At 64.1% G+C, this 55,575-nt stretch carries 56 protein-coding genes (2 of these 56 running past the window's edge); 27 read left to right on the forward strand and 29 right to left on the reverse strand.

From position 1 onward, the window contains the following. Both mctP and AC1L6K_RS00360 read right to left on the reverse strand, forming a co-directional pair. Positions 1–474: the 5' portion of a monocarboxylate uptake permease MctP gene (mctP, locus tag AC1L6K_RS00355; RefSeq protein ID WP_480950773.1), read on the reverse strand. Its footprint begins 1,239 nt before the window's first position; only the first 474 of its 1,713 coding nucleotides appear in the window; it begins with the start codon at positions 472–474; its stop codon lies off the left edge, out of view. After that, complete coding sequence (locus AC1L6K_RS00360; protein WP_480950774.1) at positions 471–785, reverse strand: DUF3311 domain-containing protein; 315 nt, start codon at positions 783–785, stop codon at positions 471–473. Before AC1L6K_RS00360 ends, mctP begins: the two co-directional genes overlap by 4 nt. 249 nt (positions 786–1,034) lie before the next feature. Here AC1L6K_RS00360 and tgt point away from each other — a divergent pair, with 249 nt between their 5' ends. Continuing rightward, positions 1,035–2,384 carry a tRNA guanosine(34) transglycosylase Tgt gene (gene tgt / locus AC1L6K_RS00365; protein ID WP_480950775.1) on the forward strand — a complete coding sequence of 450 codons (1,350 nt, stop codon included), beginning with the start codon at positions 1,035–1,037 and terminating at the stop codon, positions 2,382–2,384. 140 nt (positions 2,385–2,524) lie between these two features. On the opposite strand, the gene AC1L6K_RS00370 is transcribed toward tgt, so the two are convergent. Continuing rightward, entirely contained in the window at positions 2,525–3,241 is a 717-nt protein-coding gene (locus AC1L6K_RS00370; protein WP_480950776.1) for a queuosine precursor transporter, read from the reverse strand. 213 nt (positions 3,242–3,454) lie between these two features. Here AC1L6K_RS00370 and AC1L6K_RS00375 point away from each other — a divergent pair, with 213 nt between their 5' ends. Further along, a complete protein-coding gene (locus tag AC1L6K_RS00375) occupies positions 3,455–4,357 on the forward strand; it encodes a hypothetical protein (RefSeq protein WP_480950777.1) in 903 nt (300 codons plus the stop codon). A gap of 117 nt (positions 4,358–4,474) precedes the next feature. Here the strand turns inward: AC1L6K_RS00375 and AC1L6K_RS00380 are convergent, their stop codons facing one another. Together AC1L6K_RS00380 and AC1L6K_RS00385 are read right to left on the reverse strand one after the other, a co-directional pair. Continuing rightward, positions 4,475–5,296 carry a MerR family transcriptional regulator gene (locus AC1L6K_RS00380; protein WP_480950778.1) on the reverse strand — a complete coding sequence of 274 codons (822 nt, stop codon included), beginning with the start codon at positions 5,294–5,296 and terminating at the stop codon, positions 4,475–4,477. Between the two features lie 77 nt (positions 5,297–5,373). Then, on the reverse strand, positions 5,374–5,988 hold the full coding sequence (locus AC1L6K_RS00385; RefSeq protein WP_480950779.1) for a hypothetical protein: 615 nt from the start codon (positions 5,986–5,988) through the stop codon (positions 5,374–5,376). Positions 5,989–6,164: 176 nt separating this feature from the next. On the opposite strand from AC1L6K_RS00385, the gene AC1L6K_RS00390 reads away from it, so the two are divergent. The 3 genes from AC1L6K_RS00390 to AC1L6K_RS00400 all read left to right on the forward strand — a co-directional run bounded on the left by AC1L6K_RS00390 (position 6,165) and on the right by AC1L6K_RS00400 (position 9,830). Next, entirely contained in the window at positions 6,165–7,346 is a 1,182-nt protein-coding gene (locus tag AC1L6K_RS00390) for an alpha/beta hydrolase (protein WP_480950780.1), read from the forward strand. A gap of 159 nt (positions 7,347–7,505) precedes the next feature. Further along, positions 7,506–8,432: an NADP-dependent oxidoreductase gene (locus AC1L6K_RS00395; RefSeq protein WP_480952661.1), complete on the forward strand. Its 927-nt coding sequence runs from the start codon at positions 7,506–7,508 to the stop codon at positions 8,430–8,432. A gap of 201 nt (positions 8,433–8,633) precedes the next feature. Beyond that, positions 8,634–9,830: a hypothetical protein gene (locus AC1L6K_RS00400; protein WP_480950781.1), complete on the forward strand. Its 1,197-nt coding sequence runs from the start codon at positions 8,634–8,636 to the stop codon at positions 9,828–9,830. Between the two features lie 57 nt (positions 9,831–9,887). Here AC1L6K_RS00400 and AC1L6K_RS00405 read toward each other — a convergent pair whose 3' ends face one another. Both AC1L6K_RS00405 and AC1L6K_RS00410 read right to left on the reverse strand, forming a co-directional pair. Continuing rightward, on the reverse strand, positions 9,888–10,802 hold the full coding sequence (locus AC1L6K_RS00405; protein ID WP_480950782.1) for a ketopantoate reductase family protein: 915 nt from the start codon (positions 10,800–10,802) through the stop codon (positions 9,888–9,890). After that, entirely contained in the window at positions 10,799–11,290 is a 492-nt protein-coding gene (locus AC1L6K_RS00410; protein WP_480950783.1) for a DUF2127 domain-containing protein, read from the reverse strand. Before AC1L6K_RS00410 ends, AC1L6K_RS00405 begins: the two co-directional genes overlap by 4 nt. 219 nt (positions 11,291–11,509) lie before the next feature. Here AC1L6K_RS00410 and AC1L6K_RS00415 point away from each other — a divergent pair, with 219 nt between their 5' ends. The 9 genes from AC1L6K_RS00415 to AC1L6K_RS00455 all read left to right on the forward strand — a co-directional run bounded on the left by AC1L6K_RS00415 (position 11,510) and on the right by AC1L6K_RS00455 (position 19,337). Continuing rightward, on the forward strand, positions 11,510–13,024 hold the full coding sequence (locus AC1L6K_RS00415; protein ID WP_480950784.1) for a fumarylacetoacetate hydrolase family protein: 1,515 nt from the start codon (positions 11,510–11,512) through the stop codon (positions 13,022–13,024). Next, positions 13,021–14,595, forward strand: coding sequence for a 5-carboxymethyl-2-hydroxymuconate semialdehyde dehydrogenase (gene hpaE / locus AC1L6K_RS00420; protein ID WP_480950785.1), 1,575 nt, complete (start codon positions 13,021–13,023; stop codon positions 14,593–14,595). The genes AC1L6K_RS00415 and hpaE overlap by 4 nt, the downstream gene beginning before the upstream one ends. Then, positions 14,592–15,683, forward strand: coding sequence for a 3,4-dihydroxyphenylacetate 2,3-dioxygenase (gene hpaD / locus AC1L6K_RS00425; protein WP_480950786.1), 1,092 nt, complete (start codon positions 14,592–14,594; stop codon positions 15,681–15,683). The genes hpaE and hpaD overlap by 4 nt, the downstream gene beginning before the upstream one ends. A 12-nt stretch (positions 15,684–15,695) precedes the next feature. Next, a complete protein-coding gene (hpaH, locus tag AC1L6K_RS00430) occupies positions 15,696–16,481 on the forward strand; it encodes a 2-oxo-hept-4-ene-1,7-dioate hydratase (RefSeq protein WP_480950787.1) in 786 nt (261 codons plus the stop codon). Continuing rightward, complete coding sequence (locus AC1L6K_RS00435; RefSeq protein ID WP_480950788.1) at positions 16,466–17,248, forward strand: HpcH/HpaI aldolase family protein; 783 nt, start codon at positions 16,466–16,468, stop codon at positions 17,246–17,248. The genes hpaH and AC1L6K_RS00435 overlap by 16 nt, the downstream gene beginning before the upstream one ends. A 173-nt stretch (positions 17,249–17,421) precedes the next feature. After that, complete coding sequence (locus AC1L6K_RS00440) at positions 17,422–17,808, forward strand: hypothetical protein (RefSeq protein WP_480950789.1); 387 nt, start codon at positions 17,422–17,424, stop codon at positions 17,806–17,808. Continuing rightward, positions 17,805–18,143: a TfoX/Sxy family protein gene (locus AC1L6K_RS00445; RefSeq protein ID WP_480950790.1), complete on the forward strand. Its 339-nt coding sequence runs from the start codon at positions 17,805–17,807 to the stop codon at positions 18,141–18,143. The genes AC1L6K_RS00440 and AC1L6K_RS00445 overlap by 4 nt, the downstream gene beginning before the upstream one ends. A gap of 189 nt (positions 18,144–18,332) precedes the next feature. Continuing rightward, positions 18,333–18,722, forward strand: coding sequence for a VOC family protein (locus AC1L6K_RS00450; protein WP_480950791.1), 390 nt, complete (start codon positions 18,333–18,335; stop codon positions 18,720–18,722). Between the two features lie 309 nt (positions 18,723–19,031). Continuing rightward, positions 19,032–19,337 carry a hypothetical protein gene (locus AC1L6K_RS00455; protein ID WP_480950792.1) on the forward strand — a complete coding sequence of 102 codons (306 nt, stop codon included), beginning with the start codon at positions 19,032–19,034 and terminating at the stop codon, positions 19,335–19,337. Between the two features lie 58 nt (positions 19,338–19,395). Here the strand turns inward: AC1L6K_RS00455 and AC1L6K_RS00460 are convergent, their stop codons facing one another. The 3 genes from AC1L6K_RS00460 to AC1L6K_RS00470 form a co-directional block, all read right to left on the reverse strand. Further along, on the reverse strand, positions 19,396–19,761 hold the full coding sequence (locus AC1L6K_RS00460) for a YciI family protein (RefSeq protein ID WP_480950793.1): 366 nt from the start codon (positions 19,759–19,761) through the stop codon (positions 19,396–19,398). A gap of 161 nt (positions 19,762–19,922) precedes the next feature. Beyond that, positions 19,923–20,315: a nucleotidyltransferase family protein gene (locus tag AC1L6K_RS00465; RefSeq protein ID WP_480950794.1), complete on the reverse strand. Its 393-nt coding sequence runs from the start codon at positions 20,313–20,315 to the stop codon at positions 19,923–19,925. A 301-nt stretch (positions 20,316–20,616) separates the two neighbouring features. Further along, complete coding sequence (locus AC1L6K_RS00470; protein ID WP_480950795.1) at positions 20,617–21,552, reverse strand: NADP-dependent oxidoreductase; 936 nt, start codon at positions 21,550–21,552, stop codon at positions 20,617–20,619. A 147-nt stretch (positions 21,553–21,699) separates the two neighbouring features. On the opposite strand from AC1L6K_RS00470, the gene AC1L6K_RS00475 reads away from it, so the two are divergent. From AC1L6K_RS00475 to AC1L6K_RS00495, 5 genes are all read left to right on the forward strand, one after another. After that, positions 21,700–22,176, forward strand: coding sequence for a MarR family winged helix-turn-helix transcriptional regulator (locus AC1L6K_RS00475; RefSeq protein WP_480950796.1), 477 nt, complete (start codon positions 21,700–21,702; stop codon positions 22,174–22,176). A gap of 110 nt (positions 22,177–22,286) precedes the next feature. Further along, entirely contained in the window at positions 22,287–23,123 is an 837-nt protein-coding gene (locus AC1L6K_RS00480) for an MBL fold metallo-hydrolase (protein ID WP_480950797.1), read from the forward strand. A gap of 131 nt (positions 23,124–23,254) precedes the next feature. Next, entirely contained in the window at positions 23,255–23,422 is a 168-nt protein-coding gene (locus AC1L6K_RS00485) for a hypothetical protein (RefSeq protein ID WP_480950798.1), read from the forward strand. Positions 23,423–23,433: 11 nt separating this feature from the next. Further along, a complete protein-coding gene (locus AC1L6K_RS00490) occupies positions 23,434–24,108 on the forward strand; it encodes a hypothetical protein (RefSeq protein ID WP_480950799.1) in 675 nt (224 codons plus the stop codon). 73 nt (positions 24,109–24,181) lie between these two features. Continuing rightward, positions 24,182–24,904: a TRM11 family SAM-dependent methyltransferase gene (locus AC1L6K_RS00495; RefSeq protein ID WP_480950800.1), complete on the forward strand. Its 723-nt coding sequence runs from the start codon at positions 24,182–24,184 to the stop codon at positions 24,902–24,904. Positions 24,905–25,261: 357 nt separating this feature from the next. Here AC1L6K_RS00495 and AC1L6K_RS00500 read toward each other — a convergent pair whose 3' ends face one another. The 8 genes from AC1L6K_RS00500 to AC1L6K_RS00535 all read right to left on the reverse strand — a co-directional run bounded on the left by AC1L6K_RS00500 (position 25,262) and on the right by AC1L6K_RS00535 (position 34,776). Beyond that, on the reverse strand, positions 25,262–25,918 hold the full coding sequence (locus AC1L6K_RS00500; RefSeq protein ID WP_480950801.1) for an HAD family hydrolase: 657 nt from the start codon (positions 25,916–25,918) through the stop codon (positions 25,262–25,264). Positions 25,919–26,086: 168 nt separating this feature from the next. Then, positions 26,087–28,009, reverse strand: coding sequence for an FAD-binding monooxygenase (locus AC1L6K_RS00505; protein WP_480952662.1), 1,923 nt, complete (start codon positions 28,007–28,009; stop codon positions 26,087–26,089). Positions 28,010–28,216: 207 nt separating this feature from the next. Then, on the reverse strand, positions 28,217–29,314 hold the full coding sequence (locus AC1L6K_RS00510) for a phosphotransferase family protein (protein WP_480950802.1): 1,098 nt from the start codon (positions 29,312–29,314) through the stop codon (positions 28,217–28,219). After that, the gene (locus tag AC1L6K_RS00515) at positions 29,314–30,546 is read right to left on the reverse strand and encodes an acyl-CoA dehydrogenase family protein (protein ID WP_480950803.1); all 1,233 of its coding nucleotides are present in this window, start codon (positions 30,544–30,546) and stop codon (positions 29,314–29,316) included. Before AC1L6K_RS00515 ends, AC1L6K_RS00510 begins: the two co-directional genes overlap by 1 nt. A gap of 82 nt (positions 30,547–30,628) precedes the next feature. Continuing rightward, positions 30,629–31,426, reverse strand: a complete 798-nt coding sequence (locus AC1L6K_RS00520; RefSeq protein WP_480950804.1) for an SDR family oxidoreductase — start codon at positions 31,424–31,426, stop codon at positions 30,629–30,631. Between the two features lie 189 nt (positions 31,427–31,615). Further along, a complete protein-coding gene (locus AC1L6K_RS00525; protein WP_480950805.1) occupies positions 31,616–32,134 on the reverse strand; it encodes a GIY-YIG nuclease family protein in 519 nt (172 codons plus the stop codon). A 150-nt stretch (positions 32,135–32,284) separates the two neighbouring features. Further along, complete coding sequence (locus tag AC1L6K_RS00530; RefSeq protein ID WP_480950806.1) at positions 32,285–33,124, reverse strand: DMP19 family protein; 840 nt, start codon at positions 33,122–33,124, stop codon at positions 32,285–32,287. Positions 33,125–33,279: 155 nt separating this feature from the next. Beyond that, complete coding sequence (locus AC1L6K_RS00535; RefSeq protein WP_480950807.1) at positions 33,280–34,776, reverse strand: helix-turn-helix domain-containing protein; 1,497 nt, start codon at positions 34,774–34,776, stop codon at positions 33,280–33,282. 170 nt (positions 34,777–34,946) lie between these two features. Between AC1L6K_RS00535 and aceA the strand changes: the two genes are divergently transcribed. Together aceA and aceB are read left to right on the forward strand one after the other, a co-directional pair. Continuing rightward, complete coding sequence (gene aceA / locus AC1L6K_RS00540) at positions 34,947–36,269, forward strand: isocitrate lyase (RefSeq protein WP_480950808.1); 1,323 nt, start codon at positions 34,947–34,949, stop codon at positions 36,267–36,269. Positions 36,270–36,380: 111 nt separating this feature from the next. Beyond that, complete coding sequence (gene aceB, locus AC1L6K_RS00545) at positions 36,381–38,030, forward strand: malate synthase A (RefSeq protein WP_480950809.1); 1,650 nt, start codon at positions 36,381–36,383, stop codon at positions 38,028–38,030. A gap of 194 nt (positions 38,031–38,224) precedes the next feature. Here the strand turns inward: aceB and AC1L6K_RS00550 are convergent, their stop codons facing one another. Continuing rightward, the gene (locus AC1L6K_RS00550) at positions 38,225–38,467 is read right to left on the reverse strand and encodes a DUF2630 family protein (RefSeq protein WP_480950810.1); all 243 of its coding nucleotides are present in this window, start codon (positions 38,465–38,467) and stop codon (positions 38,225–38,227) included. Positions 38,468–38,665: 198 nt separating this feature from the next. On the opposite strand from AC1L6K_RS00550, the gene AC1L6K_RS00555 reads away from it, so the two are divergent. Further along, positions 38,666–39,370: a DsbA family oxidoreductase gene (locus AC1L6K_RS00555; protein ID WP_480950811.1), complete on the forward strand. Its 705-nt coding sequence runs from the start codon at positions 38,666–38,668 to the stop codon at positions 39,368–39,370. Positions 39,371–39,466: 96 nt separating this feature from the next. Here AC1L6K_RS00555 and AC1L6K_RS00560 read toward each other — a convergent pair whose 3' ends face one another. The 8 genes from AC1L6K_RS00560 to AC1L6K_RS00595 form a co-directional block, all read right to left on the reverse strand. Continuing rightward, a complete protein-coding gene (locus AC1L6K_RS00560) occupies positions 39,467–40,396 on the reverse strand; it encodes a TolB family protein (RefSeq protein ID WP_480950812.1) in 930 nt (309 codons plus the stop codon). 72 nt (positions 40,397–40,468) lie between these two features. Beyond that, positions 40,469–41,212, reverse strand: a complete 744-nt coding sequence (locus AC1L6K_RS00565; RefSeq protein WP_480950813.1) for a ThuA domain-containing protein — start codon at positions 41,210–41,212, stop codon at positions 40,469–40,471. Between the two features lies 1 nt (position 41,213). Then, positions 41,214–42,326, reverse strand: a complete 1,113-nt coding sequence (locus AC1L6K_RS00570) for a Gfo/Idh/MocA family protein (RefSeq protein ID WP_480950814.1) — start codon at positions 42,324–42,326, stop codon at positions 41,214–41,216. A gap of 309 nt (positions 42,327–42,635) precedes the next feature. Then, positions 42,636–43,475, reverse strand: a complete 840-nt coding sequence (locus tag AC1L6K_RS00575; protein WP_480950815.1) for a carbohydrate ABC transporter permease — start codon at positions 43,473–43,475, stop codon at positions 42,636–42,638. Then, positions 43,468–44,442 (reverse strand): carbohydrate ABC transporter permease, encoded by a 975-nt coding sequence (locus AC1L6K_RS00580; protein WP_480950816.1) that lies wholly within the window; start codon positions 44,440–44,442, stop codon positions 43,468–43,470. Before AC1L6K_RS00580 ends, AC1L6K_RS00575 begins: the two co-directional genes overlap by 8 nt. A 179-nt stretch (positions 44,443–44,621) precedes the next feature. Beyond that, positions 44,622–45,926 (reverse strand): ABC transporter substrate-binding protein, encoded by a 1,305-nt coding sequence (locus AC1L6K_RS00585; RefSeq protein WP_480950817.1) that lies wholly within the window; start codon positions 45,924–45,926, stop codon positions 44,622–44,624. Positions 45,927–46,300: 374 nt separating this feature from the next. Then, on the reverse strand, positions 46,301–47,386 hold the full coding sequence (locus AC1L6K_RS00590; RefSeq protein ID WP_480950818.1) for a LacI family DNA-binding transcriptional regulator: 1,086 nt from the start codon (positions 47,384–47,386) through the stop codon (positions 46,301–46,303). After that, positions 47,383–48,621, reverse strand: coding sequence for an ROK family transcriptional regulator (locus tag AC1L6K_RS00595; protein WP_480950819.1), 1,239 nt, complete (start codon positions 48,619–48,621; stop codon positions 47,383–47,385). The genes AC1L6K_RS00590 and AC1L6K_RS00595 overlap by 4 nt, the downstream gene beginning before the upstream one ends. Before the next feature lie 140 nt (positions 48,622–48,761). On the opposite strand from AC1L6K_RS00595, the gene AC1L6K_RS00600 reads away from it, so the two are divergent. From AC1L6K_RS00600 to AC1L6K_RS00620, 5 genes are all read left to right on the forward strand, one after another. Then, positions 48,762–49,496: a sugar phosphate isomerase/epimerase family protein gene (locus AC1L6K_RS00600; RefSeq protein WP_480950820.1), complete on the forward strand. Its 735-nt coding sequence runs from the start codon at positions 48,762–48,764 to the stop codon at positions 49,494–49,496. Next, positions 49,493–50,602 carry a Gfo/Idh/MocA family protein gene (locus AC1L6K_RS00605; RefSeq protein ID WP_480950821.1) on the forward strand — a complete coding sequence of 370 codons (1,110 nt, stop codon included), beginning with the start codon at positions 49,493–49,495 and terminating at the stop codon, positions 50,600–50,602. Before AC1L6K_RS00600 ends, AC1L6K_RS00605 begins: the two co-directional genes overlap by 4 nt. Before the next feature lie 35 nt (positions 50,603–50,637). Next, entirely contained in the window at positions 50,638–51,849 is a 1,212-nt protein-coding gene (locus tag AC1L6K_RS00610; protein ID WP_480950822.1) for a Gfo/Idh/MocA family protein, read from the forward strand. 3 nt (positions 51,850–51,852) lie between these two features. Continuing rightward, positions 51,853–52,854 (forward strand): sugar phosphate isomerase/epimerase family protein, encoded by a 1,002-nt coding sequence (locus tag AC1L6K_RS00615; protein WP_480950823.1) that lies wholly within the window; start codon positions 51,853–51,855, stop codon positions 52,852–52,854. Between the two features lie 335 nt (positions 52,855–53,189). After that, complete coding sequence (locus AC1L6K_RS00620; protein WP_480950824.1) at positions 53,190–54,023, forward strand: glycoside hydrolase family 25 domain-containing protein; 834 nt, start codon at positions 53,190–53,192, stop codon at positions 54,021–54,023. Between the two features lie 34 nt (positions 54,024–54,057). Here AC1L6K_RS00620 and AC1L6K_RS00625 read toward each other — a convergent pair whose 3' ends face one another. Next, complete coding sequence (locus AC1L6K_RS00625; RefSeq protein ID WP_480950825.1) at positions 54,058–54,816, reverse strand: SDR family oxidoreductase; 759 nt, start codon at positions 54,814–54,816, stop codon at positions 54,058–54,060. Positions 54,817–54,891: 75 nt separating this feature from the next. Then, on the reverse strand, positions 54,892–55,575 hold the 3' portion of the coding sequence (locus AC1L6K_RS00630; protein WP_480950826.1) for an MFS transporter. The gene runs 660 nt beyond the window's last position; 684 of the gene's 1,344 nt are visible here — the last part of the coding sequence; its start codon lies beyond the right edge, outside the window; its stop codon occupies positions 54,892–54,894.

Raw genomic sequence — 55,575 nt, forward strand, 5'->3', positions numbered from 1 at the left:
CACGATGCCGGTCAAGGCAATGGCGAGCGCAAGCGGTTTGCTGCCGTACCTCCCGCCCACAAAGTCAGCCGTCGTGACAAAGTTGTGCCGCTTGGACACCGACCACAGCCGGGCCATCAACAGGAACACGATGGGGTACAGGACAATCGTGTACGGCACGGCGAAGAAGCCGCTCACGGACCCCGCAGCCCACATGGCCGCCGGAACAGCCACAAAGGTGTAGGCCGTGTACAAGTCGCCACCGAGCAGGAACCACGTGATCCAGGTGCCGAAGTTCCTTCCGCCCAAGCCCCATTCGTCCAAGGAATGCAGGCCGTCGGGGCCCGCCTTGCGCCAGCGCGAGGCGTAAAATCCCAGCACACCCACCAGCACAAACAAAACAACGACGACGACGAGTGCCGTCACGTCAACGCCCCGGGCTGCCACCGGAGCCACGGCCACGGACCCGGCCACCGCAAAAGGTGCGGTGCTCACTTTGCCCCACCTCCGGCGTCGTGCCTGCCCTTGCGGCCGGCCTGGTCCTGTGCGACAGCCCGGCGGCGCCTGTCCTCGGCCGTCATCAGCTTGTAGCAGATGCCGATCAGGATGGCGCAGATCGGCACCCAGAGCATCTGGTACCAGAAGAAGAACGGGAACCCGAAAAGTGGCGGGTCGGCGTGCGCGTACATGGGCACGGCGAGCGGCAGGACGATGGCCGCCAGCAGCAGGATTCCGCTAATCACATAGGGCAACGGCCGGGCCGGACCCCGGGTGGGGGAATCGTGGGTAACATTCGTGGCGGACATGAGCGGCTCCTTTGGGCCCTGCAATCCTCGAAATTTCCTGATGTGATCATGGTAAGGACAACAGGGGATCGGCCGATAGGCATCTGGGAAAAAAGCTTTGGCCGTCCCCCGCTCGGCCGCCGTCGGGGTCACCCGCTGCCCTACGGCCGCCGCCCGGGTGCCACCAGCGGGATTCCAAGAGGACCCGCATGGCTGTCGTGAGCATGCGGTGAGTTCGTGGCGGCTCGCAAAGACTGGCAAAATGGAACAATGCCCTCCCCAGAAACCGTCACGGATCTCATCGCACCAGGACGCATCAGCGAACCGCATTCCATCCCCGGCGCCCCGGCGTCACAAAGTGAATTTGGTTTTGCGGTCACCACGCGCCTGAATGACACCTGCGCGCCGGACGAAGCCGCCGTCGCACGCAACGGCGGCAAATTCCAGGGCCGCACGGGCGTCATCACCACCCCGCACGGGACCATCAAGACCCCGGCGTTCATCGCCGTGGGCACCAAGGCAACGGTGAAGGCCGTGCTGCCGGAATCCATGGACGAGCTGGGCGCGCAGGCGCTGCTCTCCAACGCCTACCACCTGTACCTGCAGCCCGGCGCCGACATTCTTGACGCCGCCGGCGGGCTCGGCAAGTTCATGAACTGGCAGGGCCCGACGTTCACCGACAGCGGCGGATTCCAGGTCATGAGCCTGGGCTCAGGCTTCAAAAAGGTCATCAACATGGACGCCGCAGCCGCCTCCCCGCATGCCGGGGCAGACGATTCCGTGGCCGTCGGCAAGGAGCGCCTGGCGCACATTGACGACGACGGGGTTTGGTTCAAGTCTCACCTGAACGGGGACATGCACCGCTTCACCCCCGAGGTGTCGATGCAGGTCCAGCACCAGATCGGCGCCGACATCATGTTTGCCTTTGACGAGCTGACCACGCTGCTGAACTCGCGCGGCTACCAGGAGATGTCGCTCGAACGCACCAGGCTTTGGGCGCTGCGCTGCATCGCGGAGCACTTCAAGCTCACCGAGGACCGCATCGGCAAGCCCTACCAAGCGTTGTTTGGCGTCATCCAGGGCGCCCAGTATGAGGATCTGCGCCGCAAGGCTTCGCACGACCTGGGCGAAATGAACTTTGACGGCTATGGCATTGGCGGGGCGTTGGAGAAGGAAAACCTGGGCACGATTGTGCGCTGGTGCTCCGAGGAACTGCCGGAGGACAAGCCGCGCCACCTGCTCGGCATTTCCGAACCCGACGACATCTTCACGGCCATCGAGAACGGCGCCGACACCTTCGACTGCGTCTCCCCCACCCGGGTTGCCCGCACGTCAGCGTTCTACACCCCTGACGGCCGTTTCAACCTCTCCGGCGCCAAGTACAAGCGCGACTTCGGCCCGCTTTCCGACGAGTGCGACTGCTACACCTGCGAAAACTACACGCGCGCCTACATCCACCACCTGTTCAAGGCCAAGGAGATGGTGTCCTCCACCCTGGTGTCCATCCACAACGAGCGCTTTGTGGTGAAAATGGTCGACGACGCCCGCCTCGCCATCGAGGACGGCAGCTTCTTCGACTTCAAGGCCGAAACCCTGCGCCGCTACTACCCCAAGCGGTAATGCGCCCCGGCGCCGGGGACTGTTGTTGCGATTCGCCCCATGTGCGGACGATTCCGTCCGCTGTGGGGGCAGTTGTTATATTTCGCCCCCGGTCGGCCGGGGGCGAAATATAACAACTGCCCCCGCGCTGGAATTCCGGGCTAACCAGCCGCCACATAGGACGGTTCGTTGCGCTTGAACCACCGGATCACCCATGTGGTGACGGGGATGAACAGGAACTCCACAGCGGTTTTGTAGACAAAGCCCACCACGACATAGTTGGCGAACATCGGGAAGCCCACGATCCCGATGACCGGGGCGGCAATGGCACAAAAGATCAGCGTGTCAACGAATTCGCCGACACCGCTGGAACCCATGAGCCGCGCCCACAGCTTCCGCTCGCCCTGGCGTGCCTTGAGCCGGACCATGATCCAGGAATTGATGGTTTGCCCGGCGAGGAACCCAAACAGGCTGGCCATCACGATCTGCGGCACCGGGCCCAGGGCATCTTCCATCGCTTGTTGTTTTACCACCCCGTAATCATCGGTAAAGCCGGGCAGGGCGATGATCACCCAGTAGCACAAAGACGCGAACACCGAGAGGGCGAAGGTGGTCAAAATCGCCTTGCGGGCCACCTTGAAGCCGTAAATCTCGCTGATCACGTCACCCAGAATGTAGGCGAACGGGAACAGGAAGAACCCTCCATCGGTCACGATCGGGCCAAGGAGCACGCCCTTGGACGCTCCAATGTTGGAGAGAATGACGATGACGGCCATGGCGGCCAGCAGGATCCCAAAGTAAGGGCTGCCAACAGCAGCAAAGGTGGCGGCATTGTTCTTAAGCGGGGTTGCCGAAGCATTGCTTTGCAGCGGGGGCATGATGAGTCTCAAATTTCTTTAGCTAAGTGGTTCGCTCATACCGGAGCCCCGCGGGGAGGCCTGGCCGGTCGGCTGTATTATCACTGGGCCCGTCTGCACCCGGACCATCCCTCATTCTGCCATGTCCGGGATCTTCTGCCCACTCAGCCGGTGGAAGCGTTAGGCTGAAAACTGGCGCCAAGACCAACGCAAGTGAAGCTGGGAGTTTCTCAAATGAATTATTGGTGGGTCAGTCACGGCCGCAACTACGAATCAGCCATCAACGACGGCACGCTGTGGTGCTGCCAGGATCCCCACAGCGCCGCTGACGGATCCGGGGAGCTCATCAAAGACATGAGCAAGGGCGATGTGGTGTTCAACTACTTCGGTCCGTATGTCAGGGCCGTCAGTGTGGTGTCGGAAACTTGGGAGGACAGCCCATGCCCGGAAGGCTACGAACTACAGGTCGATGAACCGGAACAGGGCTGGCTGGTGCGCACCCACCCGCTGGCACAAAACCTGCAGCTGCACCGCGAACGTGCTGCCGACATCACCGCCGTGGGCGAACCGGGCCCCTTCAATGCCGCAGGCAAACCGCAGCAACGATACATTTCCGCCCTGACCGCCGAGGAAGGCCAGGAACTCCTGGCGGAAGCCGGCGTCACCGCCCCGCAGTCCTCGGCCACAAGCCTGCGGGGCCTGCCCGGCAGCGCCTGGGGTGCTGACGAGCCCGACGAAAATACCCTGACGACCATCCGCCTCGAACAGGCCCACCTGCGCAAGAACCTGCTGCGCGGGCGCATGACAGCCCCCTGCGCCATCTGCGGGGAGCACTACCCTGCCCGGTTGCTGATCGCCGGCCACATCAAGCCCCGCACCCGGAGCAACGACGAGGAGCGCATGGACTTCGAGCACAATGCCATGCTCACCTGCGCCCTGGGCTGCGACGCCCTCTACGAATGGGGCTACGTGGTGGTGGATGCCAAGGGCCGGATCAAGGCTGGCCAGCCAGCTGAAACACCCCGCATCGAGGCCGCCGTGGAAGCACTCGTGGGCCGCAACTGCACCGCCTTCGATGAACACACGGCCGCGGCCTTCGAGGAAAACACGCGGGTCATGATGGAACCCCAGCCGTAGTCCCCACCCGCACCCTCGCCTCGTGCCTCGGCCAGGTAACCCTGCGGGCGTGGGCCCAACACCCGCACCCTCGCCTCGTGCCCCGGCCAGGCAACCCTGCGGGCGTGGGCCCAACACTCACTGCTTGGCGACGACGGGCTCCTGCAACTCGGTGACCCATTGTCCGGGGTCCGCACTCATCCCGTAGTCGAGATACAGCTCCCGATTCAGCCCGATTGAGGTGTAGCCGTTGGCGTCGATCCAGCGGGCGAGCTCCTGCACCGACGGCATGACATTGTCCATGACGCCGCGGTGGATGAGCGTCGCAGCCTGCCCAACCGACGGCAGTTCAACAATGTCGAACGCCCCGTCGCGGACGGTTGCCGGGACCTGGGCGCCGGCATGCACCCGGACGCGGCCGCCGTCGAGCGCTTCATAGTAGGTGACGCCGGGACCGGTGGGCACAATCCCGGCGGCCTGCAGCGACGCGTACAGCTGCCCGTACAACGGCTGGATGACGGGGCTGATCGACGACGGCTCAAAACTCTCCGCCTCGGCCGAGAGTTCCGCGAGCCGAACCGCGGGCAGGGACTTGATGGTGACTTCATATTCAGGCATGACGCCCTCACTTTCAATGGTGCGGAGTCTCGCCTCGACAGCTGCAAGCCGGGCCGTGTCGGCGGAAAGCTGGTCAGCCAGCTCGCCGCGGCGCAAGCGCAGCATGCCACGCAATTCCCCGGCGCCCAGGTTCTCATCCAGGATCCGCGACACGGTGTCCAGGGTGAAGCCAAGGTTTTTCAGCGCCACGATGCGGTTCAGCCGCGTCAGCTGCGTGGCCTCATAGAGCCTGTACCCGGTGGAATCAACGCGGGCAGGACGCAGCAGCCCGATGGTGTCGTAATGGTGCAACATGCGCACCGACACCCGGCCGGCCCTGGCGAAATCTCCTATTTGAAACATGACATCTTCAGGTTTACCGCCTCACACCGTGTCAGGGTCCAGCCCCGCCTCCCCCAAGCCGTGCCTGCGCCCGCAAGTTATTTGGCGAAGCCGAGGATTTCCGCCACCCTGGTCCAGCCTTCCACGGCGGCAAAGCGTTCCGCCTGCTCTTCGCCGGCGATCAGGTACAGGGTGTCCGCGCCATGGGTGAACGCTTCTTCCCCCAGCCCCGCAACCATTGCCTGCTCGAACACATGCACCAGCTCCGCATGCCCCTCGTCCACGACCACGGCAGCAACCACCGCCAGTTCCTCCCCCAGGCTCAGGCGTCCGTTGGCCACCGGCCGGTCAAAAAGTGCCACCTCAACGAGGTCATAGTTCTCCATGGGGGCGGACGCGAGGTAGGCGTCAGGGGGCAGGTGCGGGACGAGGTCGAGGCTCTCGGTCTCCGCGCAAAGCAGCACGTTCCGGGAGGTGGGGCGCAGCCCCTGTGACTGCGCGAATTGCGCAGCCCCGGCTGGATCCGCTGTCACCAGAACCAGCTCGCCTGCCGAGGCAGCTTGTGCGGCCTCGGCAGCATCGTCACCGCCGGGCCAAACCATGACGCGTTGGGCGCCCATCGTGACCACGGCACCGGCCACGCCGGCATCCATGTCGTGCAACGCAGCCCAGGCCCGGGCCCAGTCGTGAAATGCATCCTGCCAGATGGCCATGTCCTCATCCTTTTCTCAGCGTGCCGGTACTCCCGCGCGACACCTGGCGGTCGCGGAAGCAGGCCGCACGGGTGCGCAAGCCAAGCATAGGCACAGCCGGGAGCATCCAGCCACGAATTCCGGTTGCCGCAGGGGTTTTGCGCCCTAAGGCCGGCGGCAGCCGCTAGCATCGAGCCATGACCTCATGGCGGCAGGATGTCCTCGGCCCGAACTTCGAGCAGCTCACCTTGGACCTGCCGGCAACCTCGCCTGCCACACTGGTGCGGTACGCGGGAGACGCGCCCCGGTGGCCGTCCTCAGCCCTGGCCGGCGCCGACGTCCTGTACGTCCACGGCTGGTCGGATTATTTCTTCCAACAGGATCTTGCCGAGTTTTGGCACCGGGCCGGGGCGAACTTTTATGCGCTTGACCTGCACAACTACGGCCGGAGCCTGCGTCCGGGCCTGGTGCCGGGGAAGGTTTCCTCCCTGACCGAGTACGACGACGACATCGCCGCCGCGCTTGCCGCCATGGGGCGCAGCGGGGCTGCCGAGGAGGTGATGGCGCAACCGGCCGTCGATTTGGCCGCGGACCAGCAGTCCTTTGAGTCGGCTTTCCTGGAAGAGGCCCGGCACCGCCTCGGTGCCGCCTTTGACGCCCTCACCGGCAGGGAACGCCCGGAAGAAAATCACGAACCCGCCGGCGAGCGCCCGCTGGTGCTGTTGGGGCATTCGACGGGCGGGCTGACGCTGAGTTTGTGGGCCGCGCGGCACCCGGGTGCGGCGGCCGCCGTCGTGCTTAACAGTCCCTGGCTTGAGTTCCAGGCCAGCGAGGTGGGCAGGGCCATGGTTGCCCCGCTGATCCAGGCGCGGACAAGATTCAAGCCGATGGCGCCCCTGCCCGGCATCGACCCGGGATTTTACACGCGGGCTGTTTCCAAGCGGTACGACGGCGAGTGGGAGTACGAATCCGATTGGCGTCCCGACCGCGGGTTTCCCGTTACGCCGTCGTTTTTAAACGCCGTGTTTCAAGGTCAGGCGCAGGTGGCCCGCGGCCTGGGCCTGCAGATGCCGGTGCTCGTGATGCTGTCGGACAAGAGCTATCTGCAGCCGAAGTGGTCATCCAGCGCCCTGGCGGCCGACGTGGTGCTGAACGTTGACACCGTCGCCAAACGGGCCCTTGAGCTGGGGTCCAAGGTGACGCTGCACAGGATTCCCGGGGCGTTCCACGACGTGTTCCTGTCCCCGCCCGCCGTGCGTGCGCAGGCCTACGCCGGCATGGGCCGCTGGACCGAGGCCGCGCTGGATGCCGCGGCACAACGGCGCTGGGAAGAACGGGCGGAACGAGCGCTGGCGCGGGCGCGGGCAACGGAACTTTAGCCGTGCGCACAGCTCGCCGCCAGTGATGCGCATGGGTGTTCATGCGCATCACCCGCGACGACTCCTGCGGGGAAGTGCGGGAATCTTCGGCCGGCGCCGCCGGTTGGACGTGGTGAAGCCCGAAAGCACAACGAAAGGACCGGCACCATGAGTTCAGCCATGAAGGCCATGAGCTATGCACGCTACGGCGGCACCGAAGTTCTGGCACAAACGCAGCACCCAACACCGAAGGTTTCACCCGGCGCGGTGTTGATCCGGGTGAAGGCGGCAGGTGTCAACCCCGTTGACTGGAAGATTATGTCGGGCGGCCTCGACGGCTTGATGGATGTGAACTTCCCCGTCATCCCCGGCTGGGACGTGGCCGGTGTCGTCGAGGCCGTCGGCCTTGACACACCCGATTTCACGGTGGGCGACGAGGTCTACTCTTATGGCCGCCGCGACACCGTCCAGGGCGGCACCTTTGCCGAGCTCGTCTCCCTGCCTGCAGCAATCGTTGCCAACAAGCCCGGCTCCCTGTCCTGGGAACAGGCCGCGGCACTGCCCCTGACGGGTTTGACGGCCCAGCGCACCGTCGACGCCCTGGGCAGCCTCGACGGCCGAACCTTGCTGATTCACAACGGCTCAGGAAGCGTGGGCCGCACGGCCATCCAGCTTGCGGCCAGTGCGGGGGCACGCGTCATCGCCACCGGATCAGCCAAAAACCATGCCCGGCTGCGTGAACTTGGCGCCGAACCCGTTGAATACGGGGCCGGACTGCGGGACCGTGTCCGGGCCCTGGCCCCCGACGGCGTGGATGCCGTGGCCGATTTCGCCGGCGGCGTCCTGGAGGACACCCTCGCCCTGCTCAAGGACGGCGGCAGGCAGGCGTCCATCGCCGACGGGACAGTCACTGACCACGGCGGCCGGTACATTTGGGTCCGTCCCGACGCCCGCGAACTGGAACGGCTGAGCGCGCTGGTCGAGGCCGGAACGCTCAGCGTTGACGTGGCCCAAACCTTCCCGATGCAGGAAGCCGCCCGGGCCTTCGAGTCGAGCATGTCCGGCCACGGCAGCGGCAAGATCGTGCTCACTCCCTTCACCAACTGACAACCGCTCCCGCATCCGGCCTTGGCATGGAGGCAATGGTTCACTGTTGCCGAACGCCATCGCCGTTTGCGGCACTGTCGGCACCACCGCCTGCGGTGGGCAACGTTCTGTGCTGAGCAACGCCGTCGGACTTTGCACCCGGGCCCCGGGCGGGTGCGGCTACGGTTAAGGGGTCCCAACCCGCTGACCGCAAGGAACCCTGTGGCCCAGAAGAACAAGAAGTCCCGTTTCGGCAATCCGGCCAAGGCCGCCGCCGATGCAGCCGCCCGCGGAAAAGTAACTGCCTCCTCTGCCGAGGTGCGGCTGGAACGGGCCATGGAGTCGTTGTCACCGGGTTATGTGGCGTGGCTGGAATCGCAGGGCCGCCCGGACAAATCCATCGATATGAGCTTGCTGGTGCTTGACGATTTCTTTGACATGTACCGCATCATTGAACCGCAGACCGATCCCATGGCGCTGGTTCCCGCAGCGGTTCAGGAAGTCATGGAGGTCACGGCCCATGCCAATCCGCTGGGCGTGCTGACCCTGCGTGCCGGCGTTCGGGACTATGTGGACTACCTGGCGCATGCAAAGCTCTGGACGGGATCCGCTCAGGATCTCGCTGCGGTCCAGGCTGAACTCAAGCGGACGGGCATGGACTTTGACCTGGCAGACGCGGACGAAGACTTTCTGGCGCCGGAGGATTACGAATTCGCCGACGTCCACATCCCGGAACTGACGCAGGAGGAAATCCTGGAGACGGTCTTGAACGCTCCGTTGTGGAAAAACACGATGGCGCTGCTCGACTGGATTGGGGATGGCAAGGATGTTACCGGGCACGGCACGCTTCAAGCCTTTGAAGAAGGCGCGGCAACACTGACCCACAGTGGTTTGGGGACGCTGGGCAACGCCGCCAATTTCACCACTGCCGAAGATCACGATGCCGCGCGGCTTTCCCTGTACTGGGAAATGTTGGATGTGGCGGGCCTGATCACGATCAACGATTCACACGTTTACGTCACGAAGCCGGTGGTTGATTCCTCGGCCGACGAGGACGACATCATCGAGACCATGCGGGAGCTGATCGGCCTCTTCATCTTCACTGTCACCTTGGCAGGCTCCGAAGAAGGCGACTACGAGTACTGGCAGCTGGAAATGTCGGATTGGTTGACCCAGTGCGCTTCTGCTGCCCCGCCCGCATCGGAGCCGATGGTCCAGGCCCTGGCCGACCCCGAATCGGTGCACCCGGATCTTTTGGCGATTGCCCAAAACATCGCGCATTGGGCCGAGGAAGGATTGGTCACCGTCGGTGACTTCATCGAGGTGCCGCCAGCCTACCGGGCAGACGTCTATGACATGCTCAGCGATGACTTGCCGGTCAACGCAGTGGGTCCGGGGGCCGCGCCAGCGTCTGAGTGATGGAGCGTTGCCCAAAAACCCGCCATTGCTGCAGGAGCGTTTGGGTGGAGGAGCGGTTTAGCGGGATTCCCCGTGGACGCGCAGCTGCATCAGCGCCAAGTTGGTCAGCGGCACAGCCACCCCGAGCGCGGCGGCACGGCGGGCAAAGTCGCCCACTATGTGTTCGCCTTCGTTCGGCAGCCCGGCGGTGACGTCGCGGTACAGCGACGACGTGAAGCTTGATCCGGGCTGCGTGAGAAAGGCCAGCGAGTTCGCGTTTTCCTGCTCCGGCACCGGGAATCCGGCCGCTGCCGACACCGCGTTGACCTCCGCCAACACCGCCGCAACAAATGCTGCGCCACCGGGTACGGCTTCGATGGCGCCCACAGGCCCGCGCAGCAAGCACGTGATGACGCCTGCCGCGGTGATGAAGACCCATTTGTGCCACATGGCCGCCAGCCCGTTGGGCGCTGCGACGACGTCAATTCCGGGCACGGCCACCTCGGCCAGGAGCCGCTCCAACCTCGCCGAAGTGCCCCCGTTTTGCTCCCCGATGGTCCACCGGGCCAGCGGCTGCAAGATCGCAATGTCACCGTCGCCGTTGATCGTGCCCACCAGGTGCACCACCGAACCGAGCACCTTGTCGGCCCCAAATGCTTCGGCCAGCGCATCCATGTGCGCCATGCCGTTGAGGAACGGCAGGATCAACGTGTTGGGCCCAACGGCCGGCGCAAGGTCGGCGATCGCGCTTTTAATCCCGGCAGCCTTCACGGTGACAAGCACGACGTCGAACACCTCACCCAGCTGCCCCGCCGTGAGGACTTTTGGCTTGATCCGCAGTTCCCGTTCGAGGCCGGCAACCCGCAGTCCGCGCTGTTTCAGGAACGCCGCGCGCTGCTCGCGGACAAGGAACGTCACATCCCGACCGGCATCGGCCAGCCGGGCACCAAAGTAGCCGCCCGTGGCCCCCGCTCCAACGATGAGAATCTTCATGCTGCCCCTCTTCTTCGCCCGCGGTGCCGGCGGTATTCGTGCCAGGTGAGCACCACAATCAGGATATCGAACACCGTCAGCGCCACGAGGCCGGCCGACGGCGTCAGGCTCAGTTGGTAGAACTGGTACAGGATGAAGATGACAAGGACCGCGAGCATCCAGGGGTAGGCCCACAGCTTTTGGCGCAGCAGGGCGGTGACCAGGACGACCTTCACGATGCCGTGTGCCAACAGGTAGATTGCGCCAAAGAGCACCACATGTCCGGTCAGCCCGGCGGTCCCCTGCAGGATGTGATTGGCGATGAAGTCGTCGGGGTCATCCGTCAGTTCCGGCTGTGTCATAAGCACTGCCAGCTGCTTGATCTTGTCCGGGGCGACAAAAAGCAGAAGCGTGCCGCCCAGCAGTTCCAGGACGCCGTCAAGGCCCTTGACGATGATCGCGACGTAGAAGAACCTGTCCCACCAATCGGACTCATGTGCTGCTTTCATCGTGCCTCCCGCGCCATCCAGGTGGAGCGTAACACCCAAAGTTTCGAGGGGGCAGGGAACTATTGGCAGCCCGGCCCGGGGCCTTTGGTTGACGCGGCGGCAGCGGCGGCGGAAGCTTGAGCGTACATGGTCCCCCGCGGGCGGAAAGGATCATGGTGGCGCCGCGGCCACTCCTGGCCGCGGAAACAGTCAACGGCAACCGTCAACCCGGGGTGGTTCGTGGAACAGGTCTCAGCAGGCACGCTCAAGCAGTTCGGCAAGGTCATTGCCGTGCATGTGGCCTACCGCTCCCGAGCCGAGCAGCGCGGACGCACACCCGCCCTGCCGTCCTACTTCCTCAAGGCCACGTCCTCGCTGAGTTTGTCGGACGCCGGCGTTGAACGCCCTGCCGGCTGCGAACTGTTGGCGTTCGAGGGCGAGATCGCCCTCGTCATTGGAACCGCCGGGCGCCGCATCAGTCCCGAAGCTGCCTGGTCCCATGTCCAGCACATCACAGCGGCCAATGACCTGGGCGTGTACGACCTCAAATATGCGGACAAGGGTTCCAACGTCCGTTCCAAATCCGGCGACGGCTTCACCCCGTTCGGCCCGGGCCTCATCCCAGCCGCAGCAGTGGACCCCGCCGGGCTGCGCATCCGGACCTGGCTCAACGGGGCACTTGTCCAGGAGGACAACAGCGCGGGCCTGCTCTTCCCATTCAGCCAGATCGTGGCCGACCTGTCCCAGCTGATGACATTGGAACCCGGAGATGTCATTCTCACGGGCACTCCTGCCGGATCTTCCGTCGCGGTGCCGGGGGACGTGATGGAAGTTGAAATCGACGAGCCGGCATCGGGCCTGTCCACCGGCCGGCTGCGCACCGCCGTGGTGCAGGGCCGGACACCCATGGCTGCCCACGGAAACGGCCCCCGCATCACCGACGCCGACCGCATCGACGCCTGGGGCTCCGCCGAGGCCGCCGGTCTCCAACCCCGTGGCCTCAGCCCGGACCTCAGACGCAAACTGACCAGCATCGGCACAGCCACCCTCAGCTCCCAACTGCGCCGCCGCGGCCTGAACAACGTCAGCATCGACGGCCTGGCCTCCACCCGCCCGGGTCTGCGCATCGCCGGCCCCGCCCGCACCCTGCGCTTCGTGCCCAACCGCGAGGACCTCTTCACCGGGCACGGCGGCGGCTACAACGCGCAAAAGCGCATCATCGATTCCCTGCACGACGGCGAGGTGCTGGTCATGGAGGCCCGCGGCGATCCCAGCGCGGGAACCTTGGGCGACGTCCTGGCCCTGCGGGCCCAAGTGCTTGGCGCCGCGGCCGTTGTGACAGACGGCGGCGTCCGAGACATGGTCGAGGTGGCGGCCCTGGACCTGCCCGTTTTCCACGCCGGTGCCCACCCGGCCGTCCTGGGCCGGCGGCACATCCCGTGGGACACGGACGTCACCATCTCCTGCGGCGGAGCCACCGTCCAGCCCGGCGACATCATTGTCGGTGACGCTGACGGGCTGCTGGTCATCCCGCCGTCGTACGCGGAGGAAGTGGCGGACGCCGCCATCGCCCAGGAACATGAGGAAATGTTCATCGCCGAGATGGTCACGCAGGGCCACAGTGTGGAAGGGCTCTTTCCCATGGACGAGCAATGGCGGGCCCGGTTCACGGAGTGGGCGGCCGGCCGCCCAACGGTGGCCCCGCAGCCCAAGCCGGGGCCCGAAAGCCAATCAGAAGGAGCACACACCCCATGACCGGCCACTTCATCCCGGACAAATTGCCCACCCGGATCCAGCATTACATCGACGGCAGGCATGTGGACTCGGCCGGTGGAGAGACATTCGACGTGCTCGATCCCGTGTCCAACAGCAGCTACGCCACGGCCGCGGCCGGGCAGCAGGCTGACATTGACCTGGCTGCAGCCGCCGCAACACGAGCCTTCAAGGACGGCCCGTGGCCGCACCTGAAGGCCCGCGAGCGCGCCCGCATCCTGAATAAAATTGCCGACGCCATCGATGAGCAGGAGACCCGGCTGGCCGAACTGGAAACGTTCGACACCGGCCTTCCCATCACCCAGGCCCGCGGCCAGGCGCAGCGCGCGGCGGAAAACTTCCGCTTCTTCGCCGACCTGGTCGTGGCCCAGTTTGACGACGCCATGAAGGTCCCCGGCGCGCAGATCAACTATGTGAACCGCAAGCCGATCGGCGTGGCCGGGCTCATCACCCCGTGGAATACGCCGTTCATGCTCGAGTCCTGGAAGCTGGCCCCGGCGCTGGCTTCCGGGTGCACCGTGGTGCTCAAGCCGGCCGAATTCACCCCGCTGTCAGCTTCCCTGTGGGCCGGAATCTTCGCGGAAGCCAGACTCCCGCAGGGCGTGTTCAACCTGGTCAACGGGCTGGGCGAAGATGCCGGCGACGCCCTGGTCAAGCACCCGGGCGTGCCGCTGATCTCCTTCACGGGCGAAACGACCACCGGCCAGACGATCTTCCGCAACGCCGCCACCAGCCTCAAGGGCCTGTCCATGGAACTTGGCGGCAAGAGCCCCTGCGTGGTCTTCGCTGACGCCGACCTCGACGCGGCGATCGACTCCGCCCTGTTTGGCGTGTTCTCCCTTAATGGCGAGCGCTGCACGGCCGGCTCCCGCATCCTGGTGGAACGGTCCATCTACGACGAATTCTGTGAAAAGTTCGCGGCCCGGGCCCGGAACATTGTGGTGGGCGACCCCCACGACCCAGCCACCGAGGTCGGCGCGCTGGTGCACCCGGAGCACTACGCCAAGGTCATGTCGTACGTGGAAATCGGCAAGACCGAGGGCCGCCTGCTCGCCGGCGGCGGCCGTCCCGCCGGTCTGGACACCGGCAACTACGTCTCCCCCACCGTCTTTGCGGACGTGTTGCCCGACGCGCGGATCTTTCAGGAGGAGATCTTCGGCCCCGTTGTTGCCATCACCGCTTTCGAGAACGACGACGAGGCGCTGGCCTTGGCGAATGGCGTCAAGTACGGCCTGGCCGCCTACGTCTGGACGCGGGACCTGACCCGGGCCCACACCTTCGCCCAGAATCTGGAGGCCGGCATGGTCTGGTTGAACTCGCACAACGTCCGCGACCTGCGCACCCCGTTCGGCGGCGTCAAGGCCTCGGGCCTGGGGCATGAGGGCGGGTTCCGTTCGATCGACTTTTACACGGACCAGCAGGCCGTGCACATCACGCTCGGCACCGTCCACACACCCAGGTTTGGGGCTGCGCAATCCGGAGCTGGCCTTTCCGGGGCTGCGCAGTCCGGTGCAGGCGGCACGGGCCGCCTCTCCGGAGAGGAGCAGCAATGAGCCCGCTCATCGCCACGCCGAGCGTGCCGCCACCGGACATTGTGCGCTGCGCCTACATGGAGCTGGTGGTCACCGATCTGGCCGCCTCCCGCGACTTTTATGTGGACGTTTTGGGGCTGCATGTCACCTGCGAGGATGCGGACACCGTTTACCTGCGCACGCTGGAGGAATTCATCCACCACAATCTGGTGCTGCGGGAGGGCCCGATTGCCGCCGCAGCCGTTGCGGCGTTCCGGGTGCGGACCCCGGCAGATGTAGCTGCCGCCGAGGCATATTACAAGGAGCTGGGCTGCCGGACCGAGCGCCGCCACGGCGGATTCGTCAAGGGCATCGGCGACGCCGTCAGGGTGGAAGACCCGCTCGGCTTCCCGTACGAGTTCTTTTACGAGACCACCCATGTGGAGCGGCTGACCCAGCGCTACGACCTGTACACGGCAGGCGAACTGGTCCGCCTGGACCACTTCAACCAGGTCACCCCGGACGTCCCGCACGGCCAGCAGTATCTGGAGCACCTTGGTTTCCGTGCCTCCGAGCAGATCCAGGACTCCGCGGGCACCACCTACGCCGTCTGGCTGCACAGGAAGCAGACGGTCCATGACACGGCGCTCACCAACGGTGATGGTCCGCGCATGCATCATCTGGCCTTTGCCACACACGAGAAGCACAACATCATCCAGATTTGCGACAAGATGGGTGCCCTGCGGATCTCCGACCGCATTGAACGCGGTCCCGGCCGGCACGGCGTCTCCAACGCCTTTTACCTGTACATCCTGGACCCGGACGGGCACCGGGTGGAGATCTACACGCAGGACTATTACACGGGAGATCCCGACAATCCCGTCATCACTTGGGACGTCCATGACAACCAGCGCCGGGACTGGTGGGGAAACCCCGTCGTCCCGTCCTGGTACACCAACGCCTCCCCCGTCCTGGACCTGGATGGCAACCCGCAGCCTGTCACCTCCCCCGAAGGCATATCCGAGCTGGCCGTCACCGTCGGCGCCGACGGCTTCTCCTATACCCGCGGCGACCTGTCCCCGGGCGGGCCCGGAGAACAACGGGGCTTCAAACTTGGCGGACAGCTGTGAGGGGGCAGGAACATGCTTGACGACGCGACCATTGCACGCATTGCCGACGAGCTCGTCGAGGCCGCCAACACCAGGGTGCCGGCCCCGCTGCTGACAAAGCGCTATCCGCAGATGTCGGTGGAGGACTCCTACCGGGTGCAGAAGCTGTGGCGGAAACGCGGTGAAGCCGCCGGACGCGTTACGGCCGGGCACAAGATCGGGCTGACGTCCAAGGCCATGCAACAGGCCACCGGCATCACGGAGCCTGACTACGGCGTCATCTTCAGGGACGCCATCCTGGAATCGGGCGCCACGGTGGACTGGGCGCAGTTCTCGCATCCCCGGGTCGAGGTGGAGCTGGCCTTCCTGCTCAAGGAAGATCTCAGCGGTCCGGGCGCAACCTTGTTCGATGTCCTGCGCGCCACCGAATACGTCACCCCGGCCCTGGAGATCCTGGACTCCCGGATCGAGATGGAGGGGCGCACCATTGTGGACACCATCAGCGACAACGCGGCGTTGGGCGCCGTGGTGGTGGGCGGCACCCCGGTGGCCCCGGACGCCGTCGACCTTCGCTGGGTTGCTGCCATCCTCCACCGTAACCAGACGGTTGAGGAGACCGGGGTGGCCGCCGGCGTGCTGGGCCATCCAGGCCATGGCGTGGCCTGGCTGGCGAACAAGATTGCCGCGCACGGGGACGTACTCAAGGCGGGGGAACTCATCTTGGCGGGTTCCTTCACCCGGCCGCTGTGGGTCAGTGCGGGCGACACTATTTTTGCCGACTACGGAAAGCTGGGGACCATCACATGCCGTTTCGAGTAGCTCCGGACCCCTCGCTGAAGGACGCGCTCGCCGCCGCCACACGGCCGCTCGTGGGCATGTGGGTGTGTTCCGGCAGCCCGCTCGTGGCCGAGATCTGCGCCGGCGCCGGCCTCGATGTGCTGCTGATCGATGCGGAGCACAGCCCCAATGGGATCGAGGGGATCCTGGCCCAGCTGCAGGCGGTGCGCGGCTGCCCCGTCACCCCCATGGTCCGGCCGCCGGTCAACGATCCGGTCATCATCAAGCAATATCTGGATGTGGGCGTGCAGTCGCTGCTGATCCCCATGGTCCACACTGTTGCCGACGCCGAAGCCGCGGTGGCCGCCGCCCACTATCCGCCCCGGGGCGTGCGCGGTGTTGGCTCGTCGCTGGCCCGGTCCTCGCGCTGGAACAGGATGCCGGATTATCTGGCCCGGGCCGCGGACACCATCACCGTCATGGTGCAGATCGAATCGGCGCAAGCCGTGGAGAATGTCGCCGGCATCCTCGCGGTGGACGGCATCGACGCCATCTTCCTGGGCCCCGCCGACCTTGCCGCCTCCTTGGGCAGGCTGGGACAGCAGGGACACCCCGAGGTGCTGGCCGCCGTCGAGCATTGCTTTGCGGCGGCGAAGGCGGCGGGCAAGCCGGTGGGCGTCAACGCGTTCGCGGAAGCCACGGCCCGGCACTACCTGGATGCGGGCGCGGACCTGATCCTGGTGGGCGCCGACGTCACCCTGCTGGCGCGGGGCAGCGAGGGGTTGGCCGCCGCCTATATTCCGTCATGAAGGAACGACGGCGGGACCCCGGCCGGGCGGTGGGGCCCGTCGTCGGCCGTGGCCGCGTCCGGCAGCCCTGCTTCGCCCGGATTGCCTCCGGAAAGCAGGATTGCATCGATTCCTTGACAAAACGTGGCGGTCGTTTCATATTCATGGTGTATCTGTGATCAAGGGAGCGGCCCATGGGCAACACCGTCTCAATGTCAGCACCGCCAGTGCTGCAGGCGTACTACCAAATTCTCACTGCGGGGGCGGCCTCGTTCGGTGAAGGACAAGGGCTCCGCACATTGTTGTCGGACCACCTCGATTTCACGGGCTCCCTGGCCGGCCACCGCCCGGATTCAACGGAAGGTTTCCTGCACGGCGTGGCCGGATTTGTCTCGACCGTCCACAGCATCGTCGTGGTCCGCGAGGTTCACGACGGGAATGCTTCCGCTGTCCTGTACGACGCCGAGATGCCTGGCGGCATGGTCCGGTTCGCCGAATTTTTCACATTCCGCGACGGCGTGATCGACACGCTCCACCTTCACTACGACGGCCGGGACTACATCGCCAAGGGCGGACGGTGACCACCGACGCACCGACCTCGCGCGACGCCCTCGCCGGCAGGGTCCGGGAGCTCCTGGCCCCGCGGCAGAACGTGCGTGAATTGCGGATGTTCGGCGGACAGTCGTTCATGGTGGATGACCGGCTGTCGGTCGGCGTCCGTCGCAACGGCGACCTGCTCGTGCACACGGATCCCACAGCGTACGACGAGCTGATTCGACGAGGCGGCGAACCGGCATACATGGGCAGTGACCGGCCGATGGGCAGGGGATGGCTCACCGTGCCCCTTCACAGGCTTCAAGACGAGGGCGAGCTCGCGTACTGGATCACGGTTGGTGTTGATTCCCGAAACGCATGAACCAGCCCGGCGGCGCCAGCATGGCCCAAATCAGCCAGACGGGGCCGGCCGTCACCCGGCCAGGGCCCATCCATTGCGCCGAGGCCCGGCCGGATGGACGAAGCACCACGATGGGCAGGTCACCTTGAACAGTGGGGCCCAATCCGGGCGGTTGTAGAGTCGAAACTAATCGAGAAGGCAGGAGAACCCATGAGGCTGCATCACGTTCAAGTTTCGATTCCCAAAGGCGGGGAAGACCAGGCCCGGTTGTTCTATGGCCAGGTTCTGGGGCTGACGGAGGTTCAGAAACCGCCATCGCTGGCCGGCCGCGGCGGCTGTTGGTTCCGTGCATTCGAGGGCGCGTCCGTCGTGGCGGAAATCCACTTGGGCGTGGACTCGGGGTTCAGTCCAGCCCAAAAGGCCCACCCCGGGCTGGTGGTGGCCTCCACGGCAGAATTGGAGGACCTCGCAGACAGAATTCGGTCCGCGGGCCTGGAACATTCATGGGAGGAACGGCACACCTTTGAAGGCTACGAACGGTTCCATTGCCGGGATCCCTTCGGCAATCGGATTGAAGTGCTCACACCACTCACCGCCTGACAATAGGGAAAGCCTGCCAGCCACCGTGAGCGGGCCCATGCGTCAAGCGCTGAACACAAACCAACAAACGTCATGCGGCGGGCCTCTTCTTCGAGGACCAGGTCGTAAAGACCGCTGGGAATCTGCCTGCGCCGCCAGTCGCGCATGCCCGGCCCGCCGTATTTTCCTCGCCCAGGGGCAGCACGTGTTCGGCTCCGCCGGTCACGAACAGCGGGCAGGATCATGGGGCCGCCTTGCGCCCGGCAATCCAGCTGTCCGTGGTGCGTGGGCAGGCCCTGCATCCGAAGGTGCGGTCCGTAGGATTAACTCATGATCAGAAGGAAACCCACCATCGAAGCTGTCCGGGCTGAAATCGTCGCAGCAATTGCGGAAGTCCGTTCGGTAGCCAGGTCAGAACACGACGAGCAGCGGAACCATGCCGCGGACTGGCTTGATGCGTTGTTCTTCGATGTCACAGACAGGCGCGGTCTCCGGGAGGCGGCCGCAACGGCACTCACTTTATACGGCGGGTGGGGTTCGTTCTCCGACGTCGGAACTTCGGAATCGGCCAATGCGGTCGACAGGCTCGCTGTCGCCCTGAAGCACGGGCGAACCTGGCTCCTGCCCAACTCGTGACGCCGGACCACCACAACCCTTGGCGATGCCTGACGCAGGCTTCGCCAAGGGGTTCCGTTTAGGCTGGTTCGTCCTGGAATGCGCGAACCTCGACCCGCCCGGCGCATGCCTTGGAAGCGTCTTTGGCCCACTCCAGCGCGTCATCGAGGTCGTTGGCTTCGATGACCCAAAATCCGCCGAGGTATTCCGCGGACTGGGCATGCGGCCCGTCGGTCACGACCGGCGTTGCGCCGGTGTTGTCGACCGTGGTGGCTGTCTGGATGGGTTGCAGGCGGCCGGCAAATACCCAAGCGCCCGCTGCACGGAGATTGTTATTGAATGCGTCGACCGCGTCCAGGATCGGCTGGATCACTGCGGGATCCATGGTTTCCATGGTCGGCGCGTCGGCCGTGTCGTGGCCTACTGAGATCAGGTACTGGGTCATTTCTTTTCTCCTGCCGCGGGTCGGTTTCGGCTGATGGCTGTCACTCTACCGAGGAACTGGTGGCCGCCAACAGGGTGTGGCGTGGCCAAACTGTGCCGGGTTTCCTGAATATTTCCATGGCGGCTCCGCGGCCAACCTCCGGCACGCCGAAACTGCCTTCGTCATCGAACTGAGCGTCGCGGGGAATCCGCGTGGTGGCGTTGCGGTCGGGAGATGTCCGAGGGCCAAAGATGCCCACGGGCCTCATTGCGGACCTCGACGTCGGCGACCACGTCCTTGAACAGTTCCCGCGCCCGGACGATGACCGCGTTTTCCGCCTCATAAGGGGTGTCGTCATCAAAATAGAACAGGTCATGGTTCCTGATGCCTGCTCGTGGGTCCCTGCCGTCCAACACGTTCCAACCAGTCTGGAACAGCGCCCCGGCCGTCAGCCACCAGTCCGGGACTCCCAGAAGCGGCGCCAGCGGCAGGATTTGCCTGTTGATCGGGTTCTTTTGGATATGGGCCAGAAAGAGTTGCTCGCGATGGGTGGTCGCCGCATCATCCTGCTCCATCCCATCCACCACTCGTGGACGCCCGGGACGTGTCTTCCGATCCCGTCCTGGCATGGTCAAAGCGTGGCAGCGGCGGCCCCGGACGTGGCGGCTTCCAGGAACAAGCACGACGACGGCGCGCCGGTCGGGCGCTGGGACCCTCCGTCGTTGGTGGCTGGCCGCTGCGCCCCACCCGGCGTTGCTTCCAGCCGCCAGATCTTTGCAACCACGATCACCGGGGCTCGTTCAGGCGCGACAGTGCCGGGGGATGACGCTCCGTACCGGACAGCGCCATCCCCCGGCCCCTCAGCTGGTCAGCCGCTCAGCTGACCGTCAGGACGGTCTTGCCGAGGAGCCTTCCACTTTCCGCATCATCGTGCACTGCGCGCATCTCCTCCAGCGCACGGCGGTCGGCGATATTGAGCTTGAACCGGCCCTGCTCCAGGCGCGACACCATGTCGGCCAAGTGGGAACCATTGGGTGCAACCCAGACACTCGCGGTGCGCACTGCGCGCTTCTCGTCGGCCGGCACGGCGCCCGCTGAACTGACCGCAATACCGCCGTCAGCCACGTAGGCTGTCAGTTTCGCCAGACCCTCCGGGTCGAGGCGGACATGGTTGATCACGACGTCGAAGGTCCCACCCACGTCGGCTGGGCCCGCGTCGAGATCCAGCGGTCCGACGACCTTGACGGCACCATGCTCGAGCAGGCGGTCGGCGTGCTGCGGCCCGTCCACGGCGGTCACAATAGCTCCGGCGTCGGCGGCGAGTTGCACGACGATGCTGCCCACGGCTCCACCGGCACCGTTGACGAGCACGCTCTGCCCGGCTTGGATGTCGGCCAGCTCGATGGCGGCCTGGCGGGCTGCCAGTCCGGTCAGCGGCAGTGCCGCGGCCTCGGCCAGCGGCAGGGTGCGCGGCGCGGCAGCGAGAAACTCGGCTGCGATGACCGCGTACTCGGCGGCACCGCCATGCGCGTTCAACGGGAACATTCCAATGACGAGGTCATTGATCTGGAGCCCGGTGACACCTTCACCCAGTTCGACAATCGTGCCGGCAACGTCGAGGCCCGGCGTGATCGGCAGCGGAGTCGGAATGGCTTCCGCGAGCACACCCAGGCGGATGTGGCCGTCCACCGGGTTGAACGAGGTTGCGGCCACCTTCAGCAACACTTGGCCGGGGCCGGGCACGGGGAGTTCCACCTCCTCCGTGCGCAGAACCTCGGTGCCGCCGAACTGGTGGTAGCGAATTGCTTTCACAGGACTCTACTCATGATTTTTATGGTCAACGGTCCTGCGGTGTTGAGGGCCGAATGCCGCACCGGGACTTGCCTGGGCAACTGAGATAACCCTGCCTGACTTGCCTTGGCAAGTCAACCCTGTCCAAATTGGGGTATGTTTGGTGTCATGACCGATTCCCCCCAATGGCTCGACGAGCACCAACAGGCGGTGTGGCAGGACCTGCTCACCATCGTGATCGCGCTGCCGACGCTGCTCGACCGCCAGCTGGAACGCGACGCCGAGACGACCAACTACGAATACAGCGTGCTGGCCCGCCTGTCCATGGCCCCGGACCTCACCCTGCGCCTCAGCGAGCTGGCCTCCCAATGCGACAGCAGCCAGCCCCGGATGTCGAAGGTGATGGTCCGCTTCGAGCAACGCGGCTGGGTCGCCCGCAGCCCTGATCCGGACAACGGACGATACACACTTGCCACGCTGACCGAAGCCGGAATGCAGAAAGTCGTGGCCAGCGCCCCGGAGCATGTGAATCGCGTGCGAGAGCTCGTGTTCGACCCGCTGAGCAACACGCAGCAGCGCAACCTCGGCATTGCACTCGCCCGCATCGCCGGGACGGTCCGCGAGGAACTCGACCACCGCAACTGACGGTGTCCCCGCGACTGTCAAACCCCGGGGGTGCGGAAGGTTTAATGGGAGCGTCACCGGCTTGGTGCTCGGCCGCCAAATACCAGCCCAGCCGAAGTAGAATCAAGGACATGTCATGGAACGAGGTGGCCGCTGGTGTCTTTGTCAGCAGGTTTGAAGCGGCAGATGTCAACGTTGCGGCCATTATCGGGCCGAACGGACTGACAATAGTTGACACTGGAGGTTCACCGGCAGAGGCCCGGGAGATCGTCGACGACGTGGCGCAGCGATTCAACGTGCCGATTGTTGCCGCCATCAACACCCATGCGCATTACGATCACAGTTTCGGCAATTCCGTCTTTGCCGACCTCGGGGTGCCGATCTTTGGACACCACCAAATTTCCGCTCATTACACCGATTTCGAGGGGCCGCGCCTGGCAGCGTGGCAGGCCAACCCTGCCCGCGAACCCGACAAGCACTGGCAAGAGGTTCTGCTGAACGGGCCAACCGTCCCCCTGCACCGACCCACGACGCTCACCTCAAGCGGCCGTGACATCAGGTGCATGCCACTTTCCCGGGGCCACACTGACACGGACTTGGCCGTCTTCGTACCGGATGTCCGGGTGTGGATCCTCGGTGACGTGGTTGAGGAGTCCGGCCCTCCGATGTTTGGGTCAGGCAGCTGGCCGCTTGACTGGCCAATGGCCTTGGACAAGGTACTTCTTGAGTTGCAGCCCGCCGACGCCATTGTTCCGGGACACGGCCAGGTGGTTGACCGGGCGTTCGTCATGCGGCAGGCCTCCGCCCTGCACAGCGTGGCCGATGCCATTCGCAGCTCTCACGAAGCAGGGCACACGATCGAGGCGGCGTTGCACGCCGCCGACCTTCCGTGGCCGGACTGGATGCTGCGTTCCGCCTTCGAGCGAGGATTTTTGCAACTCGGCACGGCTCTGCAGGATCCATTGTGATGCGCTGATTTGGTTTGGTGCCCGAAGCCTGAATTCGGCGGGCCCGCCTCCGCCCGCCGCTTCATGATGTGGGTAGGGTGACGAGCAGGGATGCGTGTACGAATCCCGAAACTATATGGGAGGAATCATTTATGAACCCCAGTGAAAATGCCCAACTCGCCGCAGGCTACGCAAGCAAGGCAGCAGAGGTTGCCGGCAAGTTGAAGCCGGGCACGTGGGAAGCCGTTCAAGCATTGGCGATGCTGTCCATCGCCGAAAGCCTCATCACCCAGAATGCCGCAGGCAACGACAACCCCTGAGAGGTCTGGCAATGGCGCATCAATTGGAGGATCCATCACCAGCGTTTTGGCTGCGCGACTCGCTGGAACCTGGCGGCCGCACCGTGGCGTCCTACGTTCCGGCGGGTTACGACGGCTATGTCCGGGTGCTCAATCCCGTGGTCGTGGACCGGCTGGACGGGATCCAGGATCGGATCAAGTGGAGCACGGCGGCCGCGTCGGTGGCTGCACCTGTCTACTCCTGGATGCAGTGGGACGAGACTGTTGTCGCCGCGGAGGGGCACCTGCCCGAACGCTGGGCGGAACCAGCCATGGGCGACCTGGATGCCACCGTTGCTACCGCCCTGGCACAGGTGCTGGCCAATCATACGGAAACCCCGGAATCCTGCTTCTTCGCCGCGTGGGAAGGACACGGGGACCCCGCTGCGCATGAAGATTCGCTCGTCACCTTTCCGCCCGACCGGCGCATGAAAATCTATTCGGGCCCGATCCAAACCGGCACGCAGGCCCTTGAGGAGGGACTGTTTGGCCGGCGTCCGCTGCGCTGGTGGCCAGAAGACCGCGCCTGGTGCGTTGGCCAGGACATCTATGCCCGCAGCGTCTTCATTGCCGCCAGTATGGAATGCATCAAGGCGCTTTTCGCCCGCCCTGGACTCGACATCCACTCCATCCGCTCCACACAAGCCGTCGATCCGGAAGACTTCTGACCGCAGGCCAGGACAAAGCGCAGGCCAACGCGTGGCCCCTCGCCGTCCCTCCCCTGCGGCTAGACTTCGCATGATGAACAAGGTGGAGAAGGAATTGCACAGCACAACCACAACGTCCCCCCTGGAAGCGCAACTGACCGCGTCGCACGCCACGTTTCTGGCCGAGCGTCCGCCGGGTGCCGACGAAGATGTGCACATGGTTTCCGCCCTCGTCGATCACATCATTGAGCGGTGCTCCAATCCGGGCGATTTGGTGCTGGACCCGTTCGCAGGGTTTGGCACCACCCTTGAGCGGGCCGTCGCACTGGGACGAAGGGCGCTCGGCGTTGAACTCCTGCCCGAGCGGGCGGACTATCTGCAGGAACGCATTCCCGGTGCGCGCATTGTGGAGGGCGATGCCCGGGAGCTGCACAGGATTATCCGCAGCGCTGAACTGCCCGACCCTGACGCCAGCGTCGACCTGATTCTCGCCTCGCCGCCGTACATGACCTCAACGTTTCACGACGCCGACCCCCTCACTGGTTACGAGGAAAACAACGGGGATTACGGCCGCTACCTGTCCGAGCTCGGCCTGGTTGCGGCCCAGTGCGCCAGCATCGTTGTGCCCGGCGGCTTCGTGGTCTGGAACCTGGCAGACATCCACCACATGGGCCGCACCACCCACCTGATCCGCGACTGCGCCCTCGTGCTCGAGCAGCACCTCACCCCTGTGGGTGTCACCGAAATTCTGTGGGACCAATACCCCCACGACCTGATCGCCGATGCGCTGCTCGTGTTTCAGCGGCCGCCAGCGTAGCCGTCCGCCTTCAAGGACAAGCACGACGGCGGCACGCGGCGTGGGTGCCGCGACTCACCGAAACTGATGGGTCACCCGCGCTCAAAAGGTAAGGGAGAACTGCCAAAAGGCTGCCCCTGGGGACATCCCAAAACCCCTGGTCACGAGACACCCGGAGCCCGCCAGTGGAAGCCCGTGACGTAGCTCCGTGCGCTGCGCTGAATCGACGGCCGCCATAATGGCACAGCAACCGCCACTCGCTTTGTTCAGCGCGTGGCGGAGCAAAGCTGTGGTCAACGCAAGGTGTGCAGCCGCTCGCACGGAATCACGGGGCGTGGAGCCCGTACGAGGAACACTGTCCGGGCAGCTGCGCCAGCCTCAGCTGGTGAGTGTGCCCTGATGAACAACAGCATCGATGACCTCGGCAGCCGTGCCCGCGATGAGCGTGGGAGAAGCCGTTTCCCCTGGCCACTCCTTGCCGCGCGAAACCCAGCCCGTTTCCAAACCTGCGGCTTGGCCGCCAGCAATATCCGCGGTGGGGTGGTCCCCGACCATCCAACCGCCTGTGAGATCTGCACCCAGGCGGCGAGCCGCAATCCGGAAAATCTCTGGATCCGGCTTCTTAACTCGTTCAGCTTCGGATACGACGACAGCATCCACGTACGGTTCAAGCCCCACCTTCTGGATTTTACGCATCTGTTGAGCCGTCGTTCCGTTGGTGACAATGGCTATCTTCCAGCCATATCTTCTGGCCTTCGCAAGTGCTTGCGTCGTGGGGGCCCCAATGGTCATCGAGCCCACGTGCTCATGGAGCAGCCTGGCCACAAGATCTTCGACGGCCACGTCTAAGCCAAAGCGTCCCTTGATCGCGCGCGCCAGCGCCTCCCGGGGTTCGTAGCCGTCCCGGTCAGCCTCGATGAGCCACGCTGCCTCCGAATTGGGCCTTCCAAGCAATCGAACGAAGTCGATTGCCCACGCGTCAAAAGCGGAAGCTCGGTCGATCAGCGTGTTATCCAAATCCACGAGAAGCAGCATTTCTCCACCCTAAGCCGGTGGCTGCGAACCTGCTGGCCCGCCCCGAAGGCTGGCGTTTCATTTCGAGGTTGTCCGCAGTTCTGCAAGCCGGTCCACCACCGGAAAACCGCCCGTTGGCCCGGGATCTTGATCTTGACGCACGAATGTTGTCCCACATGGCCGCCCGCGTCACCGCTGCGGCAGCATGAACCTTTCAAAAAACGCAGCCAGCCCTGGCATGTCCGTCAGCGGCAGCACGTTGGCCACGTACTGGTCTGGGCGCACCACCACCACGGCGCCGCCGCGGGAGACTCCCCGCAACTCAAAGATGTCATGCAGGGGGTCGGTGGCGTAGACCAATTCGTAGTCGATCAGCGCGAACGGTCCCGTCCGCGGCAGGAAAAGAGACGGCACCCGGCCCAAGGGAACGCATTCAAAGTCCTGCTGCGCAATGAGCTTCACGTCAAACACGGCGTCGCTGTCGCCATCCACAGGCGTGTACTTCAGCAGCGGCGACTCGAGAGAGGTGGACAGCCACGCCGCCCAGGCCGACAGCGCGGACGACTCCCCCACCGCCGGCGCATCGGCAAATGCGTAGATGCGCCAGCGGCCGTCGGCCCGGTGGTGGTGGCCCAGCTGCACCGGGTTGGCGTCGGCCACCCGCACCACCGGCGCGGACTTGAACCGCTTGCCGACCGGAAACCCCGTGGCAAGGTCCTGATGCACGGCCTCTCCCGTGATCATGGACGGCTGGTATTCCGTCATGAAGCCGGCAGGAAATTCAAAGGTCCGCACGTAGAAATCTTCCAGCTCGGTGGGGCTTTCAAAATCCTCCGGCCGCATCGCCATCAGCCTGGACCACTCCAGGTCGAAGTCGATCAGGTTCTTCGCGATCACCTGCCGCTCGGCCGAATAGGTGGCGAGCAGGCTCGCAGGACTGCGCCCCGCCAGCACGTGGGCGATCTTCCAGGCCAGGTTGAAGCCGTCCTGCATGGACACGTTCATGCCCTGCCCTGCCTTGGCGCTGTGCGTGTGGCAGGCGTCGCCGGTGATGAAAACACGGGGCAGCCGGCCGCCGAGCTGGTCCAGCGGGACGTCGTCAAAGCGATCAGTCAGCCGGTGCCCCACCTCGTAGACGCTGCTCCACGCAACGCTCTTCACATCCAGCGTGTAAGGGTGGAGGATCTTGTTGGCCTTGGCGATGATCTGCTCGATGGTGGTGTGGCGGACGGCATGCGCACCGTCTTCCACCACCTCACCGAGGTCAACGTACATGCGGAACAAGGACCCTCCCTCGCGCGGGATCAGGAGGATGTTGCCGCCGTCCTCGGACTGAATGGCACACTTGGCGCGGATGTCAGGAAAATCCGTGACGGCCAGGACGTCCATGACGCCCCACGCATGGTTGGCGTGCACGCTGGTGTGCTTCGCCCCAATGGACTCGCGGACTGCGCTGTGGGCACCGTCGGCACCCACCACATACTTGGCATGGACCACCTTTTCCTCCCCCGCCCGCACTCCGCTGCCCGGCTCCGCCTGCCCATAGTCAATGCCGGTGCGGACGAGTGTGACGGCCACCGGGTATTCACCGCCGGCGGCAATGTCCAGGCTGCGAAATTCCCAGCCGTAGTCAGCTTTCATGCGCGAGGGGGAATGCGCCATGACCTCGGCAAAGTAGTCAAGCACGCGGGCCTGGTTCACGATCAGGTGCGGGAATTCGCTGATGCCCGTTGTGTCATCCGGGGCCCTGGCGGCACGGGCAATCTTGCTGCGGTCGGCGGGATCCGGTTTCCAAAAGACGGTGGCCGTGATCCGGTAGGCCTCGGCGATGATCCGTTCGGCAAAACCAAAGGCCTGAAACGTCTCCACGCTGCGGGCCTGGATGCCGTCGGCCTGGCCAATCTCCAGGCGTCCGCCACGGCGTTCCACAATACGGGTGTTGATGCCCGGGAAGGCTGCCAGTTGGGCCGCCGTGATCATCCCGGCGGGGCCGGTGCCCACGATAAGCACGTCCATCTCAGCGGGCAGTTCTTCCGGACGGTTGATCCCGAACCCGGCGGCAGCCTTGATGCGCGGGTCCCCGGACACATATCCCTGCTGGTGGAACTGCATCTGCGAACCTCCTCGTTGCACTGCTTCTTCGCCGTGTCCCGCTGTTTCTACATCATGTGCCACTTGGGCACCTCAAACAAGGCCGGGCCGGCGCACCCAAGGCAGGGGTCCGGCGTCGTCCGTTAACGCAACGTCCGCCAAGGCAAACCCACCATGGCAACGCCCGCTGGAACGACGGCGGGCCGGCAGCCCTGACGCGTTGGCAGGCTACGGAAGCCGGGCGGCATGGGCGGCGGCAGTCTCCAAGAGCCGCGGCACACCGGTTTCCAGGGCGGCTCCGAAGGCCTCACCATCGGCGCGTTCCCCGCGCTTCCACCGGGCGTAAATGGCTTCGCTGAAGATGGCCGCCTTCCACAGCGCAAGCGCCTGATACCAGGGCAGTGCGGACAGGTCCAAGCCAAAATGCGCGTTGTACCGCTGCGCCATTTCGGTGCGGTTGAGGTAGCCGGGCTCCGCCGTCACGGGCGTGAGCTCCAGCAGCGTGGCCGGCGTCCCGGCCTGCGCGTACGTGGCCGTGAGGTAGCCCAGATCCGCCAGGGGATCCCCCAGCGTGGCCATCTCCCAGTCCAGCACCGACTTCACATGGGCGGGGCCGCGCCGGCTGAACATCAGGTTCCCCAGCCGGTAGTCTCCGTGGATCACGGCATTGCGCTGCGTGTCCGGCCGGTTCGCTTCAAGCCACCGCGCCAGTTCGGCCACCTGCGGCAGGTCCCGTGTGGCTCCCATCTCCCACAGCGCCGCAAACCGCGACACCTGCCGTTTCAGGTACCCGTCCGGGCGTCCGATTCCGGCGACCTCGCCGCGCCCCGCATCCACCGAATGCAGCCGCACGAGCATGTCGGCCGCGGCTGCGCTGGTGGCGCGGCGCTGCGCCGGAGCGTCAAGATGCCCGGGCACGGTGTCCGTAATGACCTCCCCGTCCACATGGCCCATCACGTAAAACGGCACGCCCAGCACGTTCGCGTCCGCGCACACGGCCAGGATTTTCGGCACCGGAATGCCCAGCGGCGCGAGCAGGGCCTGGATGTGGGCTTCCCGGACCATGTCGTGTGTGGACGGCGGCAGCGGCGGCCGCGGACCCCTTCGAAGCACGACGTCGGTCCCCCTCCTTTTGATCCTGAAGGTCACGTTGGACTGTCCCCCGCCTATGCGGTGCGCGTGCACCGGCCCGGACCCGATGCCTTGTGCGTCGAAGAATTCCTCCACCCGTTCCAGGATCAGCAGCGGAGGTGCGTCCTGTCGGGCGGCTTCCTCCGTTGTCTGCACAATGTCCTGCATTCTGCGGCTGTGCTGCATGCTGGCCATCACCGTTCCCCTTCGTGGATGTGGGCTGCGCCCTGGAATGGTTCCCCGTTCTCCACGGCACGGCGCCGTGCCGATGCAGCCCTGCGGGCGATGGCCCATTTGTGGGTTTCGGTGGACCCGTCGTAGATCCGGAACGGGCGCACCTCGTTCAGGTATTGGATCAGCGGCAGCCCGTCCGAGACGCCGTCGCCGCCGCACAGCTGGACGGCCCTGTCGATCACCCTGTACACCGCTTCCGAGCAATGCACCTTGGCCGCGGAGGACAGCGCCGACCCGGCCTTCGGATCGACGGCCAGCAGGGCCGCGCATTTGGCAATGATGGCGTCGGAGGTTTCAATGTCGATGACTGATTGGGCAATCATGTCCTGCGCGATGCCCAGTTGCGAGAGGTGCGCACCAAAAATCTCCCTGCTGTTGGCGCGGTCGAGCATGATGTCCATGGCCCGGCGGGCAAGCCCCAGCCACCGCATGCAGTGGGTCAGCCGGGCCGGGCCCAGCCGCACCTGGGCGTACTTGAATGCCAGCCCGGCTTCGCCAAGGACGGCGGAACCGGGGACGAGGACGCCGTCGAAATGCACGTGCGGATGGCCTCCGGGCAGATACCTGTCCACGGTGTGGATCGGCGCGCCAATCCGCACCCCCGGGGTGTCCATGGGCACCAGGAACATGGTGGCGCCGTCCGGCCCGGTGCGCGCCATGACGATGGCAAACCCGGCGAACGTGGCCCCGCTGGTGAAGCGCTTGTGCCCGGTGATCCGCCATCCGCTGCCGTCGCGGACGGCTGTCGTGGCCAGGGCGTCGGGGTCAGAACCTGCGCCGGGATGCGGCTCGCTCATGGCGAAGCAGGAGCTGATCTTGCCGGCGGCAAGCGGAACCAGGAATCGTTGCTTTTGCGCGTTGCTTCCGATCAGGTTCAGCATGTGCATATTGCCCTCGTCCGGTGCCATGCAATTGAGCACGGCGGGGCCGATGGGCGAATACCCCGCTTCCTGGAACACTGGCGACCAGTGTTCGACGGCCAGCCCCTGCCCGCCAAATTCCACAGGCACGTGCGGGGCAAACACGTCGGCAGCACGCGCCGCAGCCGCCAGCTCGCGCCTGACAGCAACGTTCAGGGCCTGTCCCGGCCGCGGCTCAGCCGGGATCACTGTGTTGCGAATGAATTCCCTTGTCCGCTGGCGCAGGTCTTCAACGGAGGCCGGGTACAGGCCGGCCGGGGGTGTGTTGTTCACGTGCCGCTCCTTGCGTGGACGTCAATCCGGGGTGTTGCGCCTGAACACTGGCATCCGGCAGGCCGCGGGCTGCAATCCGCACTCACCCGAGGCCGCCGGCGTTGCGCAGGCCGCCGTCGAGTGTGAGGATCTGCCCCGTCACCCAGGCGGCATCGGCGGAGGCGAGGTAGGCAACTGCGGAGGCGACGTCGTCGGGCTCTCCCAACCGCCCCAACGGGTAGGAGGCGGCAACTTCCGCTTCGCGTCCCTCGTACAAGGCACCGGCAAATTTAGTCTTGACAACGGCCGGCGCCACGGCATTGACACGAATGTCGGGTGCCAGCTCCATGGCCAGGGTGCGGGTCAGGTGGGACACGGCGGCTTTGCTGATGCCGTACAGGCCCAGGCCGGCGGCCGGAACGTCGCCGCTGACGGACGACACATTCACCACATTCCCGCGCCGCGCCCGAAACCCGAGTCCCGGATGCGCCAGCACGGCCTGCGTCCAGGCGAGCGTGCCGAGGACGTTGACCTCAAAAATCTTGCGCGCCGCGTCCAGCTCGGCCGTTTCCAGCGGCCCGTACACGGGGTTGATGCCGGCGTTGTTGACGAGGATGTCCAGCCCGCCAAAATACTGTTCGACGTCGGCCAGCACCTCCTCGCGGTGCGCCGGGTCGTCCGCGTGCCCCGAGAGGGCCATGACAGCCCCGTCAGGGAACCCGCGCGCAGCCGCCAGGAGCTGCTCCCCGCCACGTGCGGTGAGAAAAACCCTGGCCCCCTCCGCCACCAGGCGGTGGGCGACGGCCAGCCCGATCCCCCTGCTGGCGCCTGTGACCAGGGCCTTCTTGCCGCGGAATCGCTGCGCCGGGTGCGCCGGCGCGTGCGAACTGTCTAGGGGCATGGCGATCCTCTTCGTTGAGTCTCCGACTACTTGGCAGTAACTACTGCCAGCATGGTGCGGAAATCAACAATGGTCAAGCACATTGGCACAGCCTTGCCGGTCCTGCGGCCGGACGTCGGAACCATGCCCCAACGGAAGGGCCGGCTCCGGGGTCCACAGCTCGGTCACCGTCCGGCGGGGTGTGGGACCTCAGCCCTTGTCGCGCAGGGCGTTGCGCTGTGCAGCTGTGGCAAGAGTCGAGACGTACAGTTGCTCGGGAGTCCGGGCATCACGGTTCAAGGGCGGGCAGAGTTCCGCACGCAGCGCATCCTCGAGGTCGGCGACAAGCTCCAATTTTGGCACCACGCAAAATGACGTGCCCAGGTTGCTGACCATCCATGCGCTGAGAAGTTCCTCGTCAGCATCAGTCAGCCGGGGATGCGCAGATTTTCCATGCCACTGGGCTTGGAGGCCCAGAACTGCCGCCAAGGAACGGCGAAAAGTGGATTTTGAGGTTTGTACGTCATGGTGCCGGGCACGGCTTCTCAGGTTCGTTGCCCGTCCCACGTAGACCAGGTCCCCGCGCTTCAGGGGCTTCAACTCTGCGGGCCACTCCACGTTTTTGGGCAGGCCGCCTGTCAGGTAACACTTATAGATGCCGGGGGCAAAGGGCATCGCCGACCATGCGGTTTTGGCAGGGGCGGTTTTTGTCCATTTGAGATCTTCCATGGGTCGACCTTACGGCAAGGCTGCACCATCCATTTCCGCCGGCCGCAGCTGCCGGGGGCCTGATCCGCCATGGCGGGTCCGGTCCCCGGCAGCTGCGGCCGGGACTGCGCGGCGTGCAGCCGCACGCAGAACTGCGTGAAGGCGCTTCCGCTACGCTTCGGCGAGGTCTTCTTCCAGCTCAAACTCAACCGTCGCAACGACTTCCTGCGTTGCGGGATCGATCATGGAGGCTTCGATGTCGTCGTCGATCATGATGAACTCGCCCTTGTTGGTCTTGAAGTGCCAGGCCAGGACGGTTTCGCCGTTGTGTTCATGGTTGGGGTCTCCCATGGTGATCTTCTCCAGGCGGTGCCCGGCCATGTCGCAGAGCTCGCGAATGATCAGTTCAAACTCGGGTGCGTCCTCGAGCTCGGCTTCGGCCCGGCGCTCGTCCAGGTTTGTGACGGTGGCGACGCGCTCGGCGATGTGTACCGCCAACTCCTCGGGCTCAAGCACCAGGAGGCCTTCCTGGGTCCGCAGCCACTGTGCATTCAGGCCGGTGACGTCTTCGGTTTCAAACAGTTCTTCAAATTCGCTGTCCAGGGCCTCCATGGCAGCCACACCGTCAGAGCGGTCCGAAGCTTCGTCGGCTTCGTCCTCGAGGTAGGCCTCCGTGTCGCGCTCGGACAGCAGGTCATAGAGCGCAGCGGTGCGGTTGAAGAGGTCCAGGTGTTCCCTTGCGCCCATGCCCTCAAGCCCTTCCCGGATGTAGCCGTCGAGTTCTTCGCGGTCAGGCGTCATGAAAACATACTGGGCGAATCCGCCGTCGAGCGCTTGTGTGAGATAGAAGTCGACGAAGTAGCTGCGCAAGGCGTTCGGGGCGATCTCCTCGGCATTCAGCAGGGCCAGGTACATCGCGTTAACAACTGTCACATTGTCGCCAACAACATCCTCGTTGTCAGTGGCGGCACCCTGGGCGGTCAATACAACTGGGAATTGGTGCGTGGTCATGAAAGTTCCTCACTCTTGGGAGCCGTGGTGCTCCTGACAACTTCACGCTATGTTGCGCAGCCGGACCTGGACCCCAAGGCGACGTGAACGTCAGGCGAAGAACGGGGGAACGTTGCGTGGGTGCACCCTTGGCAGCGCGCCCCTGCACCCCACGCCTACCGTCCCTCGTGCGCCGCCAGGAACTTGTACACCTCGGTCTCATCAACACCGGGGAAGGCACCCTGCGGCATGGCCGCCAGCAGGTGCGAGTTGGCCCGCGTTGACGGCCACGCGTTCCCGGCCCACTGGGCAGAAAGTTCCGCCGGGGGCCGGCGGCAGCATGCCGGGTCCGGGCACTTGGACTGCGAGCGCTCGGTGGTTTCCCTGCCCCGGAACCACTTCACGTGGGCGTAGGGCACCCCAATGCTCAGCGAGTACTCCCCCGAGGAATGCCTTTCGGTCCGGGCGGTGCACCAGAACGTCCCCACGGCGGTGTCGGTGTACTGGTTGAAGGCCCTGAACTTGTCTGGCACCTCAAAGACGGCCCGTGAGGTCCAGAAGCGGCACACGGACTGCCCCTCGATGGCACCAGTGTGGTCGGCGGGAAAGTTCACGCCGTCGTTCTCATAGGCCTTGTGGATGATCCCCGACTCGTGCACCTTTTGGAAGTGCGTGGTGATGCCCAAGTGTTCGGTGGCCAGGTTGGTGAACCTGTGTGCTGCCGTTTCATACGAGACGGAAAAGGCGTCCCGAATATCCTCAATCGCCAGCTCCTTCGCCGCCTTCGCCTCCTTGAGGAAGTCAACGGTGGCGCGTTCGGGCATCAGCAGGGACGCCGCAAAGTAATTTGTGTACACGCGCTGGCGCAAAAAGTCGGCATAGTTCAGCGGCGTCTTGTGCCCCAAAACATAGTGGCCCAGCGCCTGCAGCAGCACCGAACGCGGGTCGTGATCGGAGCGTTGGCCCTGCGTGAGATAAATTCGGCGGTTCTTCAAATCCGTCACCGACCGGGTTGAATGCGGCAGGTCCCCCACATAGTGCAAGTCAAAACCGAGGTGCTCGGCAACGTCCGCGGCCACATGGTGGGACAGCGGACCCCTGTCATGCCCCACGGCGTTCAGCAGCTCCTGCGCCTGCTTCTCGATCTCCGGGTAGTAGTTATTGCGCTCACGCATTTCCATCCGCAGCTCGGTGTTGGCCCGCCGCGCCTCCTCGGGCGTTGCCGACTGCTCATCCAGGCGCCGTTCCAGCTCGTGCTGCAGGCCCACCAGCGACTCGAGCACTTCCGTGGAAAGCCGCGAGCTGACGCGCACTGTGGGCAGTCCCAGTGACTGATACAGGGGTCCGCGCTGCGCCCGTTCCAGCTCAATTTCCAGCGCGGCCCGGCGGCTGGGAGGTTCGGCCCCAAGCAGTTGTTCAAGTCCGACGCCGAGCGCCCCGGCAAGCTGCTGCAGCAGGGTCAGCTTGGGCTCGCGCTTGCCGTTTTCAATCAAGGAAAGTTGCGACGGCGCGGCCCCCACTTTCGCCCCCAGGTCATCAAGGGTCATGCCCTGGGTTTTGCGCAGGTGGCGCACCCTTCTGCCCAGGGAAATGACGTCCAGTTCCCCCGTGGCGGCGGCTCCCCTGTCCCTCGGCGCCAGTGCTTCGCGTAAATTCCAGCCTGCATTAGTCATTTCTTGAGGATACGTGAAGAAGTGCCAATCTTTCCACCATTTACCCCTAGCAGCCGCTTGAAAATCTCGGAATAGTGGAAATCACGAAGAAGGAACGCGGATCTCCGGACTCAGCGACGAATCCAGGCCCGTCCCTTCGTCAGCACAACCACTACAAGGAGCTTTCCATCATGACTGCAGCATTTGAACCCGCAACGACGCCGGAGCAGAGCAACGCACAGGCAGCCGCAGCCCTCGAACTCGAGTGGGCCGCCAATCCCCGCTGGGACGGCATCGAGCGCTCCTACCCGGCTGCCGACGTCGTCAAGCTCCGTGGCCGCGTCCAGGAGGAACACACCCTGGCCCGCCGAGGTTCTGAAAAGCTCTGGAACCAGCTGACCACCGCAGCACCGGGCGGCTACACCAACGCACTTGGCGCACTTACGGGCAACCAGGCCGTCCAGCAGGTCAAGGCCGGATTGAAAGCCATCTACCTCTCCGGCTGGCAGGTTGCCGCTGACGCCAACTCCAATGGCAACACCTACCCGGACCAGTCCCTCTACCCCGTGGACTCGGTGCCCAAGGTGGTCCGCCGCATCAACAACGCCCTCCTGCGTTCGGACCAGATCGAGTTCTCCGAAGGCCTGCAGACAGTTGAGGACTGGCTGGTCCCGATCGTGGCCGACGCCGAAGCCGGCTTTGGCGGCCCGCTGAACGCCTATGAGCTCATGAAGTCCATGATCACCTCCGGTGCGGCCGGCGTGCACTGGGAAGACCAGCTTGCCAGCGAAAAGAAGTGCGGGCACCTGGGCGGCAAGGTCTTGATCCCCACGGCCCAGCACGTCCGCACGCTGAACGCCGCAAGGCTCGCGGCCGACGTCGCCGGCGTCCCCTCGGTGATCATCGCCCGCACCGACGCCGAGGCAGCCACACTGATCACCTCGGACGTGGATGAGCGCGACCAGCCGTTCCTCACCGGCGAGCGCACGGCCGAGGGTTTCTACCACGTCAAGAACGGTCTGGAACCCTCCATTGCCCGGGCCCGCGCCTACGCACCCCACTCGGACCTCATCTGGATGGAAACCGGAACACCGGACCTGGAGCACGCCAAAAAGTTTGCCGAAGGCGTCAAGTCGGAATTCCCCGACCAGATGCTTGCCTACAACTGCTCGCCGTCGTTCAACTGGAAAAAGCACCTGGACGACGCAACGATCGCCAAGTTCCAACGAGAGCTTGGCGCCATGGGATACACCTTCCAGTTCATCACCCTGGCTGGTTTCCACTCCCTGAACTACTCGATGTTTGATCTTGCCCATGGCTACGCCCGCAACGGCATGAGTTCCTACGTCGAACTGCAGGAGCGTGAATTCGACTCCGAAGACCGCGGCTACACCGCAACCAAGCACCAGCGCGAAGTGGGCACAGGCTACTTCGATCTGGTGGCGACCGCCCTGAACCCGAACAGCGGCACCCTCGCATTGGCTGGTTCCACCGAAGCCCAGCAGTTCCACTAATCTTCCTCCCCCTTCATATCGATTTTGCAGTTGTTGGACGAAAACTGCCTTAACCGGCCCGATTCCGTCCAACAACTGCAAACTCGATGGATCCAGACTTGGAGAACTCCCATGAACTCAACGAACAGCCTGAACGGGATCACGTTCAACGGCATCACCCTGACGGCACCGCCCATCCACCGCCAGGAAGAAATCCTGACCCCCGAGGCCCTGGATTTCATCGCAGCACTGAACCGCACGACGACGGCGCGGCGCCTGGAGCTGCTGGCGGCCCGCCGGACCCGCCGTTCGCAGATCCTCAGCGGCTCCGATCCCCGCTACCTGCGCGAAACGTCCCACATCCGGGACGACCCCCGCTGGCGTGTTGCTCCCCCGGCACCCGGGCTGGAGGACCGCCGCGTGGAAATCACCGGCCCCGTTGACCGCAAGATGACCATCAACGCCATGAACTCCGGCGCCAAGGTGTGGCTGGCCGACATGGAGGATTCCTCCACACCCACGTGGGGCAACGTCATCCGCGGCCAGCTGAACCTGATCGACGCATTGGAACGCCGCATCGACTTCACCAGCCCCGAGGGCAAGGAATACAAGCTGGCCCCGCAGGAGGAACTGCCCACCATCGTGGTCCGCCCCCGCGGCTGGCACCTGCCGGAGAAGCACCTGCTGATCAACGGCAAGCCCATGGCCGGCGGCGTTGTCGACTTCGGGCTGTACTTCTTCCACAACGCCCGCCGGTTGATCGCCCAGGGCAAGGGACCGTACTTCTACCTGCCGAAGATTGAAAACCACCTCGAGGCACGCCTCTGGAATGACATCTTCATCCAGGCCCAGGACCTGCTCGGCATCCCGCAGGGCACCATCCGCGCAACGGTCTTGATCGAGACCATCACGGCAGCCTTTGAGATGGAGGAAATCCTGTACGAGCTGCGCGACCACGCAGCAGGGCTGAACGCCGGCCGCTGGGACTACCTGTTCTCCGTCATCAAGAACTTCCGCACCCGCGGCCCGCGCTTCGTGCTTCCGGACCGCAACCAGATCACCATGACGGCACCGTTCATGCGCGCCTACACCGAACAGCTGGTCCGCGCCTGCCACACCCGCGGCGCCATGGCGATCGGCGGCATGGCGGCGTTCGTGCCCAACCGCCGCGACCCGGAGGCCAACGCCAACGCGATGGCCAAGGTCCGCGCCGACAAGACCCGCGAAGCCAACGACGGCTTCGACGGCTCCTGGGTGGCCCACCCGGACCTGGTTCCCGTGGCCATGGAGGTCTTCGATGAGATCCTGGGCTGGAACCCGAACCAGATCAGCCGCACCCGCGAGGACGTCGAACTCGATGACCGCGCCCTGTTGAACGTCGCCGGCACCGAGGGCAACATCACCGAGCAAGGTGTGCGCGACAACATCTGGGTCGGCATCCAATACATCGAATCCTGGCTGCGCGGCCACGGCGCCGTCGCCCTGAACAACCTCATGGAGGACGCCGCCACCGCGGAAATCTCCCGCTCGCAGATCTGGCAGTGGATCCACAGCCAGGCCATCACCGACACGGGCGAACTCATCACCTTCGACTGGGTCACCGAGATGCTCGAGGAGGAATTCGCCCGGCTCCCTCGTTTCGAGGGCGACCGCTTCGAGGATGCCCTGGAGATCTTCACCGACGTCGCGATGGGCGAGGAATTCCCCGCCTTCCTGACCACCTCCGCCTACGCGAACTACCTGCACGCCGAGCAGACCGAACGGCAGCTCGCGGCAGCATAAGTTTGGTTGCCTTCACCGGATGCGACGCCACTGCAGGCCCGAAATCCGGGTCCCGGTGAGGCAGCCTTAAATCTGAAAAGTCCGACGGCGGTTGGCGCCGTTCCCCCTGGAACCCGCCAACCGCCGTCGGGCTTTGCGCGAGTCCTCCATGAATGGGGAGGCGGGCGGGGCGCCGAAGGGAACGCCGGCGTCGGCTATTGCTTGTAGCCTTCGACCTCGCTGGCCGGGCGCAGCTGCGCATCGTCGGGGCTCTCCCCGGCATGGATCTTCGCCTGCCGCTGGCGCAGCAGGTCCCAGCACTGGTCCAGCTGGACCTCAATGACTTTCAGCCGCGCAGCACGCTCGGGCAGCTTCGCCTGGTCCGCGGTTGAATCACGCAGATCCTGTTCGGCCTTGACCAGTTCCTCGATCTTGTGGTGAACCTGGTAATCGTCCATTCCGCATCTCCTCAGCTGTGTTCCGGCCGCACTCGCACTGTCCAGACCTACGTTAGTGCGGTTTCGGCATGTCGGCGAGGGTCCTGGCCCTACGTCTTCTCCCGCAAGGCCGCCTCGAATCGATCACGCAGCGGTTCAGGGGACTATGCCAACGCCCAGCCCCGGAATAACCCGGGCGCCGACGTGGTTTTGGGCAGTATGAAGATTGAAATCTGGTCCGACGTGGCCTGCCCCTGGTGCTACATTGGCAAGCGCCGTTTTGAAACCGCCCTGAACGGCTTTGCGCACAAGGATTCCGTGGCGGTGCAGTGGCGCAGCTACCAGCTGGATCCCACCCTCCCCGATCACTATGACGGCACCGAGATCAGCTACCTTGCCGAGCGCAAGGGCATGGACCCGGCCCAGGTTGCCGGCATGTTCACGCACGTCACCGAGCAGGCCGCAGGCGAGGGCCTGAACTACAAGTTCGACGACGTGGTGGTCGCCAACAGCTTCAATGCCCACCAGCTGCTGCACCTGGCCGCCGCCAACGGCAAGGGCGACGCCGTGAAGGAAGCCCTGCTGTCAGGCCACTTTGAGCACGGCATGGACATTGGTTCCCGCGACGCGCTCGTGAAACTCGGCACCGAGGCGGGATTGGATGCCGCCGAGATCAACGAGGCGCTCGACACCGACAAATACGCCGACGACGTCCGCCACGATTTTGCCGAGGCCCGGGCCATCGGCGTCACCGGCGTGCCGTTCTTTGTCATCGACAGGAAGTACGGCATCTCCGGCGCCCAGCCCGCCGACGTGTTCAGCCAGGCGATCGAGCAGGCGTGGCAGGAAGCCAACCCGCTGACCATGGTTGCCGCCGGTTCTGCCGACGCCGAGGTGTGCGGCCCGGACGGCTGCGCCATCTAGCTTCCAAATAAGCCGGCGATACTGCCCGCAGCTGCTGGTGCTTCAGCGGCGCAGGGCGTTATCGGCGGCTTTTTTGTGCGCAATCCGCACCGTCCGTCAGCCGTCCAGCGGGTAGGCGACGATGGCGACTTTGGTCCCGTCCGGCGACCAGCTGGGAACATTCATGGTGCCCTGCCCGCCAAACACCCGGGCGAGGTCCCGGATGGTGCCGTCCCTTTCCAGCAGCCGCACGACGACGGGCACATCCGCCGGGTGTCCCACCGTCCCCGGAGGGAAGCTGACATAGGCAATTTGCGTCCCGTCCGGGGAAGGATGCGGGAACCAGTTCACACGCTCGTCATGCGTCAGCTGCTCGGGCACCTTGTTTGCTGTGCTGTTTCCCGGTGCAGGGAGACGGAACAGCTGGGCGTGGCCGGGGATCGTGGAGCCGCGTTCGGAATTGAAGTAAATCCACTGTCCGTCGGCTGAAAACTCTGCACCGTCGTCGGGAAACGCGTCGTCGGTGAGCTGCACAGCGGGACCGCCGGCCGCGGGCACCACATAAACGTTGGTGCGGACCTGTCCGCTGTCGACGGTCAAGCCGATGTACGCCAGCGTTGCCCCGTCGGGGGACACCCCGTGGAGGTAATGCCTGAACTTTGGCCCGTTGTCATTCGTGACGCGGCGGGGGCCATCAGTTCCTTCAAGGTCAACGGCGTAGATGTGGCCGTCCTTGCTGGAGATGTAGGCCGTGCCGCCGTCGGGGCTGATGACGTGGTCATTGTTGATCTCGGCAATGCCCCCGAGGTCGATCTCTTCCAGAACACCGCAGGTGCCGGCAGCTTCAACGCCGCCGGCACCGTCTGCTTCAACCGGGAGCCGGAACAGCCTGCCGTCTCCGTTGATGATAAGGCTCCTGCCATCGGGGCTCCAATTGGGGGCCTCGAAGAGAAGCGTGTCCGAGGCGAGACGCAGCCTGGCCTCGGCTGTGCGCACGTCGATGATGGACAGCTCGGCACGCTGTCCGGGTTGCAGGTGGCGTGGCATGGGAACTTCCTATCGCTGGGTTGGGGGCAGGTTGGCCCGGCCCAGCTAATTGCAGCAGGCCGGGCTGAACTGTCAGGCGGGGAAGTATTCCCTGGCCGGGTTGGTGACTTCCGGCTGCTGCCGGTGCAGTTGCGGCTGCGCCACCCAGCCCACGCCGTTGGAGATTACGCGCTGCACCTGCGGGTGGTGGTAAACCGGATATTCCTGGTCGCCGGGGCTGAAGTAAAAGATCCGGCCCTTGCCGCGGGAGAACGTCACACCTGACCGGAACACCTCGCCTCCGGCAAAGGAGCTGATGAAGATCAAGTCGTCAGGTTCGGGGATGTCGAACAGTTCGCCGTACATTTCCTGTTCCGGGATCACGATGGGGCTGTCCACCCCGGCAGCAATCGGGTGCGACGGCTTGACCGTCCACACAAGTTCACGTTCGCCCTCATTGCGCCACTTCAGCGAGCAGGTGGTGCCAAGCAGCTTGGTGAAGATCTTGGAGAAATGAGCCGAATGGAGGGCCACCAGGCCCATGCCGCCCAACACGTGGCGCTGAACCCGTTCAACGACTTCGTCGGCAACCTGGTCGTGGGCGATGTGGCCCCACCAGAGCAGGACGTCGGTGCCGGCGAGGGTCTCCTCGCTCAGCCCGTGCTCGGGGTCGGCGAGTGTGGCGGTGGTGACGTTGGCGTCCGGGTAGAAGGCACGCAAACTCTCAGCGATGGCGCCGTGCATGCCGTCCGGGTACATCTCCTTGATGGTGGCGGGCTCATTGTTGAGCTCGTGGACGCCTTCGTTCCAGACCAGGATGTTCAGTTTTGCGCCCATGTCAGAGCCTCACTTCGCGTTGTTCACGGGCTGACGTGTAGCAGGCGTCAATGACAAGTGCCCGGCTCAGGGCGACGGAGCCGTCATGGCTGCCCCATTCGGTTTCACCGGCGCGGATGGCATCGACGAACTCTTCCACGACTGCCGGGTGGTTGCCGTCTTCCAGCGTCTCCGCCTCATAGTCGATGCTGGTCCCGTTGTCGTCGTCGGTGAAGATCCGCAACCCGGCTTCGGAAATCTCGTGCGACTGGGCCGCCCGCAACTCCGCACCGCCATCGGTGCCGTACACGCGGAAGTCCATCAGGTCCGCCTGGTCGCGGTAACTGGCCCAGCCGGCTTCCACCAACAGTGTCACGCCACCCTCGAGCCGAATGAAGGCCGAGGCGAAGTCCTCCACCTCAAACTTGTGGCTGGACGACGCCGCAATGTAGTTCACATCGCCGCCCCGCCCCTGGCTGCCCAGTTCGGAATATGTGGAGGCTGAGACGGAAATGACCTTGGGTTCGCCCAGCAGGTGCAGCGCGTAGTCCAGCACGTGCACGCCAATGTCGGCCAGTGGCCCGCCGCCTGCCAGCTCAGGGTTGGTGAACCAGCTGCCCAGTGTGGGGATGCCGCGGCGGCGCAACCACGAGGCCTTCGCGTAGTAGGGCCTGCCCAGTGCCCCTTCGTCAATGATCGATTTCAGCTTCGTGACATCGCCGCGGCGCCGGTGGTTGAACACCACGTCCAGGACGCGCCCGGCCTTGCGGGCTGCGGCCACCATTGCGGCGCCTTCCTCACCGTTGCGTGCGAGCGGCTTTTCGCTCAGCACGTGCAAGCCCCGCTCCAGGGCCGCCACGGTGATGGGTGCATGCAGGAAGGTGGGGACGGCGACGCTGACGGCGTCCAGGCCCTCCAGTTCCACCAGGTCTTCCCAGCGGGCAAAGCCGTGCGGGATGTTGTATTCGGCCTGGATGGATTCGAGCAGCTCGGTTTCCATGCCGGCCACGGCCACAATTTCAACGCCGTCGATGGCGCTAAAGGCCTTGACGTGCTGCTGGCCTGCCCAGCCAACGCCAACAACCCCAACTTTCAGTGTTGCCGGCACAGTCTTCTCGCTCACTAAGGACACCATTTCCTGATCGTTGGAGGTTCGTTGCAGTAACAAATTCTGTGCGCAGGAGTCCCCGCACCCCACCAACCTAGTTGAACTAATAACAGCGGTCAATCAAAAGTGAACACCCGATTCCTCCGCTACTTCAAGGAATTTCAGCGACTATTGACAGCCCAATGGCGCTGAGCCCGAACTTTCGTTCCGACCCTGTCAAAAGCGTGGGAGGTGCCTGGCGGTTGCTGCCCCGGCAACAACGACGGCGGCACCCGGGTGGGCATCGCTGCTCACCCGCGTGCCGCCGTCGACCGTTCAAGGCAACTGCCGCAAAGGTTACTTCACAGCACCGGCCGTCAGGCCCGCCACAAAGTTCTTTTGCAGAAGCAGGAAGCCGATCACGATGGGAATGCTGACGACCACCGAGGCGGCCATGATCTGGTTCCAGTACACGTTGGTCTGCGTCGAATACAGTTGCAGGCCGACGGCCAGCGTCCTGTTGGCGTCGGTTGTCATGACCGAGGCGAAGAGCACTTCACCCCAACTTGTCATGAAGCTGTAAATGGCGACGGCGACCAGGCCCGGCCGGGCTGTGGGCAGGATGATCGTGAACAGCGCCCGCATGGGGCCACAACCGTCGACCTTTGCGGCCTCGTCGAGTTCACGCGGGATTCCGTTGAAGTAGCCGGCGAGCATCCAGATGGAGAACGGCAGCGAGAACGTCAGGTACGTGATGATCAGCCCCGCACGGGATCCCACCAGCTGGATGCCGAAGTTCGTGTTGATGTTCACGAAGATCAAGAACAGCGGCAGCAGGAACAGCACGCCTGGCAGCATCTGGGTCGAGAGCACCGCACCGGAGAAGAGTGCCCGGCCACGGAACGTGTAGCGGGACACCGCGTAGGCGGCGAAGACGGCGATGATGAGCGAGAGCACCGTGGATATGGTCGAGACGATGACCGAGTTCACGAAGTAGTCGGCCAACGGGATCGTCTTCCACATGTCGATGTATGGCTGGATCGTCAGCGATTCGGGCCACCAGGAGAATGCACCCTGAACATCCTTGAGGGGTTTCAGCCCCGAGATGACCATGACGTAGATGGGGATGATGGTAAAGATGCTGAGGGCGGTAATCGTGACCACACGGAAGATCTTGGTACCGGTTGTGTCATGCATTGTCTTTCCTCCGGTTCATGAAGAGAACATAGAATCCGCTGACAACCATCAGGAATAGCAAGAGCAGTACTGACATGGCAGCGCCGGATCCAAAGTTCCAGGTCAGGAACGAAGCGTTGTAAATATGGAATGAAATCAAGTCACCAGCCGGCGGCTGCGCGCCACCAAACAAGACGAAGGGGGTGTTGAAGTCGTTGAAGGTCCAAAGGAACATAACCAAAACCAGTGACATGTTCACAGGGCGCAGCATGGGCAGCGTAATGGCCCACCACTGGCGCAGCGGCTTGGCGCCGTCAACGGAAGCAGCCTCGTAGACATCCGTGGGGACGGACTGCAGGCCAGCCATCAACATGAGGAAGGCGAAGGGCCACAGCCGCCAAATGGCTACGATGACCACGGCTGCGAAGGCGTTGTCACCAATGAGCCAGAACGGTTTGTCGCCCGACAGGCCGAGGTTGTCGAAGAGCAGATGGTTCAGGGCGCCGTTGTCCTTTTGCAGCATGAACTTCCAGGCGATAACACCTGCGTACATCGGCAGCGCGTAGGGGATCAAGAACAAGGTACGGAAGATGGCACGTCCCTTGAATGTCTTCTGCAGCGCGACGGCTGCGGCCATGCCGAGTCCCCAGGAAAGGCCGACCACCAGAATGGTGAAAGCCACAGTGATGCCGAAGGATTTCAGCAGCCCCATGCCGACGGACGAGTTGAAGTCGAGGGCTATTTCGTAGTTTTTGAATCCCACGAACGGGGCATTGCCCCAGTTGGAGATGAACATTTTGGTGAGCTTGAGAAAACTCATCCAAATGCCGGTGACCATCGGGATGACGTGGATGAAAATCTCAAAGATGACGGCGGGGGCGAGCAGCGCATATGGCAGCCACCAGCCAGCGCGGCGGGGCTTGCGGGCTTTCCTTCCGGTTGCCCCGGCTGCGGGGCCGGAATTCTTTACGGCGGTGGATGCAGACACTGCGGACACGCACCTTTCTTTCATAAACAGTCGGTTCTGGTGGGCGGCTGGCCGTTCCGGCCCAGCCGCCCACCAGATTTAGTTTCTTGCCGCGCGCCCCTTGGGGAGGAGCGGGATGGGGCCCCGCCGCCAGGTTCCCGAGAAATCGTGTCAGCGATTTATCGGGCCGGCGGTGGGGACTATCCGGCTGCTTCGACTGCCTGCTGGGCGGTTGTCAGTGCGGCCTTGACGTCGTCCTTGCTGACGGTTCCGCCGGAGGCAATAGTGGCGAACATCTGGTTCATCGCCTTGCCCACTGTGCTTTCAAACTGGTCCTCGGCCGGCACGAGCGGCAGCGGCTTGGACTTGTTGGCGTAAATGTCGGAGAAAGTCTTGGCCAGTTCCGCATCTTCGGTGAAGGTGGGTGTCACACCAGCCAGGACCGGAAGGGCAGCGAACGGCTTGTCCAACTCGGCCTGGGTGGCTTCACTGGTCATGAACTTCACGAATTCCAGTGCACCGTCCTTGTTCTTCGTGTTCTTGAAGACGGAGAGGTTGATACCAGCAACATGGCTTGCAACATCCTTCGCGCCTTCCGGGGCGGGGAATGCAACCACACCGAACTCGTCGTCCTTCATGCCCTGTGCGGCAATGGAGCTGTTGGCGTTGTTCTGGCTCAGGACCATCGCGGCCTTGCCGTTGGCGAAGTCGTTGATGGCCTTCGTTGCATTGTCGTATTGGGCGTTGCCGGGGTCGACAACCTTGTCCGTCTGCATCAGGTCCAGGTACCGCGAGATGCCGTCGACAATGCCGTCGGAGGTGAACGTGGGCTTGCCGTCGGCGTCGAAGAACTCGGCATCGTTCTGGGCCGCGTTGATGAAGGCGAAGTGCGCGTTTTCCGTGTAGCTGCCGGCCGCCAGCGAGAAGCCGTGCACATCGCCGGCGGTCAGCTTCTTGGCTGCTGCAACCATTTCTTCCCAAGTTGTGGGAGGCGTTACCCCTGCATCCTTGAACATGGCCTTGTTGTAGTACAGGCCGTAAGCCAGACCGTACAACGGCACTGACGTCGGATCTTCACCGGCGACGCCGCCGGTGTCCATGGCGGTCTTGACGAACTTGTCCTTGCCGCCAATTGCGTCAAAGGCAGCCGAGTCGAAGGGCATGAAGGCGCCGGTTGATTGCAGCGAGGCCGCCCAGGTGTTGCCGATGTTCAGTACATCAGGGGCCTGGCCGGAGGCGACGGCGGTTTGGATGCGCGTCTGGAGGTCGTTCCAACCGATGACCTCGAGGTTGACCTTGATGCCGGACTCTTCCTCAAACTTCTTCAGCTGCGGCGTGAGAACTTCCTTGTCATTGTCCAAGCTGGTGCCCTGGTTGCTGGCCCAGTAGGTCAGCGTCTTTCCGTCGGAACCGGAGGACGCGTCGTTTGCGGCGCCGCTGCAGCCGGAGGCTGTGAGCGCGAGTGCTGCGATGGCCGCTGCTGCGGCAAGAGATCGAATTTTCACTTCGTTGACTTCCTTGTCTGTGGGCGAGGACCCTGAAAAATCTGATGTGCCGCGGCCGGGGATACCCAAGGCGGGACGTGAAACTAAACCTAGACGAACTTATGTCGACCGTCAATCAAAAGTGTGCATCAATTTTAACTCTTATCGATTCGTAACTATGGAAGCGAGCGGGACGACGAGCGAAATCGCCGGCCCAACCGTCAGCAAGCACGAAACAACCCCGACACTGCAGGGATTTTGCGGCCACCCGCCGGGGTAATGCAAATTACTGAACCGGTTCACTAAACCGGCTTCGTTACCAAGTTGTTACGATCTGGCGGGTGCCTTGGACGGGCGCAGGCAGCTCGGGCGCAGCTGTACTGGCGCCATGTGGCTCAGGCGTTAAACGCGTTGCCGGCCAGGGTCTCACGGGGCAACAGCACCCCGGGCGTGGCCGCAATGTTGCGGGCCTCATGGCCGGAAACCAGCTCCAAGAGCAGCAACGCGGCGTTGCGGCCCATGTCGGCCACTCTTCGTCCCAGCGCAGCCACGGCCGGTGAGCTCAGCTGGCACAGGATCGAGTCGTCCCAGCTCACCACCGATACCTGCCCGGGCACACTGAGGCCCAGGCGCCCCAGCGCCTGCAGCCCGCCAACGGCCATCAGGTCATTGCCATAGATGATGGCTGTGGGGAAGCCCGCAGAGCCCGGCACCAAACCCGCCATGAGAGCGATAGTGGCCTTGCCGCCGTCATCCGCGGAATAGTCCGCCGGACACAGCACGACACCCATGCCCAGACGCTCGGCATGGGCCGTGATTCCAGTGGACTTTGCGGCCTCGTGCAGCAGCTCCAACGGACCCGAAACAAAGGCGATGCGCCTGTGTCCGAGCCCGTGCAGGGCGTCAATAACAGTGGCCGCGTCGATGGTCTGGGCAACGGTGACGTTGGCGCTGCGGACTGCCGGCATGGAATTCGGGTCGACGCCCATGCGCACATACGGCATTCGATAGCGGTCCAGCAGCGACGGACGCGGATCCCCATGGCCGTGGTCAAACAAAATAAAGCCGTCAACCCGCCTCTCCCCCGCCCATCGTTCATAGATCGAGAGGTCCCGCGCGGCGGGGTCCGCGACGTGCTGCGGATCCACTATGCGCAGCAGCAGGTTCATGTCATGGGCGCCCAGCACTGCCTCAATGCCGGCCAGGATCGTCATGTAAAACGGCTCGGACCCAATCTGTTCAGGGTCGCGATACAACACAATCCCCACCGTCTCGCTGCGGGACTGGGAGAGGGCGCGGGCACTTGAACTGGGGTACCAGCCAAGCTCGGAGGCAAGGGCCAACACCCGGGCGCGGGTTGCGTCACTGACGCCGGGATTGCCGTTGAGCGCGTAGGAAACCGACGCCTTGGAGATGCCCAGACGGCGCGCCAAATCGGTAATTGTCACCTTGCCGGCGGGAAATGCCGCCAAGTCACTCACGCTTGCGCATGGCCGGCGACCAGCCGGTCAACTGAGGCCGGTGCCAGAATGTGGTCGATCACCATGCGTCCTGCGCCAAGCACGCCAGCATGTTCCGCCGCCATCGACTGGACGATGCGCAGGCGGGCGGTGGCGAGCGGGAGTGAGCGCTGGTACACGATTTCACGCACACCCGCCATCAGGTATTCACCGGCAGAGGACAGCCCGCCGCCAATCACAATCACCGAGGGGTTCAACAGGTTCACGCTCGCAGCCAGGACATCACCGACGTCCCGCCCCGCCTGCCGCATGGCCTGGATGGCCGCAAGGTTTCCCCTGCGGGCCAGCTCCAGGACGTCTTCGCCGGTGTGGGCCGGGACGCCGTTACTTGTGAGTGCCGCAGCCACTGCCGGCCCGGACGCCATGGCCTCCAGACAGCCGTAGTTGCCGCACCGGCAGAGCACGTCGCCGCCGCGCGGAACCCGCACATGGCCGATGTCCCCGGCCGTGCCGTCCGCGCCGCGCTGCAGCAGCCCGCCGCTGATAATGCCGGCGCCAATGCCTGTGGCAACCTTGATGAACAGCAGATCAGCGGCGTCGGGCCAGTAGTACGCCCGCTCGCCGAGCGCCATGATGTTCACGTCATTGTCCACGAGCACTTCGGTGGGAAAGCGTTTCTGCACGTAGGCCGGCACGTCAAAACCGTCCCAGCCGGGCATGATCGGCGGACTGGCGGGCTTCCCGGTCAGGTGCTCAACCGGTCCGGGCAGTCCGATGCCAATGCCGACAAGCTCACGTTCGTGGCGGCCGCCGTTGGCAATCACCTGCCCGCAAAGTTCAAGGACCGCGTCCAGGACAACAGTGGGGCCGGCGGAAATATCGATCGACTCCCGCAGCTCGCTCAGCACGGTTCCGCTCAAGTCGGTCAGGGCGATCAACATGTGGGTGGCGCCCACATCGACCGCCAGGATCACCCTGGCGGAGGGATGAAAGGCAAAGCGCGACGGCGGACGCCCACCGGAGGAGATCGCCTCGCCCGCCGGACCAATCAGTCCGGCCGCACTGAGCGCATCAATCCGCGCGGCGACCGTGGAGCGGGCCAATCCGGTGATTTCTGCCAGTTCCGCCCGGGTGCGTGCCCGGCCGTCACGCAGGAGCTGGAACACGTCACCGGCCCGCGAATGGCTGAATGGTTCCGCTGGACCGCTGCTGGCGGAGACCGCCCCATGGTGGTGCTGAACTGGTGACTTTGGCATCCCCAATAAATAACACACCGGCTTCCAACTGTCACAATCCGATAGTGAACTTCATTTAAGCAAACTTTTGCTTGACGATCGACAAAAGTTCACTTAGGTTGAAGTGGAACACTACATCCGTGTCCTAGCAGGAGATCCCAATGACGTACTCACTACAGCTATACACCGTTCGCAAACCCCTGGAAGCAGATCTGGCAGGCACCATTGCCAAGGTAGCGGCACTCGGATACACCAACGTGGAACCGTACAATTTCGTTGCCACTGCGGATGAACTCGCTGCGGCGTTGAAGGCCAATGGACTGTCCGCACCGTCAGGCCATGCACCACTTCTGCGGGCGGACCAAGACGAGATCTTCAAGGCAGCCAAGCAGCTCGGCATTGAAACTGTAATCGACCCCCATGTTGACAGCGCCCAGTGGAACACTGAGGAGGACATCAAGGTTACGGCTTCTGCCCTGAATGCTGCAGCAGCCAAGGGCGCCGAATACGGGATTCGAGTTGGATACCACAACCATGAGTTCGAGCTTGAGTCGCGGGTCAACGGACGTTCTGCCTTGGAGGTTCTGGCAGATCACCTCAGCCCCGAAGTTGTGCTGGAAGTCGATACCTATTGGGCTGCAGTCGGAGGCGAAGATCCCGCGGAGCTTTTGAAGCGACTCGGTGACCGTGTTCGCTTTATCCACATTAAGGACGGCCCACTCACCAAGGTGGATGCCGATCAGTTGGCAGTCGGTGCCGGAAAGATGCCTATCTGGGATGTCATTGGCGCTGCCACATCACTCGAAGTGGGAGTTGTCGAACTGGACGACTTCACGGGCGACATTTTCGACGCCATCGGCGACAGCTTCAACTACCTTCAGGCAGGAAACAAATGAGTTCAAAAACCGGTCCCGTCGGAGTCGCCATTATCGGTGCGGGAGTTATTAGCAAAGAATACTTGACCAATCTGACCAGCTTTCCCGACGTCAAGGTCCACATTGTTGCCGACATGTTTGAGCAGGTCGCAGCTGAACGTGCGGCAGAGTTTGGAATTGCCGCTTCGGGCGGCGTTGAAGATGCCCTTAATCATCCCGATGTTGAAATCGTGGTCAACCTGACCATTCCAACAGCCCACGTGGCAGTGGCGACACAGGCGATTAATGCCGGGAAGCATGTTTGGAGCGAGAAGCCTTTTTCTACCGACAGAGAGAGCGGTCTTGGACTGCTTAAGCTGGCAGATGCTGCTGGCCTGCGCCTCGGTTGCGCTCCCGACACTTTCCTGGGAGCCGGTCTGCAGACTGCTCTTCGGCTCATTGCAGGCGGCGCCATCGGCAAGCCGCTAACAGCTTTAACGCTCATGCAGTCGCCCGGTCCGGAGTCATGGCACCCGAATCCCGCCTTCCTATTCCAAGAAGGCGCAGGTCCGCTTTTTGATATTGGCCCGTACTATCTCACTGCCCTCATTCAGACTTTTGGTGGCATCTCCAAGGTGGCTGCGCTGAGCTCAAAATCCAAGGAGACGCGAGTCATTGGTTCGGGCCCCAAAGCTGGCGAAGAATTTGATGTCACAGTACCCACCCATGTAAGCGCCATTGCCCAGTTTGCAGGTGGTGAATCCTCACAAAGCATCTTCAGCTTCCAGTCACCGCTCAAACGCGCCGGGTTCGTGGAGATCACCGGAACAGAAGCAACTATCGCTTTCCCCGACCCAAATAATTTTGATGGTGACATCATCCTTACTCGGGCGGACAGTGATGAAGGCGAGGTAATTCCTGCCACGGGTTCCACGAGCGGACGAGGCACCGGTGTTCTCGAAATGGCGAGGGCAATCCGCGCCGGTCAGCCCCACCGCGCCCAGGGAGCCATGGCCTACCACGTGCTTGATGCCATGGTGGCAATCGCTGACTCGTTCGAAACCGGGGAGTTTGTATCCCTGGAGAGCACAGCAACCGCCGCTCAGCCCTTGCCCGAGGACTGGGACCCCACCGAAGCAACGCTCTAGTTGCCCGCGAGCAAGAGATAACTAGGAAAGCAGCCATGACCTCCCTCCAATCCAGCAGTCCCGATTCCCGCCCGCTGGGCGTGGCCGCCATTGGCTACGCGTTCATGGGCCAGGCGCATTCCAACGCGTGGCGCACAGTGGCAAACCACTTTGACGTCCCCGACTTTGAGCAGAAAGTGCTGGTCGGCAGAAACGCCGACGCCGTGGCTGCTGCCGCAAAGAAGTACGGCTGGAGCGAGTCGGCCACTGACTGGCGGGAGGTCATTGCCCGCGATGACATAGACATTGTGGACATCTGTGCCCCGGGCTGGCTGCACGCTGAAATTGCGACGGCTGCCCTGGCCGCGGGCAAGCATGTGCTGGTGGAGAAGCCGCTGGCCAATTCACTGGCCGAGTCCGAGGAGATGGTGGCTGCAGCACAGGCCGCCCGCGGGGTGGGCGTGCGCTCCATGGTGGGTTTCAACTACCGCCGGGTGCCTGCCCTGTCACTGGCCCGCAAACTCATCGAAGACGGCGAGCTGGGCACCATCCGTCAGGTCCGGGCGTCGTATCTGCAGGACTGGCTCGCTGACAGTGAAGCACCCATGACGTGGCGGCTGCGCAAGGAAACCGCAGGCTCCGGCGCGTTGGGCGACATCGCCTCGCACGCCATCGACCAAATCCAGCACCTGCTCGGGGACACCGTCACCTCGGTCTCGGGCAAGCTGCACACCTTCACCACCGAGCGGCCGGGACCTGACGGGCCGGAACCCGTCACCGTCGACGACGCAGTGTGGGCAACGCTGTCGCTTGCCGGCGGCGCCGTGGCCAGTGTCGACGTATCGCGGGTGGCGCTGGGGCAAAAGAATGCCCTGCGCGTGGAGGTTTATGGCACATCCGGGTCAATAACCTTCAACCTGGAAAACCCCAACGAGTTGTACTTCCTCAACGGCACCGAGCCCATCGAGGTCCAGGGGTTCCGGCGCATCCTTGTCACCGAACCGGAACACCCCTATATTTCAGGGTGGTGGCCGCAGGGACATGTGATTGGCTGGGAGCACAGCTTCACCCACCAGATTCGCGACTTCCTGCTGAACATTGCCAACGGTACCGACCCGTCGCCGTCGTTCGAGGAAGGGCTCGGTGTGCAGCAGGTGCTGGCCGGGATCGAAGCTTCCGCGGCCATTGACGGCGCCACCGTCTCCATCTCCTCCCTCACCACCACATCCTCCATCTTCACGCCTTCCAACTCCATGTCAAAGGACTGACCCATGGCACGCCCCTACACCTTGTTCACCGGCCAGTGGGCCGACCTCCCGTTTGAGGAAGTGGCCCGTTTGGCTTCCGAGTGGGGCTACGACGGACTGGAAATCGCCTGTTCCGGCGACCACCTGGACCCGTGGCGCTGGGACGAACCCGGCTATGTTGCCGGCAAGATCGCCGTGCTGGACCGCTACAACTTGAAGGTGTGGGCCATTTCCAACCACCTCAAGGGCCAGGCGGTCTGCGACAACCCCATCGACTTCCGCCACCAGGCCATCGTTGGCAGCAAGGTGTGGGGCGATGGCGATCCCGAGGGTGTGCGCCAGCGCGCAGCCGAAGAGATGAAGCTGACCGCCCGGCTGGCCCGGGCCCTCGGCGTCAAAACAGTGGTGGGCTTCACCGGCTCCTCCATCTGGCAGTACGTGGCCATGTTCCCGCCGGTCCCCGAATCGGTCATTGAGGCCGGCTACCAGGACTTCGCCGACCGCTGGAACCCGATCCTTGACGTCTTTGACGAGTGCGGGGTGCGCTTCGCCCACGAGGTCCACCCCTCCGAAATCGCCTACGACTACTGGACCACGGTGCGCTCACTGGAGGCCATCGGCCACCGCGAGGCATTTGGCCTGAACTGGGACCCATCCCACTTCATGTGGCAGGGCATCGACCCGGTGTCCTTCATCTGGGACTTCCAGGACCGGATTTACCATGTTGACTGCAAGGACACGAAGCTGCGCCCCACCGGCCGCAACACCGTCATGGGCTCGCACCTGCCGTGGGGCGATCCGCGCCGCGGCTGGGACTTTGTCTCCGCCGGACGCGGGGATGTGCCCTGGGAATCCTCCTTCCGGGCGCTGACGGCGATCGGCTACGACGGCCCCATCTCCATTGAGTGGGAGGACGCCGGCATGGACAGGCTCCAGGGTGCACCCGAGGCTCTTGCGGCACTGAAGAAGTTCGACTTTGCCCCCTCGGAGTTGTCTTTCGACGCCGCGTTCAGCAACCAGGGCTAAGTTTTCCCAACCAACGACGGCGGCACCTGGGTGAGTTTGTTTTTCTCACCCAGGTGCCGCCGTCGTTCTTGTCTTTTTGCTTGGGCCTGTTCGCAGTTCGGAGGCTGATTCCGGCGCAAATCCGGCGTTGTGTGACGGGCATCCTAACGAGGAATGTTGCTTTCCGGTTATCTTGGTAGCGGGGGAATGCCCGATGACTGCCGTCCGATGGCATCACATTTGCGGCACCTGTCCATCAAAACGTTAGGCCTTTCGCTATTTTTTTGCGCCTTTTCCATGCCCGCCGTCGGTCCATCACCAAAATTGCTGCCCTCATCGCCACCCTGTCAGTGGCAATGGGAGTATTCTTGGTGGCCGGCGCCGCGGCACCCAGCCCCAACGCCGCAACCGGTCCGGCAGCCCCTGCCGCACCGGTTGACCGAATCCCAGGCAGCGTGGACACGGCCACCCGGCCGGCGCCCACTGCACAGGCAGCAACCCCCGAGGCAGCAGTGAATCAAACCATCCCCGCCGAGCCTGCCCCGCAACTGGCCGCGCAGGGAACAGTCGACACCGAACTCGCGGGATCGGTCAAAGCGATCGACTCTGCCAACATCATCACCGACCCCGACTGGTTCACCAGGGCCTACGCGGACGGGTTCCGGCTGTACGTGATGCACTCAACCACGTGGGACAGCTGCACGCCCTGGGAACACACCCAGCCGCAGCTGCAAATGGCGCTCGACGCCGGGCTGAAGATCGCCGTGTACACCCGTGATCCGAGGTGCTGGCAGGCAGGCATCGCCGCCGCGGGGCCTTACATCAACCGGCTGCAGTTCTTCGCCCTGGATGTGGAAGACGGCGGCGTGCCCGTCACCCGCGAAATGGTCGACGGAGTGGCTGCCACCGGCGTTCGGCCGGTCATCTACTCGGGTTCGGGCATGTGGGACGGACTGCAGGGCGCCACAGCCAACAGCTTCGCCGACGTGCCATTGTGGGACACCGACACCTCGGTCTTCCCGTTTGACGGCTGGCAGCCGGATCATTTGGCGCCTGCTCCGCTCCCCTACGGCGGCTGGAACACCCCCGGCACCATGCGCATCGCCAGCCAGCAGCAATTCGAGTTCAACTACAACGGCGTCGCCATCGACCTGAACTCCTTTGACGCCAGCTTCCTGACAGTGCCGTAAGGCGCCAGCCGCGCCGTCCGCCTTGTCCTTTTGCTTAGGCCGCGTCACGGCGGTCGAAGGTCAGCCCGCCGGGGACCTGGAAGGTTGGCATGAGTTCGAGCATGCCCACGTTGACGTGGCGCGGCGCCTCAACGGCATAGTCCAGGGCGTTGACGATGTCGTCCGTGGTGAGGGACTCGTAGCCCTCATAGTAAGTGTTCCAAGCCTCTTGCATGGCCTCCGGCGAGCCGCCCATGTTGCGTCCGAAGATCTCCGTCTCAACACGTCCGGGGCAGATCTCCGTCACCCGGATCCGCTTGCCCATGGTGTCGTTGCGCAGCTGCCGGGACACCTGGTGAACGGCTGCCTTGGTGGCGTGGTAGGCGGTGTGCCCGAAGAAGTTGTACAGACCGGCGATGGAGCTGATGTTGACGATGTGCCCCAGATCCCGCTCAACCATGCCCGGCAGGACCAGGCGGGTCAGCTGGAGCAGGCCACGAAGGTTGACGTCGATGAGCTCGTCAATGTCGTCTTCCGACGAGGTGAGGATGTTCCCGGGCCGTGAAACGCCGGCACAGTTCACCAGGACATCCACCTTCAGTTCCGACACAGCGTCGGCGAGGGCAGCGGTGTTGGTCAGGTCGAGTACATGCGGGATGGCACCTGTCCGGTCAGCAAGTTCAGCGAGCCGTTCCTCATTCCGGGCCACGGCGTGGACAACCAGTCCGCGTTTGGTCAGGCGCTCGGTAATTGCGGCACCCATGCCTGTTGACGCCCCGGTGACAAGAGCTGTTGAGTAATCTGAAAATGACATGGTTGTCTCCCAATGTGTGGAATGGATCTTCTATTTGTGCTCGGTGGACGGCAGTTCGGCTGCCTGCCGGGTTGCTTATTCGTCGCGCAGCGGCAGGTGGGCCCTGTCTTTGACAGTGCTGACAGCCAGCAGGGTTCCCAGTGCCGTGATGACGGCATAGAAAGCCGGCATGTAGATGTTGCCCGTGGAGGAAATGAGCCAGGTCATAAGCAGTGGCGCCGTTCCACCGAAAAGTGCCGACGACACGTTGTAGCCGAGGCCGTAGGCCGAGTACCGCACCCGTGTCGGGAAGAGTTCCACGATCAGGATGTGGATGACCGCGGTGTGTCCGGAGAATGCGATGGCCATGATGCAGGCACCCAGGATGGCCAGTCCCATCTCCCCCGTGGCGATGAGCGCATAGGAGGGGATGCCCACAATGGCCATGGCAATGGCAGATCCGGCAATGACCTTCTTGCGGCCGATCCGGTCCGAAAGGCTGCCCATCAAGGGGATGGCAATACAGATGACCACCAGGCTGCAGGCCGTGACCAGCAGCGCCTGGCCTATGCCAAAGTTGATTTGCTCGCCCTTGAGAAACGTTGGCATAAAAGAGAACAGGACGTAGTATCCGGAGCCGTTCATCAGGGGAATGAACAGCGCCAGGAGCATGGCCCGGCGGTGCACGGGGGTGGCGAAGGCTTCCTTCAGCGGGTTCTTGGACAGCCCGCCTTCCTCCTTGAGCTTCTCAAAGTTGGGGGTGTCGGTGATCGACTTCCT

The organism is Specibacter sp. BI4, from assembly GCF_056680095.1.

What these genes read in the sequence shown, in the direction of transcription:
- AC1L6K_RS00360 (WP_480950774.1), bottom strand. Translation starts at nt 785, where the DNA reads ATGTCCGCCACGAATGTTACCCACGATTCCCCCACCCGGGGTCCGGCC.
- tgt (WP_480950775.1), top strand. Translation starts at nt 1,035, where the DNA reads ATGCCCTCCCCAGAAACCGTCACGGATCTCATCGCACCAGGACGCATC.
- AC1L6K_RS00370 (WP_480950776.1), bottom strand. Translation starts at nt 3,241, where the DNA reads ATGCCCCCGCTGCAAAGCAATGCTTCGGCAACCCCGCTTAAGAACAAT.
- AC1L6K_RS00375 (WP_480950777.1), top strand. Translation starts at nt 3,455, where the DNA reads ATGAATTATTGGTGGGTCAGTCACGGCCGCAACTACGAATCAGCCATC.
- AC1L6K_RS00380 (WP_480950778.1), bottom strand. Translation starts at nt 5,296, where the DNA reads ATGTTTCAAATAGGAGATTTCGCCAGGGCCGGCCGGGTGTCGGTGCGC.
- AC1L6K_RS00385 (WP_480950779.1), bottom strand. Translation starts at nt 5,988, where the DNA reads ATGGCCATCTGGCAGGATGCATTTCACGACTGGGCCCGGGCCTGGGCT.
- AC1L6K_RS00390 (WP_480950780.1), top strand. Translation starts at nt 6,165, where the DNA reads ATGACCTCATGGCGGCAGGATGTCCTCGGCCCGAACTTCGAGCAGCTC.
- AC1L6K_RS00395 (WP_480952661.1), top strand. Translation starts at nt 7,506, where the DNA reads ATGAAGGCCATGAGCTATGCACGCTACGGCGGCACCGAAGTTCTGGCA.
- AC1L6K_RS00405 (WP_480950782.1), bottom strand. Translation starts at nt 10,802, where the DNA reads ATGAAGATTCTCATCGTTGGAGCGGGGGCCACGGGCGGCTACTTTGGT.
- AC1L6K_RS00410 (WP_480950783.1), bottom strand. Translation starts at nt 11,290, where the DNA reads ATGAAAGCAGCACATGAGTCCGATTGGTGGGACAGGTTCTTCTACGTC.
- hpaE (WP_480950785.1), top strand. Translation starts at nt 13,021, where the DNA reads ATGACCGGCCACTTCATCCCGGACAAATTGCCCACCCGGATCCAGCAT.
- hpaD (WP_480950786.1), top strand. Translation starts at nt 14,592, where the DNA reads ATGAGCCCGCTCATCGCCACGCCGAGCGTGCCGCCACCGGACATTGTG.
- hpaH (WP_480950787.1), top strand. Translation starts at nt 15,696, where the DNA reads ATGCTTGACGACGCGACCATTGCACGCATTGCCGACGAGCTCGTCGAG.
- AC1L6K_RS00435 (WP_480950788.1), top strand. Translation starts at nt 16,466, where the DNA reads ATGCCGTTTCGAGTAGCTCCGGACCCCTCGCTGAAGGACGCGCTCGCC.
- AC1L6K_RS00440 (WP_480950789.1), top strand. Translation starts at nt 17,422, where the DNA reads ATGGGCAACACCGTCTCAATGTCAGCACCGCCAGTGCTGCAGGCGTAC.
- AC1L6K_RS00450 (WP_480950791.1), top strand. Translation starts at nt 18,333, where the DNA reads ATGAGGCTGCATCACGTTCAAGTTTCGATTCCCAAAGGCGGGGAAGAC.
- AC1L6K_RS00455 (WP_480950792.1), top strand. Translation starts at nt 19,032, where the DNA reads ATGATCAGAAGGAAACCCACCATCGAAGCTGTCCGGGCTGAAATCGTC.
- AC1L6K_RS00460 (WP_480950793.1), bottom strand. Translation starts at nt 19,761, where the DNA reads ATGACCCAGTACCTGATCTCAGTAGGCCACGACACGGCCGACGCGCCG.
- AC1L6K_RS00465 (WP_480950794.1), bottom strand. Translation starts at nt 20,315, where the DNA reads ATGGAGCAGGATGATGCGGCGACCACCCATCGCGAGCAACTCTTTCTG.
- AC1L6K_RS00475 (WP_480950796.1), top strand. Translation starts at nt 21,700, where the DNA reads ATGACCGATTCCCCCCAATGGCTCGACGAGCACCAACAGGCGGTGTGG.
- AC1L6K_RS00480 (WP_480950797.1), top strand. Translation starts at nt 22,287, where the DNA reads ATGTCATGGAACGAGGTGGCCGCTGGTGTCTTTGTCAGCAGGTTTGAA.
- AC1L6K_RS00485 (WP_480950798.1), top strand. Translation starts at nt 23,255, where the DNA reads ATGAACCCCAGTGAAAATGCCCAACTCGCCGCAGGCTACGCAAGCAAG.
- AC1L6K_RS00490 (WP_480950799.1), top strand. Translation starts at nt 23,434, where the DNA reads ATGGCGCATCAATTGGAGGATCCATCACCAGCGTTTTGGCTGCGCGAC.
- AC1L6K_RS00495 (WP_480950800.1), top strand. Translation starts at nt 24,182, where the DNA reads ATGAACAAGGTGGAGAAGGAATTGCACAGCACAACCACAACGTCCCCC.
- AC1L6K_RS00500 (WP_480950801.1), bottom strand. Translation starts at nt 25,918, where the DNA reads ATGCTGCTTCTCGTGGATTTGGATAACACGCTGATCGACCGAGCTTCC.
- AC1L6K_RS00505 (WP_480952662.1), bottom strand. Translation starts at nt 28,009, where the DNA reads ATGCAGTTCCACCAGCAGGGATATGTGTCCGGGGACCCGCGCATCAAG.
- AC1L6K_RS00510 (WP_480950802.1), bottom strand. Translation starts at nt 29,314, where the DNA reads ATGGCCAGCATGCAGCACAGCCGCAGAATGCAGGACATTGTGCAGACA.
- AC1L6K_RS00520 (WP_480950804.1), bottom strand. Translation starts at nt 31,426, where the DNA reads ATGCCCCTAGACAGTTCGCACGCGCCGGCGCACCCGGCGCAGCGATTC.
- AC1L6K_RS00525 (WP_480950805.1), bottom strand. Translation starts at nt 32,134, where the DNA reads ATGGAAGATCTCAAATGGACAAAAACCGCCCCTGCCAAAACCGCATGG.
- AC1L6K_RS00530 (WP_480950806.1), bottom strand. Translation starts at nt 33,124, where the DNA reads ATGACCACGCACCAATTCCCAGTTGTATTGACCGCCCAGGGTGCCGCC.
- AC1L6K_RS00535 (WP_480950807.1), bottom strand. Translation starts at nt 34,776, where the DNA reads ATGACTAATGCAGGCTGGAATTTACGCGAAGCACTGGCGCCGAGGGAC.
- aceA (WP_480950808.1), top strand. Translation starts at nt 34,947, where the DNA reads ATGACTGCAGCATTTGAACCCGCAACGACGCCGGAGCAGAGCAACGCA.
- aceB (WP_480950809.1), top strand. Translation starts at nt 36,381, where the DNA reads ATGAACTCAACGAACAGCCTGAACGGGATCACGTTCAACGGCATCACC.
- AC1L6K_RS00550 (WP_480950810.1), bottom strand. Translation starts at nt 38,467, where the DNA reads ATGGACGATTACCAGGTTCACCACAAGATCGAGGAACTGGTCAAGGCC.
- AC1L6K_RS00555 (WP_480950811.1), top strand. Translation starts at nt 38,666, where the DNA reads ATGAAGATTGAAATCTGGTCCGACGTGGCCTGCCCCTGGTGCTACATT.
- AC1L6K_RS00560 (WP_480950812.1), bottom strand. Translation starts at nt 40,396, where the DNA reads ATGCCACGCCACCTGCAACCCGGACAGCGTGCCGAGCTGTCCATCATC.
- AC1L6K_RS00565 (WP_480950813.1), bottom strand. Translation starts at nt 41,212, where the DNA reads ATGGGCGCAAAACTGAACATCCTGGTCTGGAACGAAGGCGTCCACGAG.
- AC1L6K_RS00570 (WP_480950814.1), bottom strand. Translation starts at nt 42,326, where the DNA reads ATGGTGTCCTTAGTGAGCGAGAAGACTGTGCCGGCAACACTGAAAGTT.
- AC1L6K_RS00575 (WP_480950815.1), bottom strand. Translation starts at nt 43,475, where the DNA reads ATGCATGACACAACCGGTACCAAGATCTTCCGTGTGGTCACGATTACC.
- AC1L6K_RS00595 (WP_480950819.1), bottom strand. Translation starts at nt 48,621, where the DNA reads ATGCCAAAGTCACCAGTTCAGCACCACCATGGGGCGGTCTCCGCCAGC.
- AC1L6K_RS00600 (WP_480950820.1), top strand. Translation starts at nt 48,762, where the DNA reads ATGACGTACTCACTACAGCTATACACCGTTCGCAAACCCCTGGAAGCA.
- AC1L6K_RS00605 (WP_480950821.1), top strand. Translation starts at nt 49,493, where the DNA reads ATGAGTTCAAAAACCGGTCCCGTCGGAGTCGCCATTATCGGTGCGGGA.
- AC1L6K_RS00610 (WP_480950822.1), top strand. Translation starts at nt 50,638, where the DNA reads ATGACCTCCCTCCAATCCAGCAGTCCCGATTCCCGCCCGCTGGGCGTG.
- AC1L6K_RS00615 (WP_480950823.1), top strand. Translation starts at nt 51,853, where the DNA reads ATGGCACGCCCCTACACCTTGTTCACCGGCCAGTGGGCCGACCTCCCG.
- AC1L6K_RS00620 (WP_480950824.1), top strand. Translation starts at nt 53,190, where the DNA reads ATGGGAGTATTCTTGGTGGCCGGCGCCGCGGCACCCAGCCCCAACGCC.
- AC1L6K_RS00625 (WP_480950825.1), bottom strand. Translation starts at nt 54,816, where the DNA reads ATGTCATTTTCAGATTACTCAACAGCTCTTGTCACCGGGGCGTCAACA.